A 57,671-nucleotide genomic window follows, 5' to 3' on the forward strand; every position below is an offset into this window, starting at 1 on the left:
GGTTTGAATTCTTGCTGCAAGCCATCGCGTATTCTTACGTATTGCTCACAAAGCATGCCAAAACACCAATTCAAATCATCCATATATTAATCAACCAGTTATCCGCATCTGCCGTAAAAAAAGTTTTTTATGGCAGCTATATTTTTTCACATGTTCATCGAAGTTAACCTCAATCTCGTTCAAAACCAAACGATAAAGAGGAAGGCAAGATAATCACATCCAATGTAAGAATTTTACGTTTAAACACCATTGTCATTAAAACTGGCATAGCCAGATCCACCATTTACGACTGGCTAAATCCAAAGTCACCAAGATACGACTCTTCTTTTCCTAAGCCACGGAAGCTTGGAAAGCAGTCTGTAGGCTGGCTTGAGTCAGAAATTGACGGGTGGATCAATGAAATCGCTAAGACCTCAAAAGAAGCTTAATTTTTATTACTCACAGGTTAAGGGGAAAAGTGATGTCACAGCGTGTAACATACAGTACATCTAACAATACAACGATTGAAATTTTTAAAAGATATTGCCGCATTAAAAATTGCTCATTATCATCCGCAATTTCATTGGCAACGGATGCCGTCGCGCCAGTTTTAGAAAAAATAATATCACATCATGATGAAGCTAGTGAAATTGAAAAAAACCTCTTTCAAGCTTGTTTCTTTTCCAAGAACAGAACATTACGTAGCGTACCTGTCAGATCACAAGAGGAGTATTACCTTGCCATTTGGAATACTCACATCAAATATAACATCGACAACCTTGACCACAATCGTTATAAACACAGCTTGCCTAATAGAAGAATTTGGAAAGATGAGAAAAAAAAGATAATAGAAAATCAAGAAAGAATCATAGAAAAATACAATGCCAAGAAAGGAATATTCATTTATCTAGACAGAAGGGTCAACTATGCCTACAAGATATCAGCTGGATACTCAAACCTAAGATTAATTAAAGAGACTTCGTATGAAGATATTTCCTTTGACTTCACCAAAATGATTATCGTTCCTATATTAGACCTAATCACATTAGGAATAGATGAAACTGTTCGTCGAAAAAACGACAACAAAACTGTGCAGTGCATCTGCTGGATTCCAGTTTATTATATAAACAACAAGGCATTAATGATACCAGTAGTTCATGAGGACGATGTTTCTGCCTCAACGAAAAATGGAGGGAAAATCATTATTGTTGAACCATTCAAAGACGAAGTAAAAATGTAATTAATGACACCAATATTAAGAAAAACAGGGTACATTGCATAATGAAACACTAAGAACCCAACTTTCAATCATCTATGAGATTTTTATAGAAAACATGAAGCTTCACATAAACAAAATGCTTAAAGCAGCAGGTAGCCCACAAGGGAGTAAATATTATAATTATATCCAACTAGCAAAGAAACGGGGTCTCACGCAGTCACAGACTGCAAAACATTTATGCATAAGTATTTCGACAGTGAAAAGAAATTGGGATGGTGCCGTAATAGACTAGCTTATTCGAACTAATTGCAGAGTAACTTTTATACAGTCATCACAGGCTGGGATTAACTTCATCTCAATTTTAGGTGTAGGAAAAGGTATTATAATGGCTATATACTTTTACTGCCCATTAAGAGTTAGATAATAGATATATTGCCAGTTAGATCAGAATAGTATGCCCGTACTAATGTTTGATACCAGAATATACTCTTAACTCTGAATAAGTATAGCCCTGCGTGTGTGGCAACAACCAATACGGTCCCTGACAGACCGTAGGATCAACCACATAGGTTTATATTATGAACACATACTTAGGATCTCATGGATTACATAACGCAGACAATCTGTATAGAATACTTGAGGTGCTCGGCTATGCCACCGACCAATATACCAGCATTATGGCTGTGCGCGTTGATTTCCATTATCCTCCGATACTTGATAACGGAGATACCATCGGCTGTTTCATTAATCGTGAGCCTGGGGCAATATCTCGATCCATCAACTCACTAAAAGAGATACTTAAAAACAGTGAGCGTCGTAGGGGAGGCGTAACAGTGTCAGAGTTCATCCCAATACTCTGCGTGACGTATGGGCTAAGGAATTCAGCCAATCAGGGAAATGCCACTTCCACCTTTGCTTTTTATTCAACGAACAGGCTTACAACAAGCTGGGCGATTATAATATCGACACCAGCTTACGCATGATGATCACCAGAGCCTGGTACAGTGCATTAGGATTGGAGCTGGAGGACTACCCAGGGCTGGTTCACTTCCCTGATAACTGCCGGTATATCTTGGACCGAAACTCAGCAGATTATATCTATGAGTACGGGGAGCTAATCCAACGTCTGGGATATCTGACCAAACTTGACAGCAAAATTTACGAAGAAGGTGAACGCAATTTCGGCGGTAGTCACAAATAGTCATATGGTCAAGCCTTCCCAATCGGGAAGGCCTTTTTCACGTTAGGAATAGGTGATATGTCCTACAATCGCGCAGATGAGTCGATAATCGCTAACGTAGAAGATCTACGGATTTGCAGCATGTTGCTCGCAGATAAAGAATACCCAAGCTTTATCTTTCAGCCCCTTGCCTTTGGCTTCTATTGCCTCTGTACGGGCAGCCTCCAGCTCTTTACGAACCACGGTACGCTTGGCTTTTGACCAGCTAGCCCAATCGATATAGATCTGGTAGCTTCGGGTAGGTTTAGGTTTACCTGACTCATCTTCCCCCCATTCACCAGACAGTGGAATGATGAGGTTTTCATCATTTTCAGTAAATTTGTTCCAGAGCAGTGGTGCATAAAAGATCTTCGGCTCCGGGTAAGGTTGAACCTCATTCCGGAGCTTTTTAAACGCAGTCATGTAGATTTTACCACTGATACCGGGAACGTTAAGCGACATTCCCCGGTCATGCGGGAAACGGATGAAGGCACGGCAAATATTGCGAATAGCATTCACTTGACGCCGGGATTGTCGTTCGGGTGAATTATCTTCACCAGATTGTGAGGATGCTGAACGTGTCGAACTGGATTTACTTTCATCACCAGAGAAACCTAGTTCAACAACCGGGCGGTTTTCGATCAACTTTAATCCCGAGGGCATTAAACCCGGAGCACTGTCCAGTATGTTGCGGACACTCGCCTTCTGGCCCTGGCGAATTACTGTGCTTTCAGCATCAGCATCAGCATCAGCATCACATTCATGATGATGTTGAATATGTCGTTTCTTTTTAAAATAGGCTCTGACTTTTTTATCTTTTTCCCATGCAGCAGGATGCATGGTTATACCACATCCCCAGCACACGTAACCTTCAGTATCAACGCTATCAAGCAACCACAGATCCTCTGCCTCTACAATCTCACGAGTACGTTTATCACGTGCAGACTCCATCACACTTTCCTTTTGTAGAATAAAAATCCAACATATCTAGTTTTGGCAGTCAAATGCGCACAAAGATGATTCTCAATAAACCTCGTTGGTGATATCTCTCGCTGCGAATTCCCCCCTAAAAGTTATGAGGTTCCTTTGCTTAACTACGTTGCGGTTACTCGCTATGTTAACAAACGGCATGCGCATTGAGACTTACACCATCCGACTGAAATATCTGTTAAACCTGTGGCAATTGAATACCATTTCGTTTAAAGGTTGAGAGCAATTCGATCGTTCCCCATCTGTCCAAGCAACGTTTTCGTATTGTTTAACAATTGTAGCTTTACATCATTTTCAGGCATTGACCACGCCTCGCCCAGCAATCGACCTGTAATATTGAAATCCCATGGCATCACAGTTCGATTGTTAAATTGAGCAAATGGCCCGTCGCTCTCTGGCACAACCCTGTCTTTGGGAAGCTTAGTAGCAAGAGCTTTCCCTGCGGCAGAGTTGAAAGCTGCCGGACCAATACTGAACCAGCATCCTTGTGCTGAAACATTCCTCAATTCCGTAATAGTTCCAGTGAACCAAGGCTTTGTTGAATAAATCAGAATTAGCCGCCAGGATGGCTCCCTCTGCTACACCTGTTATCCGATCCTGACGCTGTGTGGCATACCCAACAACGTCATACGGTTCAGCGCTTTGACCATCGCCATTGCTTCACCTACCTGAGCCTCATAGTCACGCAGCCTCAGATGGCCACCCAGCAAAGTTTTTATGCGGAACATCGCTGTTTCTGCCACTGAACGCCGGTGATAACCCACTTTCTTTTTCCACATATCATTACTCCTGCTCAGACGCTGATTCGCCACCGCATGGTTACGTTCATGGTACTTGTCCGGCCAGTATTTCGCTCCGCTTCGCGGCGGGATAAGGGGCCTGATTTTCTTTCTTAGCAACGCATCTTGGCAGTAACAGGCGTCATAAGCACCGTCTGCTGACACTTCCCTGATTTTCCGGTGGGTTTGGTTAATCAGGCCCGGCAGTGACTGCGCATCTGTCGTTCCGCTGAGCGATAAGTCGGCACAGATAATCTCATGATTCACACTGTCTGCTGCCAGATGAAGCTTGCGCCACACTCTTCGTCTGTCAGCCCCATGCTGCCTGACTTTCCATTCACCTTCGCCAAAGACCTTCAGACCGGTACTGTCGATGACCAGATGCGAGATTTCACCACGCGTTGGCGTTTTTATGCTGATGTTGACGCTCTTTGCTCGTCTGCTGACCAGCGAGTAGTCCGGACAGCACAGCGGCAAAGACATGAGTTTAAAAATCGAATCAACGAAGCCCTGTAATGCCCGGAGCGACAGGTTAAACACACGCTTCATCATCAGGACAGTGGTAACAGCCATATCGCTGTAGTAAAGCGGCCGGCCACGACCTTCAGGCGAAGAACTGTCAGTCCATCCAGCGATGGCCGACTCATCAAGCCAGACCGTCAGGGAACCGCGTTGTCTGAGTGCCTTGTTGTACGCGGGCCAGTTGGTAATTTTAAACTTTTGCTTTGCCATGGGGACCTGATGTTGAAACGAATTTAGCGATCAGCTCCGCCAATCACCTAAAAGTTCGATTTATTCAACAAAGCCGTGAACCAATGTAAAATAGGAACTCCGTGAGAGGGGAACGCTTTTAGCGTAGCAAGCACATCCGGAACGGCCTGTCTTGAGTGGATGCTCATTGCTCGTCCCCCAACATCGTGGCACTTCCTAACCACCTCGGAAAACACTCGAAGCTGCATAGCGTAACTGGTGGAGTATCGTTTTGAACCATCCAACCCAACCTCACCTACAGCAGCTACGTTTTGAATCAACTCGAGAAGCATTTCCAATTCCTGGAAACGATCAGCGACAATTTCAGGATGAAGTCCAGGACTGATCATTACAGATTCATGCTTTTCTAAAACATGACTTGTAGCCTGAAAAGCCTTTGGGGCGTAGTAACTAACCAAGTGAAAACATTACGCTTAATCGCACCGGCATAAACATTTCTAGCCTCGGGATACAAATCAACGTGACAGTGAAAATCAATCAAAGCAATTTATCCTGCACGAGTACAGTTTCTAGCTCATTTATACCTTGCTGCAAAACTCTACGATACATCGGTCGCTCTTTAATCGGTGAAAAAACCAACGAACCACCAAGAAATCTGTCAAGCCCTCTCTTCCTTACATCAAGGATGGCAAGTGCTACAGCCATAGGATCATCTGGCGCACTAGACTTGTCACTGCCAACAACAGATTCAAAGCGGTAAGACGTAGTATCCCCATCAGGTTTCCATGCAAGGAATGCCGCCCGACGGATCAAGCAAGGAACACAACGTCCACAGTGCTGACTATTATAGGTTCGAAAACGGCCACAACTCGTAGAATCAGCAGCCCATTTTTGCAAAAGATCTTGGTCAAGGCATTCCCGCATCATTTCGCCCTTAGTTTTGAAACGGTACGGCAACTCAAGCTGCACATGGATGCCCAAATTATCCAGAACTCTTTGCAACATATCGATCAACATAGGATGAGTTGTACGAGTACTCAAACTGGATACGCGCCCCGGAACCAAAGGAGGATTTATGGAGATCACCCCATTTTCGGGAATAAATATTGTTGGTTTTAGTAAGTTTATTTTCGTTGAGGCAAGTAATGCAAATGCATAAAAAGCTAATGAGCGACCACGTGTCGAAGGCTCGCGCGCTCCTTTGAAACTGATGCCATGACTCCATTGATAATGTGAACTATTTCCCATCAGCATGGATGCGTATGCCCTCTGTCGCTCAGAATCTTTATGTGTGAGTTGAGAAACAAATAGTGGTTTTCGACCCTTAGCCACCAAATCAATTCCACATATTAGACTATCCAGCCCTCCGGATAATAAAGATACGCAATCATTAGTGAGAAAAGCGACATCTCCTTGAGGAGGTTCCATGCCTGCATTATTGAAATTTAATAACCAATAATCACCAGTTAGAACTTTTAGCATATCTTCAAGATCGGATTTTAGCGGTAGCCACTTATCTGGATTGCACAATCCGACCGTAAGCTGAATATTCCGGGTCCAGCCATCTGCACTTGTTCTTCTAGGGCATGATAGATCCGCGCTACATACAGCGAGGCAAAACTGTACAAAATCCCAAATCTCTGTTGAAGGTCGAAACCCACCCCGTTTTAATGCACCATGCCATCGATTCGCAATTGTACCAACACCTGCACGCTTAGCGCCTTTAAAATAGGAGGATACTCGCTCATCAGCAGGAACCTGCGCTGGAATCAGTTCTGCTTTAGCACACATAATTTTAATCATTCTGAAAATACCTCTAAGGCAGAGAAGAGAATAGACTGAGCCAAGCTTTTCGGTTCTGTATTTTTTGTAGTTTGTTTTTCCAATACCACTCTAACCTCAGCACCGACCCACTCGCGAATATCAGAACGCCGTTCCTGAATTAATAAAGGATCATATTTTAATTTTTCGTAAGTCTGTCCAAGCTGGAGATCTATTCGATTACAAGTCTCATTCGCAATGGTCAACCCCATGACTTCAGCTATTTGCGCATCCGTGAGATTAAATATGTCCACGTCCGGATAAAGTTCATAGAGTTGCGCCATAGCCTCCGCGCCAGCATTACGGAGCGATTCGTCATCAACGCTTCGTGTCCCAAGAATAACATCTTTCAAAATTTCAAGAGTAAGATCTGTTGCCGAAAGATTCTCTTGACGAACGTGAGTAAGCCAATCAATCACTCGCTGGTCGTTTCCATCCCTAACAGACGTCAGGAACTCACCAAGACTACCGACACCACTGGCAACACCTCGCATAGTAGCAGCAGCTCGTCGCGCGCCCCCCATTCCTTTGGAGACCATGCTTTTTGTCGCACCACGTAAATTATCGTAGCTGCCATTTTGCAGATATCCTCCAAGTAGCGAACGAGCAGGTCCAAACCGTCGTTCTGGTGCTATTGCACCTTCAGGAATTACATTTCCACCGTTCTCCTCCGATGGTGAATCAGGCGAATCTCCTCCACCTGTTGTAGAGTCACTTTCAGGTTTTAACCATTCAGGATTAAACGGTGAACCTGCGCGGCCTCCCCCACTAGAAGTTGATGTTCCCATTAGCGCCTACTCCCAAGGTTCACAATTGCATTCCTAGTCGTTTTTGGTAATTCGTTAAGATCTTTCCATCGTTCTAAAAGTTGCTGTGCCCATGGCTGAGCACCAAGAGTTGGGATTAAACCCGGGCCAATAAGTTTCAGCAGAGCCTGATCCAACAAGCTGACTGCTTTATTTCTAATTTCCGTGTAAACCTTGCAGCACTCAATCAGCATTACAATTTCTTTGCTACTCTTCCAGGTACGTGTGGCACTATTACTCTGCCAGGCCTTAGTCATCGCCAACTCTGTCTGTGAAGGTCCTATTTTCCTCATAAGTTCAACTAAGGATTCATGACCATTATTTGCAACTTTCAGTGCGTCTCTCAATTTTCTAGAATCAGGAGTCATATTGTCATCACCGAAGTCACGAGTTCCAGAGTCACGACTAAGGTGGAGAAGCGGGCGTAGATCCTAGGTTCCCAAATCTGGCAGGAGTTGGAGCCATTGCTGAGTAAATGGCGTATTCTTGAAAGGCTCAGGTAAACTACTCTGACCCGCTGCAGCAGCTTCAGCATCCGCCAAAACTTGTACCCTACCGTCATTATCCGAATGAACACGACTAGCAAGTTCCTCAGCAAGGCTTTCGTCGACCTTTCAAGGAGATGCCATTTTGCCAGTGCGGCTATATCTAACGTTATTCCCTGAGGCGCAGAAAGAGCATCACGCAAATAAACAGTATTTAAAAATCTTTTCATTATCCGGGGATTAGCGTTTACTGCTAAAGAACTATGAAGAAGAGCCGCAAGACCCTGGGCTAAATCCATTAAACTTTTAAGTGCATTAACATGCTCTACCAGTTCATATAAAAACTCTTGATTGATCGTTTCACCTTTCCAACTATTACGTAGCTTCTCAGGGATAACGCTAAGAGCATGATTGAATCTTTCCTTACTGAAATGGCCTGCGTTGGTCTCTCGCTCAAGCAGCAAAAGCACCAGATACGCTTTCGCCTCATTCAAACCAAGGCGAGGAACATGGAGTGGAACCTGTATTAATTTATCGAAATAGTTAGTTACAAAATCGCCCGTAATTCCCGCGCCATCAAAGTGAACCTTCACTGCAGCTTTTATGAAATCATTATCTGCAGCAATAACGAAAGCGCTACGGCGAATAAATAGTAATAAACGAATTGATTCAAGTGTTGAAATTGCTCTTTGTGACAAACATCTGTCTAAATCATCCACAAATATTACTAACGTAATTTTCAACTCTTCGAGAATACTCTCTAAAGTATCCCTGAATGCCTGAATATGGGCTGGCATCGAGAATGGCTCACTCGGTTTTAGAAGACCGCTGGTACTTAGCTCGAGACTATCTGTATCTGATGATTCATTGCTCGATTTGTCATCCGACGTAAAACCAACCAGCCAATTTACAAACGGTTTTTCCAAGAGAACCGATAGGAATGCCAGTAGTTAAAGTCAATGCAGCTTCACCACTGAATTGAGCGACCCGTAGAAGATTTATCCTTCGCCACAGTTCAGATACTTTGTCGGTGATAGTCTTATTTTCATCTGTAAGCCGAACAATCTCGTCCCCCACAATTTGTAACAATGCACTTCTGGCGGACTCAAAATCTTGGTATAGCCATGGATTGAAAGTGAGTACGACAAAGGAATGCTTTTCTTGATTTCTCTCTTCCACCAACGACTCTTCAACTGAAGAGCTCTCTAGGCGTGATGCAATCATTTTCACCAGAGAAGATTTACCTGCTCCCCAGCCACCTGAGACTCCTATAGAAATAGGTTCCCCATTAGCCTGCTTCAGCAGGCTTGCACATGCATCAGCAACAACACCAAAATTCAAATAATCGACAGTTGTCTCGTTATCATGCCACATAGTGAAAAATCCATTTAAAATTAATTTATATCAATAGGATATGAAAACTGTTGTTTTCTGGTTCACAAATCCACTCTTGTGTAGGGCACTTGGCCTGTGGCCAGCAGATCAACACAGCGCCCTGCAAAGGCGTTTGGTATCGCAAGAGCAATAAAATTACGAGCACGGGTGAGGCCAACTTAGAGTACGCGCTTTGCCTCAGCATCTACTCGCGCTTGCCATGACTCGAAGAGTGCTTCAATTCTGTTTTCAGGGGCTCGATTCGGCGGGACTACGACGCATACTGCATCGTACTCACGACCTTTCACTTCATGTATGTTGCCACATGCGAACCGAGAGCAGCTGGCACTTGAAGATGCTTTGACCATTGCGCATTTGGTGGCTGTCGGAAGAAACGACGTACGCTTACACCAGCTGGGAGTGGCAGATGCAGCCTCTCCATTTCCGCGTGAACACGGGCTATCCAAGCAAGCCGCTCTTCATCAGAATCTCTGCACGTTTTTGGAAGGTTGATGAGAAAACTTAGGGCGCATCTACGATGGCCACGTCGGTCCATACCAAGACGTTAGATGGCTTTAATCATATGCTCATTTGGTTGACGCACACCCATTAAATCCAGTAATAATATTTCGACTGACTGGACTACATTCTCCTTCGTTCTTGGGGTTGCGGCAGGTGACCAGAACTCTGACACTTTACGAGCCAGCGACTCACTTCGCGAGTTTCCGGTTGAATTGCTGGAAGTGACGCTAGCTGCCCGCAACGCAACTTTGCCTGAGTGAGCCAAAATAATCGCCTTGGTTGACTCCAGTCCAAGTTCCTTAATCCGTCCAAGGAATGCCTGACCAATAATTTCCGTTGGGCCCCGGCCACCGTAGGTAAGAAGTAAAATTGGATAGTCAACATTCGCACTTTCACCAAGCGACCGATCAATCTGACCTTCTCGCCTTAGAGTGGCTGCTAACTGGCAAATTGCGGGACTACTACGAAAATTCCCCGTCAACCCCTTATGCGATGCAATAGGGTATGTATCCTTAAATATCTGTATCCCTTGAGGATTGCCATTACGAAATTCGTAGATTGCTTGGTCAGGATCACAAACGAACGTAATATTTACCCCATGTGCTCTGAGCCATGTCAGTATTTGCAGATCGAGTGGATTGCAATCTTGCCCTTCATCAACCATAACTTCTTGAAAACGTGCCGCCAATGCGCGAGCAAGTGACTCACCAATTACATTATCTCTAATCAACCGCAATGTTTGAGCACGTGCGTCCCCTGCACTCATATAGCCAGCTTGTAACAAAGATCGTCGCCGATTTGCCGCAGCTTGTTGATATCGAATCTGATGTTGACGTACATGATTTTGCAAACCCGCATGTCCGATCCTATCAGGATCAATAATATTGGTTTCTGGATCAAACAAATCTAGGCTTACCGGTTCACCTCGAAAGGCAAATTGACCTGATAAACGAATTTCTACACCAAGCGTATCCCAACTATCTAGGATAATTGGCCGAATTTGGCTCGATACCGCGCAACTTGGCAGTACAACGAAATGCCTGACGAAAGCATCAAGTGTTCCCATGAAACTAGGATACTTCAAAAGCGTATCAAGCCCAGCAGCCAGGCATCGTTCGCGGAACTCGTCTACCGCGGAGTTTGTGAATGAAAGTATCGCTATGCCCTGACGAGAAGGCAACTTAGCGGCGAGCCTCGCTAGCCGAGCAATGATTGTGCGCGTTTTTCCGGCTCCAGGACAAGCATTAACGAAGGCTCCGCCAATGTGAGAAGCAAATGTCTCTTGCTCTGGGGTTAGATTGTGGATGCCAGTCATATACGTGAAGCTCCACGAATTGCATCAATGAGATAAGGCGGAACAATAAATGGTTCACCCGCCTCAATGCGCGAAGCCATAGCTTGTGCCAAATCGCCTTTACGAGTTTTTTTCGCCTCAATTAATTTAAGAAATGCATTGGGACGATCTTGTTCTGGAATGCCATCTATCTGAGCTTCCCAGTCTCTACGTGAATTACGATGCCAACGAAGAAACACGCTTTTCAGGAAACTTTCATTTCCAGCGCCAAAAATTTCGTGCTCCAATGTGTGCTGATTGGTTAGCACAATCAGAGCATCTGGAGCTCCATGTGTTGCAGCCAGATTTTCCAGAACAACTTTCCTATTTCCCAACACGGTTGGGTCCGCATCAGTGATCACTATCAGCCTATCAGCAATACGTGCATCACCATATGGCCGTAGCAGCACCTCTACATATGGACGGAAGTCCACACCTTCAATAGGCACAATTACAGCCCCCTTGAACCTAAGCCACCCATCTAAATCATCGGCTAGCACAAGCTTTTGTGCTAGCACGGGCAACAATAGTGCTTCCGCGATCCCTTCCACAAAGATAGCTCTGTTACCAAACAGCAAAGCGGAACGAGTCACGTCAAGATATCGGCTAATTTTATCTAATGTCTTTGGCTTTAGCCCTATTTCGGCAATAGGCACACTCACTGATTCTGAGATGGCTATTCCATCTTGTTCACGATGCCGCGAACGAATGACCACTAGGTGACGTGGAGAAACCCATGCTGTCAGGTTGGGGAGTGGGTTGTCACAACAATTTGGAGGCGGCCTTCAGGCTTTCCTGGCTCTATGATACGTGATGCTGATTGGCGCGCTTGATCCAAGAGGAACTCAAGCACAAGTACCTGTAATTGCCGATGCAAATGCGCTTCAGGTTCTTCAACAAGGAAAATCGTGAGGTCTGCCTCTTTGGCCTTAGTCAGCTCTACAACAACAGTGGCCATGTAGAGTAGATTTGAGTACCCCAGACCAGAAGTCCGAATATCTTCGGGTATCAAACCTGTATCGGCCATACGAAATCTCAAATCACGAGCTACATCGAGTAATGTTTCGCTACCAAAATCCAATGCCGCTATCTGCGTACGTACTCCATTAGTGAGTAGTCCGAGAGCAGTACTGATATCCGTATTGATTGTAGTTAAGATCTCAGGCCGATTATCCGCACGCCTGACACCAGCGAGGAAATCCTGTTCCCTCTCTTTTGGCAAGAAATTACGCAGCAATGCCATCACTCAAGTGCCACTGCTAGTACCAAGCACCTGATGTGCGTCCCTTAAAGGAGGGAGATAAACGTGTCTAATCAAATCAGAAGAACCAAGCTCTGGTCCATTAGTGTCGAAACGTCCAGCCCACACGGTAGTCTTACCACGGGTAGCATGTTCAGAACGCGATTCATATCGATAGCCGCAGGTAGCCTCGCTCTTGGTAGGATCGGGAACTGCAGATATCAATAGACCTTTGAGGGTATCGCTTAGACCTTGGAAAGCCCCTTCGATTTGAAAACTTGGGACGGTCGAATAGCGTCGTACATCCTCCTCTTCTGGATATCGTTCGCGGCGTCCACTCAACGGCAAAGTAAGCAATCTGATTGCCTCTACGACATTGGATTTTCCACCATTATTTCACCAACCAATACAGTTAAATCTGGGCGGAAACTAACGGTTACATCATCACAAGACCGAAACCGCGAAATTTTCAGCTTACCTAAATACATAAATATCCTTATATTACAAAGGCATATGAGTCACCTTGATAAGACCACTTGGAGGGCTTCATCCAAAATACTTTAATATATCGATAGTCCTGTCCGACTCGAGGTTAACGGCCATTAACTGTTTACTTTGTAGAGGATAAACAGAATTCGACGAATTTGTTAGAATGAAGCGAAGCGATAATTACTGATTTATTACTCCACAATTACAATAATATCAACACCTTCCTTATGGCAATGTGCCAGAGGCATCATTTTTTCACTATTGCCAAAAAAAATGATTGAGATCCAATTTAATAGCTATCTCCGGCTCAAAATGTGATCCTGTATTAATCCTTTGAAATTACATTTTATAACTCGGCTAACACACTTACAATCCAAATAATTTCAGATAGATATTATCTCCATGAATCACCCCTGACGCCTTCTTGCCTCGGGGGTTTTGTTTTTCTACTGAGGTCGTATCGTGAAAAAATCAGAAGGTCTGCAGGCCATCGAAAAGCCAATAGCATCACTCCCCAACGCCATTGGCAAACATATTTTTGACCATATTCAAAAGCTCATTCATTACGAACCGGTCATCAGCATTATGGGAAAAACAGGTGCAGGGAAATCGTCGCTCTGCAATGCTCTGTTCCAAAGTGAGGTTACACCAGTCAGCGATATCGACTCATGCACCCGTGAAGTGCTGCGATTGCGGCTGCGTAGTGGTGACCACAGCCTGATACTTTTAGATCTACCCGGTGTCAGTGAGAGTGAGCAACGGGATACGGAATATGAATCTTTGTATCGCCGAATACTCCCTGAGCTGGATTTAATCCTGTGGGTCATCAAAGCCGATGATCGTGCTTTCTCCGCCGATGAACGTTTCTACAAGCTAGTGATGACTGACCACCAGCAGCGGACACTTTTTATCGTTAACCAGGCTGACAAAATAGAGCCCCGCCATGAGTGGTATGTCACCGGCAATGCGCCATCACTGAACCAGTTGGTTAATATCGAGGCCAGGCTAAAGTCCATTCGCCAGCTATTTTCACCATACCATCCGGTGTGTGCTGTCTCAGCGAGAACAGAATGGAATCTGCCATCAATGGTAGAAACGATGATGCGTTGCTTGCCGGATCGTGCCACCAGCCAATTGGCGGCACAACTGCATGGGAGGTTATGCAGTGAACCGGTAAAAAAGCAGGCTCGTGAAGGCTTTGGTAATGCGGTCGGAGAAGTGTTTGATTCTGCGGAAGCGGCATCATTTATTCCCTCGCCACTAAAAGCGGTCATCGGTACTGTCCGTGAGGAGGTGGTATCCGTTGCTCGTGCCGTTTGGGACTGGATTTTCTTCTGAGCTGGCTTACCTGCCATTATCTTCGGGACATACCTTGTCCGTTCTGGCGTTTTATAAGCAGCTGAATTTCTACAGTTTCCCCTTGACGCCCCGTCACGGTTGATTTTGGCAACTGTAAAAAATACGTCGCCTGGTGTCCATTCCCTGTCCCACCCCCTCGCTAGAATAACCTTTTTATTTTCAGCTAATTATCTCACTGGAGAACCTGCTTCATGGCTCAGGTTGAACATCGTCATGATCGGCTTGCCGTCCGACTGTCGTTAATTATTAGCCGCCTGGTGGCTGGTGAAACACTGGATTTGCGAGTGCTGGCAACTGAATTTGGTGTGTCGGTACGAACCCTGCGCCGGGACTTTCGGGAACGTCTGATATATCTGGACCTGGAGTATCGCAAAGGCCGATGCCGTTTGTTATCCGGTAGCCGCCAGAGAGAGTTGGCGGTAATGACATTTGCCCGTAAGTCAGGCGTTGAAGCACTGTTTCCTGATATGGATAACCATCTGGTCAATTCACTGTTGAGCGGACCAGGGGAGTCTCCTTGCCTGATCTGGCAGGGAACAGCTCAGGTTTTATTCCCAGACTCAGGCGTATTCACTCGGTTGGTGAGCGCGGTATCGGAACATCGAAAGGTGACGCTGCTCGGTAACGGTTGCCGCTGTACAGGTCTCGCTCCCTATCGGCTGGTTCTGCGTGAAGGCGAGTGGTATCTGACGGGTGAGCATCAGGCACGGATTACCGTCTTTCCCTTGACGGATATTCGGGCAATCACGCTCCACAAGGACAGTTTTGCCCCGGATATTACGGTGCGCGATATCCTCTCCCGCCCGGATTTTCTTCAGGCTTTACCCCTCTTTCGCTTTTTCAATTCAATGCTAGTCGCAACCAACGGCGGCCTTATACATCAAAAGGAATAATCATTATGAAACTGCTTACTACTACAGCGCTGGCTGCCAGCATTTTCCTGGGGGCTGTTTTCCCAACTGAAGCTGGAAATATTGTCGGAACTGTTAAAGCCTGGCAATACATGCAGGCTGAAGGCTGGAAATCTGCCAATGGCATGGATGACAACACACTACACAACATGCTCTATCAGGCCAGTGTTGTTGATAACTACCCATGGACGAAACAGTTTCTGTTACGTGTCCGTGGTGGCGGTGCATTGTTTCTTACCGATAAGAAGACTCACACGATTCGACAACTGAAAGTGGAGCCTGTAGGTGAAACCTTCAATGACATTGAAACGGTTTATCAGGGAGAAGACAAAGGTGAAGGATGCTATTTAGCTATTATCGAAAATCAATCTTCAGCACGACAAAAAGCGATTGATGACCTTCTTAGCTATCCACTAGTTGATGATATCGATGCTAAAGCAAAAAAGATCAGACAGCAGATGACCCCGAAAGTCGTTATGGCCATACCAGATAATTGTGTGAATAAGCAGCAACAGGCTGCACTTGCAGCTAAACGTTCGGAAGAGGATCGTAAGTTACAGCAGTGGGTAGCACAGCAAAGTCTGGAGGAATGATGTCGTCGTACAGGCAACTGCTGAAAGCCTTCCAACAACACCAAAATTATCCTTTATCAAAATCAGGAGCATCATTTTTGAACCGATTTGTTAAAACCTTACCTTTCATCGCTGGTTTGACGTGGTGCCATTTGCAACCCGCACAGGCCGACGAACAACGCTACATCAGTATCCGTAACACCGATACAGTATGGACTCCTGGCAATATTTGCGTTTATCAGTTTCGCCTTGATAACGGTGGAAGTGGTACAGGTTTCGGCCAACTGAATGTGTCACTGCGTTTTAAAGACAAGGCAGACAAAACGCTCGCGCAAGGCGTCATGGAAGTAGCTACCTTTGGAGAAAGCAACGCAACACGTTCACAGGACGCTTTTCTGGAGCATGAATGTGTTGAAGGTGTCAGTGCCGTTGAAATTGTAAAGGTGATGGAGTTAAGCGCCAGGCATCAGACAGACCTGCCGCTATCCATATTCGATCCACAATATTACCAGCCATTATCAGTATCAGTTGCCGTGAATTAACCGTCACAACTGGCTGAGATGGGCATCTGCCACACCTCAGCTTATCAGCACTCACTTAAAACACATCAGGCCATGCTTCCCTGAGGAGGCATGGCCTTTTTGTTTTTAAACCATAAATACGGAGTCAGTATGGATCACACCACAACACCAGTCACCGCAACATCCGTACCAGACAGGCAGCGCCTTAACTTCTGGCCCAAGCACTTCGGCAAAATCCCTCAGTGGATGCTTCTGGAACCTCGTGCTTTCGCCTGGATGGATCGACTGTGCGAAGCTTACAACGGCGGATACTGGAATTATTACACGCTCAGCAACGGCGGTGCCTTCATCGCACCAGATAGCGAAGATAACTGGGCAATGTTCAACAAACTGAATGGCAACAGCGCGGAGATGAGCAGCGAAGCGGCTGGCATCAGTGTCTGCCTGCTGAACTGGAGCCACCATGCCTGCAGAACCGGCAGCCCTGCTATGAGCGAACACTACTATCGTCTTCGTGAATTTGCGCTGAGCCATCCTGAAAGCAACGCCATCATGCACATCATCGACTGACGGCAGATAACATTATGGAAATGACTTAATTACCTTATCCACTCAATTCACACCGCACCATAAAACGCGCCCTGACGCTTATCGAAAATCACCTGAGCGAACCTGGAGTGGCGTTTACCTCGGCAGCACTCACCCGCGACTGGCTGAGACTGAACCTCGCAGGACTGGAGCGGGAAGTGTTTATGGTGGTGTTTCTGGATAATCAGAACCGGCTGCTGGCACACGAAACCCTGTTTCACGGCTACATCACCAGCACAGAAATTCATCCCCGCGAGGTGGTTAAAGCCGCACTGCGGCATAACGCCGCTGCGGCAATCTTTGCCCACAACCATCCATCTGGATATGCTGAACCCAGCGATGCCGACCGGCGCATCACCGCACGGCTGAAAAAAGCGCTGGCGCTGGTTGAGGTGCGAGTACTGGACCATCTGATTGTCGGCAGCAAAGAGATTGTCTCGTTCGCCGAACGCGGCTGGTCCTAAAGGAGGACATATGCATTCTCAACAATGGGGGCTGACGTGCAGTAAAACGCCGTGCTTCGGTGCCAGGCTGGTGCAGGAAGGCAACCGGATGCACTTTCTGGTTGACCGGGCAGGGTTTACCGGCGACGTCAGCGACGATGAAGCACTTCGCCTTGACCAGGCTTTTCCACTGATAATGAAATAGCTGGAACAGCTGCTGTCAGCCGGTGAACTGAATTCCCGTCACCAGCAACGCGTTACCCTTCATTACATCGGAATGACCTGCGAAGCCGACACGCTCGGTTCGCACGGTTATGTTTACATCGCGATTTATCCCTCTTCGGCAATAACCGGCTGACCCGCCGTCATCTGACAACAGGATTACACCACATGCAAAATTTACCGTTACCCGAGCCACGGGCGGTTGAGCCATGCCGGTCCCCCGTGCAGGTCTGGCAGGTGCTGCTCACACATCTGCTGGATAAACACTACGGCCTCACGCTCAACGATACGCCGTTTGACGACGACAGTGTCATTCAGGCGCACATCAACGCCGGTATTTCTCTGTGCGACGCCATCAATTTCATTGTGGAAAGGTATGAACTGGTGCAAACCGACCACAGCCGTTTCAGCTTCACCGAGTGCTCGCCGATGATTGGTGCACCGACATTATGAGTGCCCGCCGTGCAACCGGGCTGATAGTGAGCAGCAGCTACAGCACCATAACCAGCATCACAACAGGCCGATATTAGGGAGGAGAAGCACATTGAAAATAGATCTGAACATCAGCGCTGACAGCATCAGCGTGCTGGCACTTAACATGGAGAAAATCGCGGTCGATGTTGACGGTATCGAGATCGCTGAACTGATGGCTGCCGTTAATGCTCAAGGGCTTACGCTGCGTATCGCGGAGGAACCCGGCGAGGTGATTGTCGAAACCAGCTCTCGCCTTCTCCTAAGTAGCCTTGTAAGATAATGCGAATCGGACCGATAAAATGAAAATTAGTTTTAGGCACCTTCTTAGGCACCAACGAATAATTGAATTGAAGAATTAATATTTTAATTCAGTCGGTTAGCGGACTAATTCAGACTCCGCCAGCCCACCAAATTATCTTCTAAGGACATCCAAAGAAGACTGAAAAGCCCGCTAATTCAATGAGTTGTCGGCTTTTCTATGCTCTTGTCTAATGTAACCTAATTAAATCAAATTATCTTAGGTACTTTGATAGTTTTTGAGGTACCTAAAAAATGGAACATCAATAATAGCAAGACAAACCAAACCCTTATCAGTAAAAGAAATCGAAGTAGCAAAACCCAAAGAGCGTGATTATTTTCTCAAGGACTATTTAATAAGGTGGAGCGGCATGCTTATTAAAAATAACGAGAAGCGAGATTACGGTACAAAATATTAACTCACAGCGGGAAGGTCAAAATTTTCTTTATCAAAAGAAAGATTGAATTCTCCTGAATTACCAAACATGTCAGTTACTTTGACTTTTGCTTTGTTAAGCACATCTTGCCACTGGAGTTGTTCAGTGTTATTTTCCGGAATAATACATTTATATAAGTACATGGTAGGCGTCTCGTTTCTAGTACGGTTTGCTTTAACAAAGGGAGCAAGCCGATACACATACGAGCTATCTTCCAGATAAAAATGACCATTTACTTCAAAAGTGCCTTTATCTGGATTATACCAAAAATTAACATGTGCTTGCGAGCCATTATTACCTTTATTTGGCCTATGGATCACTGAATAAGGGACATCTGGGCCTACAATACAAAAAAATCCTTCTTCGATAGGAGGCCATAAAACAATACCACGATTTGCATCGTGATTTTTTTTAATATCATAGTCGATAGACCACTTTTTAAAATTCTCTGAATTCTTTGGCTTAAATTTTACAACGCGTGACCATACTTCACCATTTTGATGTCCCTTATATGGCCCAGAATCGCTGAAGCGAGACATCCAACTAAAGTTATTTTCAAAAACCATAGATTCCGCTATTACATCAATATTTTTCTGATCACTATAATTAACCTTCTCAATAGATTTAATATATTTTCTTTGTGGATTTCTAAATGATGATCCTGTTTCGCCACGCGGACCATTTCTAGTGGCAGTGCCACTTTAGCTGTTATTAAAATCACCCACGCCATGAACATTGAATCCTGCCGCGATATCGATACCGTTACTAACGTCAGTCGCATAAAGATAAAAAATGACTTCCTGCTCCCCTGTTTGAGTGTCAACGTAGCTATCACTCAAAAATGTGTCAAACGAAGGCACCATAATATAGTCATTACTATGCCTCGTATAAATCCAAGGCTTAAAATTATTAGGAGCATTGCCTTCCCAATTTAATCGTCTGCCACTGCGATATTCAACTAAGTGTGCCCGACCTTGTAATTCATCCGCCGAAATGACTAAGGGATGATTATCTTTATCAACAACTTTCACTTTTAATGAAATCGCAATTCGATTTTGACCATTGCCATAAATAGTCGCCTTTTCAGCTGATCTATTATTTACAAAAGCTAAATCAAGGTAATCTAATCGATAAAATCTAGGCTTTGTTGAATAAATCGAACTTTTAGGTGATTGGCGGAGCTGATCGCTAAATTCGTTTCAACATCAGGTCCCCATGGCAAAGCAAAAGTTTAAAATTACCAACTGGCCCGCGTACAACAAGGCACTCAGACAACGCGGTTCCCTGACGGTCTGGCTTGATGAGTCGGCCATCGCTGGATGGACTGACAGTTCTTCGCCTGAAGGTCGTGGCCGGCCGCTTTACTACAGCGATATGGCTGTTACCACTGTCCTGATGATGAAGCGTGTGTTTAACCTGTCGCTCCGGGCATTACAGGGCTTCGTTGATTCGATTTTTAAACTCATGTCTTTGCCGCTGTGCTGTCCGGACTACTCGCTGGTCAGCAGACGAGCAAAGAGCGTAAACATCAGCATAAAAACGCCAACGCGTGGTGAAATCTCGCATCTGGTCATCGACAGTACCGGTCTGAAGGTCTTTGGCGAAGGTGAATGGAAAGTCAGGCAGCATGGGGCTGACAGACGAAGAGTGTGGCGCAAGCTTCATCTGGCAGCAGACAGTGTGACTCATGAGATTATCTGTGCCGACTTATCGCTCAGCGGAACGACAGATGCGCAGGCACTGCCGGGCCTGATTAACCAAACCCACCGGAAAATCAGGGAAGTGTCAGCAGACGGTGCTTATGACGCCTGTTACTGCCACGACGCGTTGCTAAGAAAGAAAATCAGGCCCCTTATCCCACCGCGAAGCGGAGCGAAATACTGGCCGGACAAGTACCATGAACGTAACCATGCGGTGGCGAATCAGCGTCTGAGCAGGAGTAATGATATGTGGAAAAAGAAAGTGGGTTATCACCGGCGTTCAGTGGCAGAAACAGCGATGTTCCGCATAAAAACTTTGCTGGGTGGCCATCTGAGGCTGCGTGACTATGAGGCTCAGGTAGGTGAAGCAATGGCGATGGTCAAAGCGCTGAACCGTATGACGTTGTTGGGTATGCCACACAGCGTCAGGATCGGATAACAGCTGTAGCAGAGGGAGCCATCCTGGCGGCTAATTCTGATTTATTCAACAAAGCCGGTCTAAGCATCAAACAGTATTATATACTTTTTGCCGTTAATTTGTATACCGTCCAGTCATGACTGGTTAAATTTATAGCAACTTATTAACTTCTACCGCATTAATAATCATTTGGTGTATTAAATAAAATACTGCAAACAACATATATAATTTTATTGCTGATTGCATAGTAGGATACAGCTAGCAGCAATTGAGTAAAATACGTTGGATTGTTTTGCTTATTAAAATAGGTGGTTAAAACTATCAGATTTGGCAGGGCGTTATTATAAAGCTTTTGCAGTCATAATTTTTCATTTAGCTATTAGTAGGGCGACGATGTTTTAGAAGTTAATTTATTGCTTTAGCGTAGTTTAATCATGAAATGAGGGTTTGGTTGGCTAAATGGTTAAATGAATAAATTGCTTATGCCGATTAGGTAAGTGGTCTGGTCCAGCAAATTACTGAAAAGGGCAGAAAATTATTTTCCATACCATTTTTCATTTGTTATTTATTGTTTGTCATTAGATCATAACAATTACATTTTTGTAATTTAGAGTATTAAGCTGTGATGGATATCATACTAATTAGTTTTCAGATCAATATTTAAGCAAATTTGTGTTATGTTTCGTTTCTCGCAGCAATTGACTGACTTTATATTTTAGATATTTGTTTTACATCATTATTTTTTCCTGTTTTTTTTGGCCAGCTAAGCTGGCTTTTTTTTACTTTCTGTCCTGCAATAGTGGTAATTCATTTATGGCAATGAAATAAAATAGACCATAAATTAAAACGACTAATCAGCTGGTTATTAACGACTCAGCAGGATAGTCTGAATCAAAATTATTGGTCATTCACTAGCAAGTGAATTTTTTGTCAATTTTATCCTAAATTTACCCCACGTAAATTTCAGGCACAAAAAACCAATCATAACTAATTGGTTTTCTAAGTAAAAATTGGTCGGCATGAGAGGATTTCAACCTCCGAATAAATTCTCTGTACAGGTTATATACCATGCTTGTTTAAAATAATTTTATTAAAATAAAAAGAAATTAAGGTCTACTAGCGTGTATTATACATTCAGTAAGTCTTTGAGGATTACTGAATAATACTTCATGGCTTCCTGGTAATTCAGTAAAACGATAAATATTCAGACGATTGCTAAATTTAGGGTGCCAGCCATATTCACCAACAGGAAGAGCATTATCTCTTGACGCATATATTATGCTACGAGGAATTGATAGTGATTCAAATGTTTTTAGCGGTACTTTATCGTAATGACTTGCAGCACAACATGGGGACCAAAAATTATCATAGACTTCCTTTGCTTTTTCTAATTCAACATCACCAATAAATAACTCTCTAAAAATCTCAAAAGGGAGCTTTATTTTATTATCAATGGCTATTTTTTCCCATATTTCGTGAAAAATAGGTGGGTACATATCATAAAGTGATTCTCCATCACGTAAAACAAATGCATTATGGAAGATCAAACTCTTTATACGAGATGATTCTATTTCTGCTAGCCGTTGTGCAATAGTTCCACCAAAATTGTGTCATAAGACAACTAAAATTTTGTTGGCGAAGATACTTTATTTAATTATTTTTTATAGATAAAAAAGCGGTTAACTAACAGTATTATCATCACGCCCTTGACAAGTGTGACAATAGATAACCGCTGGTTGCTACGACATAGAAAAGTAACTAACAAACAGCATCTTTATTTTTGTGCATTACTCCACACTGTTATTAGTGCCTGCTTTTAACCACATCAGGTGAAGTGGTTCTTTAGTTACCACCGCCAAATAAAAAAGATTTATCAATGACTGATAAAAAAGTTGTGACAGAAAGTGTTTCAGAGCAAAAGTAGATGCCTGCAATGGTTGTTAGGCCAACAGAACAAAATGAATTATCCACATCAAAAAATTCAGAGAGTGATAATACAAGCAAGGATTAATAGCGATGAAGCGAGAAGATATTATAGACAGAATTCTTTATAGTAATTTTCGGTTCAGCCGTTGTAATAGCATGTAATCTTTTCTTCTTTGCTGTATTGATAGCGGTTCTTTCCGCTATTCAGGTTCAGTGTCTAAATGGCTTTGTTGAATAAATCAGAATTAGCCGACAGGATGGCTCCCTCTGCTACAGCTGTTATCCGATCCTGACGCTGTGTGGCATACCCAACAACGTCATACGGTTCAGCGCTTTGACCATCGCCATTGCTTCACCTACCTGAGCCTCATAGTCACGCAGGCTCAGATGGCCACCCAGCAAAGTTTTTATGCGGAACATCGCTGTTTCTGCCACTGAACGCCGTTGATAACCCACTTTCTTTTTCCACATATCATTACTCCTGCTCAGACGCTGATTCGCCACCGCATGGTTACGTTCATGGTACTTGTCCGGCCAGTATTTCGCTCCGCTTCGCGGCGGGATAAGGGGCCTGATTTTCTTTCTTAGCAACGCATCGTGGCAGTAACAGGCGTCATAAGCACCGTCTGCTGACACTTCCCTGATTTTCCGGTGGGTTTGGTTAATCAGGCCCGGCAGTGCCTGCGCATCTGTCGTTCCGCTGAGCGATAAGTCGGCACAGATAATCTCATGAGTCACACTGTCTGCTGCCAGATGAAGCTTGCGCCACACTCTTCGTCTGTCAGCCCCATGCTGCCTGACTTTCCCTTCACCTTCGCCAAAGACCTTCAGACCGGTACTGTCGATGACCAGATGCGAGATTTCACCACGCGTTGGCGTTTTTATGCTGATGTTGACGCTCTTTGCTCGTCTGCTGACCAGCGAGTAGTCCGGACAGCACAGCGGCAAAGACATGAGTTTAAAAATCGAATCAACGAAGCCCTGTAATGCCCGGAGCGACAGGTTAAACACACGCTTCATCATCAGGACAGTGGTAACAGCCATATCGCTGTAGTAAAGCGGCCGGCCACGACCTTCAGGCGAAGAACTGTCAGTCCATCCAGCGATGGCCGACTCATCAAGCCAGACCGTCAGGGAACCGCGTTGTCTGAGTGCCTTGTTGTACGCGGGCCAGTTGGTAATTTTAAACTTTTGCTTTGCCATGGGGACCTGATGTTGAAACGAATTTAGCGATCAGCTCCGCCAATCACCTAAAAGTTCGATTTATTCAACAAAGCCTGGTTATTGGTGATTACCTACAATAACAGGTCCCAATATAGGTAAGAACAGAAATAAAAATAGTTAATTATAAATAAAATCCCTTGAAGATTCATCCAAGGGATTTTTAATCGCTGAATAGATTATTGCAATAAAGAGATATCAGCTACCTGTAAAAATAAATCACGCAACTGACTTAGCAAGGTCAGACGATTGATCCTGACTATTTGATCGCTATCCATCACCATTACATTATCAAAGAAAGCATCGATAACCTCACGCAGTGAAGCCAATTCAGTTAATGCGCTTTGATATTGTCCGTCAGCCAATAATGGTGCCAGTTTATCTTGTAAAACAACCATATGAGCCGCTAAGGTGACCTCTTCAGGCGCTTTTAACACTGTGGCGGCAACATTGTCATTCAATTTTTCATCTGACTTATTCAGAATATTGGCAACCCGTTTATTAGCCGCCGCCAGTGCTTCTGCCGCTGGCAAAGTCCGAAAATGGGTAACAGCTTTCACACGAGCATCAAAATCTGCCGGTTTAGTTGGCCGACGAGCTAAAACAGCCTGGATAGTATCAATGCGGTAACCTTGCTCTTGATACCAGGCACGAAAACGCCCCAGCATAAACTCAACAACATCATCGACAACATTTTTATTGGTTAGCTTATTAGCATACAACTGGGCCGTCTGCTGTGTTAATGCTAATAAATCCAGATCGAAACCCTTTTCAATAATAATACGTAACACACCAAGGGCCGCACGACGTAAGGCAAAGGGATCTTTATCGCCCTTAGGCGGTTGGCCAATACCAAAAATACCTACCAGAGTGTCCATTTTATCGGCCAGCGCCAACGCAACCGCGATATGATTAGAAGGTAACAGATCACCAGCAAAACGGGGTTGATACTGCTCCTTGATTGCCACCGCCACATCTTCCGCTTCACCATCCCGACGGGCGTAATACATCCCCATAACACCTTGTGTGTCGGTAAATTCGAACACCATATTGGTCATCAAATCACATTTGGATAACAGACCGGCACGAGTAGCATGATTGACATCGGCACCAATTTTAGCTGCGATCCAACCGGCTAACACTTCTAAACGATCGGTTTTATCACGCAATGTACCAAGCTGTTTTTGGAATAAAACTGTTTCCAGTCGGGGTAAATATTCTTCTAAACGCTTTTTACAATCGGTTTTAAAGAAAAATTCAGCATCTGCCAAACGTGGACGGATCACCTTTTCATTACCAGCAATGATTTGCTGTGGCTCAGAAGATTCAATATTGGCAACAAAAATAAAATTAGCCATCAAATTACCAATCTGATCATAAACTGGGAAGTATTTTTGATCGCCTTTCATGGTATGAACTAACGCTTCCGCTGGTACAGACAAAAATTTCTGCTCAAATTTTGCGGTTAATACCACCGACCACTCAACCAATGATGTTACTTCTTCGAGTAAACTATCGGACAATTCAACAGTACCGCCTAATTGCTGTGCTACCTTATTCGCCTCATGCTTGATTAAGGACTTACGCTCTTCATAATCAGCAATAACTTTACCACGTTCACGTAAGATCGCAGGGTATTGTTCCGCTGAATCAATAGTCAGTTCAGCTTCTCCCATAAATCGATGGCCACGGATCACGCGATCGCTCGGAATACCCAATACTTCACCTTCGAGCAGCTGATCACCCAATAACATGATTAAGGTATGAACAGGCCGGACAAATTGTGTTGCCTTGTCTCCCCAGCGCATCAGCTTTGGGATCGGTAACTGATTCAATGCATTCGCTACCATATCAACAAGCAACTCTTTTGCGGCACAGCCTTTACTGGTCGCACGATAAAATAACCACTCCCCCTTATCGGTGACCAAACGTTCTGCCTGCTCAACGGTGATGCCACAGCCACGAGCCCAACCTTCAGCGGCCTTCGTCGCTTTACCTGTCGCATCAAAAGCCTGACTAATTGCCGGGCCGCGCTTCTCAACTTCACGATCAGCTTGATGTGCGGCCAAATCGGTGATTTTTAGTGCTAAACGACGGGGAGAGGCATACCAAAGCACTTCACCATACTGCAGTTCAGCTTGTTCTAATTGATGTTTAAAATTTGCCGCAAATGATCCAGCTAATGAACGAAGAGCCTTCGGCGGTAACTCTTCTGTGCCGATTTCCACCAGGAAAGTCTGTTGCATAATGACAGCCTCTTAATTTTTATTTTTACAGATTGGAAAACCTAATGCTTCACGAGCAGCATAATAAGCTGCTGCAACCCCTTTGGTTAAGGTACGAATACGTAAAATATAACGTTGCCGCTCAGTGACTGAAATAGCTTTACGTGCATCCAATAAATTAAACGTATGGGCAGCTTTTAAAATTCGTTCATAAGCAGGTAAAGGCAGTGGCGTTTCTAGTGACAATAAATATTGTGCTTCTTTTTCATATTCTTCAAAACATTTGAAAAGAAAATCAACATTAGCATACTCAAAATTATAAGCCGACTGCTCAACTTCATTTTGATGATAAATATCACCATAGGTTGTTTTGCCTAACGGGCCATCAGACCAGACTAGCTCATACACACTGTCAACCGCTTGAATATACATAGCCAAACGCTCAAGGCCGTAGGTGATCTCGCCGGTAACCGGTTTACACTCCAAGCCTCCGACTTGCTGAAAATAGGTAAACTGGGTGACTTCCATCCCATTTAGCCAAACCTCCCAACCAAGTCCCCAGGCTCCCAAAGTTGGGTTTTCCCAGTTATCTTCAACAAAACGGATATCATGAACAGTGGGATCTACCCCTAATGCTTTTAATGAACCAAGATATAACTCTTGAATATTATCCGGTGAAGGCTTAATAATGACTTGAAATTGATAATAGTGCTGAAGACGATTAGGATTTTTACCATAACGTCCATCAGTTGGCCGACGAGATGGTTGCACATAAGCAGCAGCGATTGGCTCCGGGCCTAGTGCCCGCAAGCAAGTCATCGGATGGGACGTCCCTGCACCAACTTCCATATCCAATGGTTGAACAATGGTGCAGCCTTGACGCTCCCAGTAATCCTGTAATGTTAGGATCAATCCCTGAAAGGTTTTGGTATCAAACTTTTGCATGTTAGATTCGCGCGATAGATAGCTTGTGATTTAAAAAAGTGATTCAGTATACCCTTTGGCGAACAGATATGCAGCACTGATTACACATTGATGTTGTTTTACATGAAAACAGCCTGATAAATCTTTAGTAATTTTAAGTTAGCGGATTGATTAGCCTCATCACTAGTTAATCACTAACATTGAAAATTAATTCAACGGTTATCAGCAAAAAAGATATTTTCAATTTGACTTACTGCAATACTTTTTCTGCCATATTCATATGACCGCGCAAGGTTATTTATAAAATAAAATCATGGGCCGTTACAATGTTAGCTGCAACTTTAATGACAAAATCTGGCTTTAAATCATCATCAGCATTGATACTGATATAATGAAAATGGTCTCTATTGTTATAAGATATAACGGTTTCGCCAGGAACACCGTTAAACTCGACCACAAAATGGATAAACTATTTCAACATTTTTAAACTGTAAACAAAGGTTATTATTCGCTATTGTAGAATATAATATCTGTTGACTTACTTCATAGGATCATAAAATTGTTTAGCATTTCTTATATCCTCATTCCCGCTTTTATTGGAATCAAGCAGAGCCATTTCCTTATTGATAATATTGTGAAGTTTTTTTAGTTAGATAATTTTTAATCATGAAAAACTCTAATATATATCAACAAAATAATGTAATAAGATTGATATTAATATAAGAAACACTGTTTTTAAGTAAAAAATTAATTTTATCAGTTGGTTAATTTGCAAATCACATCCACATCACAGATTTACAACTTTTAATACTTACTGCATGGAATAATAAAAACCGCCAATATAGCCAATTATTATACTCAGACTCAGTCGTTAATTATTTAGTATTTCCTGGCATCGAAAGGAGCCAAAAAGTTAATTTTTATTTGGTTTTATTGCTTAATAAATTCATAATATGTCTTATTGTTATTAATACTCAATGATGGCTCGTTCAGCTTAACTAACTCATTTTTCAAAAAATACTCACTTTCAAATACTATCATAATAAGATATGATATTTACTCATTTATTTTCTATTAAAATAATTAAAATAACTTTTTGATATAACAAATTTTTGCTCATTAGCGTCGAATAAAATATTGCAGTACAACGATTCAATGGCTTTGTTGAATAAATCAGAATTAGCCGCCAGGATGGCTCCCTCTGCTACACCTGTTATCCGATCCTGACGCTGTGTGGCATACCCAACAACGTCATACGGTTCAGCGCTTTGACCATCGCCATTGCTTCACCTACCTGAGCCTCATAGTCACGCAGCCTCAGATGGCCACCCAGCAAAGTTTTTATGCGGAACATCGCTGTTTCTGCCACTGAACGCCGGTGATAACCCACTTTCTTTTTCCACATATCATTACTCCTGCTCAGACGCTGATTCGCCACCGCATGGTTACGTTCATGGTACTTGTCCGGCCAGTATTTCGCTCCGCTTCGCGGCGGGATAAGGGGCCTGATTTTCTTTCTTAGCAACGCGTCGTGGCAGTAACAGGCGTCATAAGCACCGTCTGCTAACACTTCCCTGATTTTCCGGTGGTTTTGGTTAATCAGGCCCGGCAGTGCCTGCGCATCTGTCGTTCCGCTGAGCGATAAGTCGGCACAGATAATCTCATGAGTCACACTGTCTGCTGCCAGATGAAGCTTGCGCCACACTCTTCGTCTGTCAGCCCCATGCTGCCTGACTTTCCTTTCACCTTCGCCAAAGACCTTCAGACCGGTACTGTCGATGACCAGATGCGAGATTTCACCACGCGTTGGCGTTTTTATGCTGATGTTGACGCTCTTTGCTCGTCTGCTGACCAGCGAGTAGTCCGGACAGCACAGCGGCTAAGACATGAGTTTAAAAATCGAATCAACGAAGCCCTGTAATGCCCGGAGCGACAGGTTAAACACACGCTTCATCATCAGGACAGTGGTAACAGCCATATCGCTGTAGTAAAGCGGCCGGCCACGACCTTCAGGCGAAGAACTGTCAGTCCATCCAGCGATGGCCGACTCATCAAGCCATACCGTCAGGGAACCGCGTTGTCTGAGTGCCTTGTTGTACGCGGGCCAGTTGGTAATTTTAAACTTTTGCTTTGCCATGGGAACCTGATGTTGAAACGAATTTAGCGATCAGATCCGCCAATCACCTAAAAGTTCGATTTATTCAACAAAGCCATGAAAAACTTATCTACTGGCAACAACAAAATCAAAATAATCGCGTAGATTACTATTTCACAATTTTAGCAAGCTACTATCAATTAATAGCTTTTATCGAAAACTTACAAAAAACACATCCAATACTACTTATTCATCAGCTAAAAATAACACCCAAAAAAAATAATTTACATTGCGAATGCATTCTTTCATCCATGACAAAAAGCCTAACATAATGAATTTACTTACTTTAATATCAATTGTCTTATTAATAACATTATTTAGCGTTAATGTTATAGCCGCCAGAGAGCCATTTACACCGCCAAAAACAGAGGAAATCATTGAAAACAATGTTACCCCCACAATATCGATAGCTGAAGAAAAGAGTGATATACATTATCTAAGTTATCCCCTGCAATATGTCGAAGCGGAATTACTAGCATCTCAACTTTCACAAAATAATCCGCCTTTACTCTCAAAAAAAGGAAAAGTTTTTTCCGATAAACAGACCAATAACTTAATTTTTGAGGATACACAGAGACATATTGAGCGTCTTCAATCGTGGCTAAAAAAATTGATATACCTCAACAACAAGTCCAAATCACAGCCTATATTATCAATACAAGTCGAGAAGCTTTGTATGAGCTGGGTATCTGTTGGGAACTTAGTACAGATAAAATCAATCAAGTAGGGATCAATCGACTTAATATTCATCAACCAGCACCGTCTTCAATTCCACATATCGCATTTAATATTGCTAAAATTAAAAGTCACTTATTGTCACTGGAATTAAGTGCTTTAGAACAAGAAAATCAGCTATCTATCATTGCCAGCCCCAGATTAATGGCCTCTCATAATCAATCTGCCAGCATTAAACAAAGCACAGAAATCCCTTATGTCATTCAAAGTAATAAAAAAAGCCAGATAAAATTTAAAGAAGCAATTTTAGGAATGGAAGTTACTCCTACTATTTTACGAGGAGGTAAAGTTCGCCTATCGCTAAAAATCAGTCAAAATAGTCCCAATACCACTCTGCTAGCAAATGCTTACCAACATATTGCAATTAATAAACAAGAAATATCAACCCAAGTTACTATTAATCATGGAGAAACACTTATTTTAGGTGGGATTTTTCAGCAGAAAAAAACAGTCAACAGCAAAAAACCCCCTACCTGGCAGACATTCCTTTTTTTGGTCATTTATTCACCAAAAATGGAAAACAAACTTACCATAGAGAATTAATCATATTTATAACACCACAATTAATTAATATTTAACAAAATATAGTAACTAATAATTATTTTTTATAATATAACTTCATCCTAAGCAGCACCCAAGAGAGCAAAAATCATCCGATTATTGTGAATAGTGGATTATAAATTTGAAGATAAGAAAGATTTAGCTTACAAGGTTAGCTATTTAGCGAAATAAATATTATTGCGCACACACTCGATAATAAAACCTTTATATGTACGATTAGAGTTGCATTTTTAGCTAATCTATTGCGATAATTTTTATATCCAATTTAATATCATTCATAATTGGCAGCAAATAATACATTTTCCGTATAGATATCGACGTGGTTTTCAAATTGATTGATGTTAAACTTAGTGCGCAAACAAACTTAAAGACGAATACTTGAGCTTCGTAATACTGTATATTACGTATTACGAGACATTCGGGATTTTAAACCTGTGAAGAAATACTGCTATCAGTTATGTTCCAAAAACAGGCCCTTCCGATATAATTCAGAAAAAACTGAATGTATTTGGGATTTTTTTGCTTTTATATGCAAGAAAAGATGTCAATACTCATGAGGTTTCAATTATAGGTCCCGTTGCTAATTTGATTGGCGGGGCGGGTTATCATTAACGAATAATCTTAGTAATACCAAAAACATGGCAGAGAAACGCAATATCTTTCTGGTTGGGCCTATGGGCGCCGGAAAAAGTACTATTGGTCGCCAGCTAGCGCAGCAACTTAGTATGGAGTTTTTTGATTCTGATCAAGAAATTGAACGACGTACTGGTGCTGATGTGAGTTGGGTATTTGATTTGGAAGGCGAAGAAGGTTTTCGGGAACGTGAAGAAAAAATTATCAATGAGCTTACAGAAAAACAAGGCATTGTTCTAGCAACAGGGGGGGGAGCGGTAAAATCAAAAGAAACACGCAACCGTCTTTCTGCTCGCGGGTTAGTCGTTTATCTTGAAACTACGATTGAAAAACAAATGGCACGAACTCAACGAGATAAAAAAAGACCTTTATTGCAAGTAGATCAGCCTGCTCGTGAAGTTTTAGAAAAACTCGCTCATGAACGTAATCCACTTTATGAAGAAATCGCAGACATTACTATTCATACCGACGATCAAAGTGCAAAAGTAGTTGCTAACCAAATCATTGGATTATTAGAAAATAATTAATTTCAATAAATCAATATGAATGACTGATTGACCATGCCATAAAGGTAAAATCAATATGGAAAAATTGACAGTTACACTCGGTGAACGGAGTTACCCTATTAGTATCGCTTTTGGTTTACTTAACTCGCCTGATGCTTTTTTGCCGCTTAAAAGTGGCGAATACGCAATGATTGTAACGAACAAAACGCTACATTCCATTTATTCTGCAAGAGTAAAATCTACTCTTCCAAAAATGGGCGTCAAAGTTGATGAGATCATTCTACCTGACGGAGAACAGTACAAATCATTAGCTACTCTTGATACTGTCTTCACTGCTTTATTGGAAAAAAATCATCCTCGAAGCACCACTCTTATTGGCCTTGGGGGCGGTGTTATTGGTGACTTGACAGGATTTGCTGCCGCCTGCTACAAAAGAGGCGTTCGTTTTATCCAAGCACCAACCTCGCTTTTATCTCAAATTGACTCATCTGTTGGAGGAAAAACAGCAGTCAATCATCCATTAGGTAAAAACATGATTGGTGCTTTCTATCAGCCAATATCAGTTATTATTGATTTAGATAGTCTAAAAACATTACCAGTACGTCAGTTTTCTTCAGGCTTAGCTGAAATTATTAAATATGGCATTATTCTAGATTATGATTTTTTTTGTTGGTTAGAAAAAAACATTAATAAACTATTTGAATTAGATGAAAAAACAATAAGTTATTGCATACGACATTGTTGTGAATTAAAAGCAAAAATCATTGCTATAGATGAAAAAGAAACCAATGGACAACGTGCATTATTGAACTTAGGACATACCTTTGGTCATGCCATTGAAACTGAATTAAACTATAGTTGTTGGCTACACGGTGAGGCAGTTGCTGCAGGTATCGTGATGGCTGCAAAAACCGCAGAGTTAATTGGCCAATTTGATAATAATGATACTCAACGCATTTTAAACTTACTGAGGCAAGCAAATCTCCCTATTAAGGGACCAGCAAAAATGGCTGCTGAAGCCTATTTACCTCACATGATGAGAGATAAAAAAGTAGTTAATAATCAACTCAATCTGGTGCTACCCAAATCTATTGGCAACGCAGAATTATATACTAATATAAGCCATGAGATTGTTTTAAAAGCAATTAAACAATGCCTACATACAGATTAAACCGTGATTGAGATAGCAAGATAATAGCCATAGTGACACTATAATAAATATCCGTATTTTAGAATCAAATTGTACAAAAAATCATCTTTATCCATGATATGAGGTCATTCACCTTAAAGGGAGGGGAAATGGACGAGTTTAAACCAGAAAGAGATCCTCAAGATCAGAGTAACTTCCGGCCAGACACTTCAGACAGGCCTGTATTACGTTCACGTCAACAAGGATCTAAACACCATCTAGCTTCTCGGCAACATGTCATGATTGGTATCGCTGTTTTGGTTCTATTATTACTCATTATCGCGATTAGCTCAGCACTTAAAGCGCCAACAGATCATGAGAAACAAAATACCTCTACAACAATAAATGAACGTAACATTGATATTTCTAAATCAACATCACTATCAAATGAGTCCCCTTTATCCCAAGAACAAAACCAACCACAAAACGTAACCATGCCTTCAATTAGTGATACACCGACTGAAAGTTCCTTACCTCCAGCCAACCAAGGGCAAGGTAAACGTATTGAAATCCCTGGTGACGTTGTTGATGCTTTACGCCAGGGACAATCATTACCTAATGCAAAGCAACAACTCGTTGAAAATCCAACATCAACGACATCATCAACAAAACTTCCCGCTACTACACCACCTAAAATCGTTGAACCAATTAAAACTAATCCTGAAATAAAAACAAACCCTATAGTTAGAACACATACAAATCAAAGTGGAGATTTATTATCGGCTCCAGCGAGTAATTACACACTACAATTAAGTAGTGCGAGCCGTTCTAACTCACTAGAAGCATTTGCTAAAAACAATCGCTTAACTAATTATAAAATCTATAAGACCATACGCAATGAACAACCATGGTATGTTCTTATCCAAGGTAATTACCGCTCAGTCAGTGAAGCAAAAAAAGCAATTTCAACTTTGCCCGCTTCTGTTCAGGAAAAAAAACCCTGGGTTAGAAAATTTCAGCAAGTTAAGCAAGATCAAAAATAAAGAATCATTAGGCGCAAATATGCTGTCCTAAACAGAGATATATCAAAAACTCTGGAACATTTAGATAAAATATGGCGGCATGAAGAAAAAACGCGCTTTTTTAAAATGGGCTGGCGGTAAATATCTTCTGGTAGAAGAAATTAAAAAATATCTACCAAAAGGTGATTGTCTGGTAGAGCCATTTGTCGGGTCAGGTTCAGTATTTTTGAATACCAACTATAATACTTACATCCTAGCTGACATTAATAATGATCTTATCAATTTATATAATACTGTAAAATATCATACTGATACATTTGTGCAGCATTCACGTCAGCTTTTTAACAACGAGTTTAATACGCATGAGCAATACTACCGTTTACGTACTGAATTCAACTTATGTAATAATCCTAGACGTCGTAGTGAACTATTTTTATATCTTAATCGTCATTGCTACAATGGTCTTTGTCGTTACAACTCAAAAGGGGAATTTAACGTTCCATTTGGGCGCTATAAAAAACCTTATTTTCCTGCAGATGAACTCTATTGGTTTGCAGAAAAAGCACAAAAAGCTATTTTTGTCTGCCAAACCTATCAAGAAACATTACTATCAGTAAACAAAAGTGCTGTTGTTTACTGTGATCCACCCTATACACCTCTTTCTGATACAGCTAATTTTACCGCATATCATACAAATAGTTTTGGCAACAAAGAACAATACAATCTGGCTCAAATTGCTTATCACTTATCATCAACTCGCGGAATACCCGTATTAATATCAAATCATGATACACCAGCGACTAGAGAATGGTATCATCACGCCAAGCTAAATGTTGTTAAAGTACGTAGAACAATTAGTCGTAATAGCCTTGCTCGTAGAAAAGTCGATGAACTTTTGGCATTTTATAATCCAACTTATAAAAAAAACGCAAAAGGTAAAAAAACAAATCGGAGACAATAATGAAAGATTTTCTGATTGCCCCCTCTATTTTATCCGCAAATTTTGCATGTTTAGGTGAAGATACTGGTAAAGTCATTAAAGCTGGAGCTGATATTATCCATTTTGACGTAATGGATAACCATTATGTTCCAAATTTAACTTTTGGCCCAATGGTATGTAAAGCATTGCGAGATTATGGTATTAAGGCACCCATTGATGTGCATTTGATGGTAAAACCAGTAGATCGACTGATTCCTGACTTTGCTAAAGCTGGTGCAACCTATATTACCTTTCACGCTGAAGCAAGTGAGCATATTGATCGCACATTACAATTCATTACAGATAACGGTTGTAAAGCTGGTTTAGCTTTTAATCCTGCTACACCATTACACTATTTAGATTACGTGATAGATAAATTGGATATGATCCTAATCATGTCGGTACATCCTGGTTTTGGTGAACAATCTTTTATTCCACAAACCTTAAATAAATTGCGTCAAGTTCGTAAAATGATCGATGAAAACGGTTATAATATTCGCCTAGAAGTTGATGGCGGGATCAATGTTAATAATATTATTAATGTTGCAAATGCAGGTGCTGACACCTTTGTAGCAGGTTCTGCAATTTTTAATCAACCAGATTATAAAACTGTCATTGATGCTATGCGTAAAAAGTTAGCTGAGGCAATTTAATGGCATTTAAAAAATTAACCAAGATTAAAGTTATTGCATTTGATTTGGATGGTACATTAGTCGACAGTGCAGGCGGATTAGCTGATGCTTTAATCATTCAGCAATTACCCGCTGCGAGCAAAGAACTTGTTTCCACCTGGGTTGGTAATGGCGTCGATATTATGATAGAACGCGCATTAACTTGGGCAAATGTTAAAATCACACCAGAAATCAAAAATAATACTCGCCAATTATTTGATAAAATTTATGCAACTACAGTAATAACTGGTAGTCAGCTTTTTCCTGGAGTAAAAGAAACATTAGCAGAAATAGCCAAACAACCTTTACTAATGGCAATCGTCACCAATAAACCTACGCCATTTATTGACCCTTTATTAAAAAAATTAACCATTGATTGTTATTTTTCTTTAATATTAGGGGGCGATGACGTAAAAGAGAAAAAACCCCATCCGGCTCCACTGTATCTTACAGTGGGAAAATTTGGCCTACATAAAGATCAATTATTATTTGTCGGTGATTCTCATAATGATATCTTAGCCGCTAAAGCTGCAGATTGTCCTTGTGTGGGTTTAACTTACGGATATAACTATGGTGAATCTATCGCATTAAGTAAACCAGATTATGTATTAGATAACTTTGCCGATCTACTTCCTGCGTTAGGACTACCACCTTTGACAACTCTGGGATCATAACATGAATACACCCCCTATAAATTCAACTAATACCGACAAAAAGCCTATTGTATTCAGTGGGGCTCAACCGTCTGGGGAATTAACCATCGGCAACTATATTGGCGCATTACGCCAATGGGTTCACATGCAAGATAATTATGACTGTATTTATTGTATTGTTGATCAACATGCCATTACAGTTCGTCAAGACCCCAAAGAATTAAGAAAACGTACGCTTGATACATTAGCCTTATACCTAGCTTGTGGTATTGATACTAAAAAAAGTATTATTTTTGTTCAATCCCATGTTCCGCAACATACTCAACTTAGTTGGGCGCTTAACTGTTATACCTATTTTGGTGAATTAAGCCGCATGACACAATTTAAAGACAAATCAACCCGTCATGCTGAAAATATTAATGCTGGATTATTTGATTATCCAGTATTAATGGCTGCCGATATTTTACTTTACCAGACAAACCAAGTCCCGGTTGGTATTGATCAAAAACAACATTTAGAATTAAGCCGCGATATTGCTCAACGTTTTAATTCGCTCTATGGTGAAATATTTACTGTACCCGATCCCTTTATTCCTGAAAAAGGAGCGCGGGTTATGTCTCTACAAGAACCACAAAAAAAGATGTCAAAATCAGATGATAACCGCAATAATGTAATAACTTTATTAGAAAACCCTAAATCAGCGGCTAAAAAAATAAAACGTGCCCTTACTGATTCTGACGAGCCACCGCAAATTTATTATGAGACAGAAAACAAACCGGGTATTTCTAATCTGATAGATATCCTTTCTGGTGTAACAGGCACATCTACCTATGATATAGAAAAACAATTTACCGGAAAAATGTATGGCGATCTTAAAAACACCGTTGCTGAAGCTGTTTCAGATATGCTAATAAATATTCAAAGCCGTTTTGATGAATTTCGTAATAACGAAAAACTATTGAATGACATTATGTCTGAAGGTGCTAGCAAAGCAGAGGCTAGCGCTCAAGTAACCCTTAGTAAAGTTTATGACGCGATAGGTTTTATTAGTCCTATAAAAAAATAATGCTCTTCTCCCTCCTAAAACTCGAGGGAGATTGACATTAAGAATAAATTTAAAAATTAATAAAAATAAATAGTTAAAACAAATATCAATCTTTATTTTATTAATATATTTATTTAATGATAGGCTTTGTTGAATAAATCAGAATTAGCCGACAGGATGGCTCCCTCTGCTACACCTGTTATCCGATCCTGACGCTGTGTGGCATACCCAACAACGTCATACGGTTCAGCGCTTTGACCATCGCCATTGCTTCACCTACCTGAGCCTCATAGTCACGCAGCCTCAGATGGCCACCCAGCAAAGTTTTTATGCGGAACATCGCTGTTTCTGCCACTGAACGCCGGTGATAACCCACTTTCTTTTTCCACATATCATTACTCCTGCTCAGACGCTGATTCGCCACCGCATGGTTACGTTCATGGTACTTGTCCGGCCAGTATTTCGCTCCGCTTCGCGGCGGGATAAGGGGCCTGATTTTCTTTCTTAGCAACGCGTCGTGGCAGTAACAGGCGTCATAAGCACCGTCTGCTGACACTTCCCTGATTTTCCGGTGGGTTTGGTTAATAAGGCCCGGCAGTGCCTGCGCATCTGTCGTTCCGCTGAGCGATAAGTCGGCACAGATAATCTCATGAGTCACACTGTCTGCTGCCAGATGAAGCTTGCGCCACACTCTTCGTCTGTCAGCCCCATGCTGCCTGACTTTCCTTTCACCTTCGCCAAAGACCTTCAGACCGGTACTGTCGATGACCAGATGCGAGATTTCACCACGCGTTGGCGTTTTTATGCTGATGTTGACGCTCTTTGCTCGTCTGCTGACCAGCGAGTAGTCCGGACAGCACAGCGGCAAAGACATGAGTTTAAAAATCGAATCAACGAAGCCCTGTAATGCCCGGAGCGACAGGTTAAACACACGCTTCATCATCAGGACAGTGGTAACAGCCATATCGCTGTAGTAAAGCGGCCGGCCACGACCTTCAGGCGAAGAACAGTCAGTCCATCCAGCGATGGCCGACTCATCAAGCCAGACCGTCAGGGAACCGCGTTGTCTGAGTGCCTTGTTGTACGCGGGCCAGTTGGTAATTTTAAACTTTTGCTTTGACATGGGGACCTGATGTTGAAACGAATTTAGCGATCAGCTCCGCCAATCACCTAAAAGTTCGATTTATTCAACAAAGCCTTAATGATATAGATAACAAAATACCATTTAGCGAAACAAACAGTTTCTTTTATTTGTTTATATATAATTAATTAGAGTTAAAATTGTTTTCATTACTATAATTTTAATTGGTCATTAAAAAATATTAGTAGGCCAGTAAATAATCTGGCACCACTAACATTGATAATAAACAAACAGATAAAGTCAATGCTAGTTTACTTTTCCTGCAAAACGTTTTGCCGCTTCATCCCAATTAACAACTGACCAAAAGGCTTTAATATATTCAGGGCGACGATTTTCATATTTAAGATAATAAGCATGTTCCCAAACATCAAGCCCTAAAATAGGATCACCGGAAACACCAGAAATAGATTCCCCCATTAATGGGTTATCTTGATTAGCTGTCGAAACAACCGCCAGCTTTCCATCCGATTTCAATACTAACCACGCCCAGCCGGAACCAAAACGAGTGGCTGCTGCTTTTTCAAAGATTTCTTTAAAATTCTCAACGCTAGCAAAATCACGTTCAATCGCAGATTTCAACTCACCCTTTAGTTCAGTACCTGTTTTCAAACCGTTCCAAAACATACTATGATTGGCATGCCCACCTGCATTATTGCGTAAAAAAGTACGCTTATCGGCAGGCACCTTATCTAAATTTTGAATTAAATCATCTATATCAAGTTTAGCAAGCTCAGGAAAATCTTTTAACGCATCATTAGTATTATTGACATATGTTTGGTGATGTTTGGTATGATGGATCTTCATTGTCCTTTCATCGAAATGTGGATCTAGTGCCCCATATTCATAAGGCAGGGAAGGTAATGTATAGCTCATCCGCATTAACTCCTGTTTACTTAAATATAAAATAAATGTTTCAATCAATCCTTATTTTACAAGGATTACCATAATAATGAAAACAATTATAAACAATATGTTTTTTAAGGTTTTTATTTCTCTATAAAAAAATCAACATATTAGCTCATTAGATTAAAATAAAATTTTTTCATAAAAACCATCAATTAAAACAATTCAAATAGAATAATTAATAAATAACAAATCGAAAATAAAACACCATCATTTACGTGATCACTTACACAAAAAAAACAAATTCTTTTTCATAGGTTTAGTTAACTGATCTTTGACATATGATTAACGGCTTTGTTGAATAAATCGAACTTTTAGGTGATTGGCGGAGCTGATCGCTAAATTCGTTTCAACATCAGGTCCCCATGGCAAAGCAAAAGTTTAAAATTACCAACTGGCCCGCGTACAACAAGGCACTCAGACAACGCGGTTCCCTGACGGTCTGGCTTGATGAGTCGGCCATCGCTGGATGGACTGACAGTTCTTCGCCTGAAGGTCGTGGCCGGCCGCTTTACTACAGCGATATGGCTGTTACCACTGTCCTGATGATGAAGCGTGTGTTTAACCTGTCGCTCCGGGCATTACAGGGCTTCGTTGATTCGATTTTTAAACTCATGTCTTTGCCGCTGTGCTGTCCGGACTACTCGCTGGTCAGCAGACGAGCAAAGAGCGTCAACATCAGCATAAAAACGCCAACGCGTGGTGAAATCTCGCATCTGGTCATCGACAGTACCGGTCTGAAGGTCTTTGGCGAAGGTGAATGGAAAGTCAGGCAGCATGGGGCTGACAGACGAAGAGTGTGGCGCAAGCTTCATCTGGCAGCAGACAGTGTGACTCATGAGATTATCTGTGCCGACTTATCGCTCAGCGGAACGACAGATGCGCAGGCACTGCCGGGCCTGATTAACCAAACCCACCGGAAAATCAGGCCCCTTATCCCGCCGCAAAGCGGAGCGAAATACTGGCCGGACAAGTACCATGAACGTAACCATGCGGTGGCGAATCAGCGTCTGAGCAGGAGTAATGATATGTGGAAAAAGAAAGTGGGTTATCACCGGCGTTCAGTGGCAGAAACAGCGATGTTCCGCATAAAAACTTTGCTGGGTGGCCATCTGAGGCTGCGTGACTATGAGGCTCAGGTAGGTGAAGAAATGGCGATGGTCAAAGCGCTGAACCGTATGACGTTGTTGGGTATGCCACACAGCGTCAGGATCGGATAACAGGTGTAGCAGAGGGAGCCATCCTGTCGGCTAATTCTGATTTATTCAACAAAGCCAAGGCTTAGTTCAGTCCGCAACTAATTATGACAATTGGAAAAATAATTACTTATAAGTGTATTATTAAAGATTCTATCCTTAATTATTACCTGATATCGTTATTATTTTTTCCGTATAATATACCAACATAATTTATGTCAGCATTTTCTTTTAATCGCTGTAATACAGATGAAATATCAGGTAATTTACCGTGCCATAGCTTAAAAGCAAAAGCCGCCTGACCGACTAACATACCAATACCATCAGCATATTTTAATACTCCGTGGGTTTTCGCTAATGTTAAAAATGGTGTTTCATTTAATCGATAGAACATGTCATAACAAAAAACATTTTGCTTAAATATATTGGATGAAATAGCAGGAACATCCCCTGCAACACCTGAAGATGTTGCATTAATCACTAAATCATACTCAGCGAAATGAATAGACTCCAACATCAATGAATTAATATGCCCTATAGCAGAAAATTGTTTTGCTAGTTTATCTGCTTTGCTAAATGTTCGATTCGTAATCGTTATTCGACAGCCATAATTTAAAATAGGAGCTATAACACCACGTGCTGCACCACCAGCACCAATTACTAATATATGCATTGCCTTTTCAATAAAGCGCAAACGCTCAAGATCTAAAACTAAACCTATTCCATCTGTATTATCACCAAGTAGTCTATAATCATCTAACCTCTTGATAGTATTAATTGAACGACATATTCGAGCTTGTTCAGTTAATTCATCAACTTTATGGTAGGCTAATTCCTTGAAGGGTAAAGTAATATTTGCTCCCTTTCCTCCTCGACAAAAAAAATCATCTAATTTTTCTTCAAATTTATTTAAAGGAACTAGCACTTTTCCATAGTCATATTTAATACCAGTTTGCTCAGCAAATAATTTATGAATAAGTGGTGATTTACTATGTACTACTGGATTTCCAAATACCGCAAATTCTTCCATTTGCATTACCCTTTTCGATACAAGTGACCTGTCATTATATCTCGAATTTCAGATGGATTCTTACGTCCTCCAACAGAACCCTCTAAAACGGATACTTGGCCATTAAACTGAGCAATAACTTCTTCTTTTGTTCTGCATGGTGATAATCCATTTAAATTAGCACTAGTAGAAATCAATGGTTTGCCATATAAAAAACAAAGCTTTTTAATTAATTCAAAATTTGTAATACGAACCGCAAGTGAATCAAATTTTCCTGTTAACCATTTTGGTATGTCTTTTCTAGCGGGCACTACCCAAGTTATAGCCTCAGAACCTGTTGAAAGCATCATTTCTTTTTGTAAATTAGTTAATTTATTATCATCAATATAAGGTGTTAATTGTTTATAGTCTCCAGCTATTAAAATTAGTCCTTTTTTCCATGAACGCTGTTTTAATAATAATAACTTACGGACTGCTTTATCGTTATCAGGATCACATCCGAGGCCAAAAACAGCTTCTGTCGGATAGGCTATAATTTTACCTTCATTTAGCGCTAAAATAATATTCCGAAATGAAGGGGATATTTCATCAACCATACCAATTTATTCCATTTATTTTTATTACTGCTGTTTATTACATAATTTATTTGCACAAAATATTTTCATATTTTGTGAAATCTTTTTTTCTATTAATAATGGATACTGACAGAAAGAACATTTACCAGAAATTGGTTTAGCATTCAGCACAAATTGACATTTAGGATAACAATTACAACCATAAAATACTTTGCCAAAACGTGACGTTCTTTGCAGTAATTCACCACCTTGACACTGTGGACATCCAATTAATTTTTCATCAGGTTTATCAATTAACTCTGTATGTTCACATTTAGGATAATGACTGCAACCAATAAACATACCAAAACGTCCTTGCTTCAACACCACATTATGCCCACATTTGGGACAAAAATAATCCAGTAATTCTTTAATTATTTGGCTGTCTGCTGCTTGTTTTAATGGCCAAACATAATCACATTTAGGATAGTTAGAGCAAGCTACAAAAGGCCCATAGCCCCCATTTAGAATAATAAGTTCACTTTGACATTTAGGGCAATGCTCCTTATCTTCACCTGCCATTTTGCTAAAAAGGGTTGGCTTTTGCATTCTCATCTCACTTTAATTACTCAACTCTAATATATCCACCAGACACAAAGATAATTTTACTCATCAATAGGCTTTGTTGAATAAATCAGAATTAGCCGCCAGGATGGCTCCCTCTGCTACAGCTGTTATCCGATCCTGACGCTGTGTGGCATACCCAACAACGTCATACGGTTCAGCGCTTTGACCATCGCCATTGCTTCACCTACCTGAGCCTCATAGTCACGCAGCCTCAGATGGCCACCCAGCAAAGTTTTTATGCGGAACATCGCTGTTTCTGCCACTGAACGCCGGTGATAACCCACTTTCTTTTTCCACATATCATTACTCCTGCTCAGACGCTGATTCGCCACCGCATGGTTACGTTCATGGTACTTGTCCGGCCAGTATTTCGCTCCGCTTCGCGGCGGGATAAGGGGCCTGATTTTCTTTCTTAGCAACGCGTCGTGGCAGTAACAGGCGTCATAAGCACCGTCTGCTAACACTTCCCTGATTTTCCGGTGGGTTTGGTTAATCAGGCCCGGCAGTGCCTGCGCATCTGTCGTTCCGCTGAGCGATAAGTCGGCACAGATAATCTCATGAGTCACACTGTCTGCTGCCAGATGAAGCTTGCGCCACACTCTTCGTCTGTCAGCCCCATGCTGCCTGACTTTCCATTCACCTTCGCCAAAGACCTTCAGACCGGTACTGTCGATGACCAGATGCGAGATTTCACCACGCGTTGGCGTTTTTATGCTGATGTTGACGCTCTTTGCTCGTCTGCTGACCAGCGAGTAGTCCGGACAGCACAGCGGCAAAGACATGAGTTTAAAAATCGAATCAACGAAGCCCTGTAATGCCCGGAGCGACAGGTTAAACACACGCTTCATCATCAGGACAGTGGTAACAGCCATATCGCTGTAGTAAAGCGGCCGGCCACGACCTTCAGGCGAAGAACTGTCAGTCCATCCAGCGATGGCCGACTCATCAAGCCAGACCGTCAGGGAACCGCGTTGTCTGAGTGCCTTGTTGTACGCGGGCCAGTTGGTAATTTTAAACTTTTGCTTTGACATGGGGACCTGATGTTGAAACGAATTTAGCGATCAGCTCCGCCAATCACCTAAAAGTTCGATTTATTCAACAAAGCTAATTTAAGCAGCAGTTAGCAGAATTAGCGTTGGCCGGTTTTCAGCCTCAGTTTGGTAAATGGCTATCCCTATTAGTAAAAAATAAACAACACAATCAGATGGAACGAGATATTATTTTGTCAGATGCTATGTTGGGTTATTTATATTTTATATGTAATGTAAAATTTAATGGTAAAGATTGGTTATATCAAAAAACGCCTTATCAACTTCGTGAGCCGACTGTGGGTGCCGTTTCTCAGTGGCAAACTGCGGTTAATTCTAAGCAATTAGCCAGTTGGCTGAAAACATTAGCGCCACAACACGCCTCTTACTTACCGATGAGAACGAAGATGTTGGCTTATTTATCAGATCAACAAATATGGCCTAAAATAAATACGGCTAGTCTCTTAAAGCCAGGCCAAGCAAGCAATGATCTTGTTTCCTTAAGTGAAATTTTGACTCGCAATGGCTTGTTATCGCAGGATCCACTTACCGATCAAAATAGTCGTCGCTATGATGGATTATTAGGTGATGCGGTTAAACAATTTCAGCGAATGTATGGACTAGAACCGGATGGTATTATTGGTAACGCAACATTAAAATGGTTAAATACTTCACCTACCGATCGGGCTGGTTTATTGGCGATTAATATCCAACGCTTAAGAATTATTCCCAATGAAAGCGGTTCTGGTATGTTAGTTAATATTCCGTCTTATACATTACATTTTTACTCAAATAATCAATTAATTATAGATTCTAAAGTGATTGTTGGGCGTCCTGATCGTAAAACCCCGATAATGAGCAGTGAACTTAATAGTGTTGTGATTAATCCACCCTGGAATGTTCCTGTTAGCATGGTTCGTAAAGATATCTTGCCTCAAGCCAGAAGAGATCCTGGTTATTTTGCTCGCCGAGGCTTTACGGTTTTATCCGGTTGGGAGCGTGATGCCTATCCTATTGATCCTTATTCAATTAACTGGAATGCCATCTCGTCTTCATCCTTCCCCTATCGTGTACGCCAGGCACCATGGCCATCCAATGCTCTTGGCCGTTATAAATTTAACATGCCAAGCTCTGATGCAATTTACTTACATGATACCCCTAACCATAGTTTGTTTAATCGGCAAAATTGTTCAATTAGCTCCGGTTGTGTGCGAGTAAATAAGGCATCAGTGTTAGCATCAATTTTACTGGCGCTAACTAGTTGGGATCAACAGCGTATTGATGGTGCGCTTCAGCTAGGTGACACACGTTATATTAATATTCCAGGTAGGATACCCATTTATCTTTATTCGCAAAGCAGCATTAAAAATGCGAGCAGGCGGAGTAGGCTATTATCCTAATAGTAATTTTGTCCATATTGATACAGGACCGGTCAGAAAATGGTAAGCTATTAGATTATTAAATAAATTTTTATTTAAATAATGGACTTACTACCATATGAAATTTGATATTATTCCTGTAACCGATTTTAGGCAGAATTGTACGCTAATTTGGGATGAAAAGAGCTTGGATGCCGTTATTGTTGATCCGGGTGGTGAAGTAGCAAAATTAATTGCAGAAATTACAAAGCGTTCATTAAATTTACAGTATATTTTATTAACCCATGGTCATTTTGATCATGTTGGTGGCTGTGCTGAGTTAGCATCGTATTTCTCGGTGCCAATTTATGGTCCGCAAAAAGAAGATGAATTTTTGATCTACGAATTGGCAATTCAAAGCCAAATGTTTGGTGTTGCGCAATGTCCGGACTTTACGCCAGATCGCTACTTGCAAGATGGTGATGAAATTACTTTTGCTGACATTAAACTGGCTGTTCTACATTGCCCAGGCCATACGCCTGGACATATTATCTTTGTTAATCATGCAGATAAGATCATTTCTATGGGAGATGTACTTTTCCAGGGTGGTGTTGGCCGCACTGATTTCCCTAAAGGTGATCATGCAACATTAATCCACTCAATTAAAACAAAAATTTTGCCCCTTGGTGATGATTATCAATTTATTCCCGGTCATGGGCCAATGTCTAATTTGGCGGCTGAACGGCAATTTAATCCCTTCTTACAAGGCTAGTTTTATTCAGTTACCACAATTTCGCCGTTAGGCTTTTAATAATAAAAACCGATTAGGGTATTGGCCTAATCGGTAACTGTCTGAATTAACAGTTTGTTTCTTTATAATACGTCAATGATAGCTTTGCATAAAGGAACCATATTCTCTAACGTTAAGCCAGCGATGTTAATACGACCTGAACAATTGCATAGATAGCATGTTTTTCACGTAGCTGAGTTACTTGTTCTTCATTAAGACCACTAAAAGAGAACATACCGTTTTGTTTACTAATAAAACTAAAATCTTGCTTAACGCCTTTTTCTTGTAATGTATTTACAAATAGCTGTCGCATACGTTGGATGCGCTGCCGCATGGTTGTCAGCTCTTCGATCCACTCTTTCTTTAGTAATTCATCGGATAAAATCGTGGTAACAATGGCTGCACCGTGGGCTGGAAGATTAGAATAGTTTGTTCGGATAATCGATTTTATTTGACTAAAGGCTCGCTCTGCTTGATCACTATTATTGGCAACAATTGTACAGGCACCAACTCGTCCATTATATAAGCCAAAATTTTTCGAGTAGGAACTGGCAATAATGATTTCAGGTTTTTTGTTGGTAAAAATACGTAAACCTTGCGCATCTTCGTCCAGGCCTTTAGCAAAACCTTGGTAGGCAAAATCAAAAACCGGCAATAAGTTTTTTTCAGCTGCCAGAGTAGACAAAATTTCCCATTGTTCTGGTGTTGGGTCGATGCGGGTCGGGTTATGACAGCAACCATGTAGCAATAATACATCACCAGGTTTTGCATCTTCTAAGCTACTTAACATGCCAGCAAAATCCAGATTATGCTTTTCAGCATCATAGTAATTGTAATGACAACATGTCAGGACAGCCGCTTTAAATACATTCTGGTGATTTGGTCAGGTTGGTTGGCTGATCCAGCCGCGTTGGGCAGAGGTTTGTTTAGCAATAAATTCAGCAGCAATATGCAATGCACCGGTGCCGCCTGGCGTCTGTGAAGTGCGAGCTCGGTTTTCGGCAATTATTGGATGGTTGTTGCCAAACATTAAGGTTTGATTAACGGTGGCAAATTCGGCTATCCCGCTGATAGCAAGATAATTTTTAGTCACTTCGTTGTCTAACAGATATTTTTCTGCTTTTTTGACGGAAGAAAAAATGCGGGTTTTCCCTGACTCATCCTTGTAAACACCAATACCTAAATTGATTTTTTGTTTACGCGGATCAGCAATAATATTTTCCAACATATTTATAATTCCAATGACTCAATTGTGATTTGGTAATCGAGGGATCTCAGGTTAACTCGATGAAAATGATTTGCTAACACTCTGAGGTAAAAATAAGGCAAACTTATGATATTAGATTCGGTTGATATTGTTTTGCCGGTAACAATATTTTACCAATTAACGTAAATTCGAAAAACAGCGCTTTAGCGCTGTTTTTCTAATTTACGTTTTCACTTTTACTGTTTAAATCACCGCTAAGCGATAATTAGAACTGGTAAACTAAACCTAAACCAACAAGGTTGTCTCTGCCAATACCATATTTATCAGCAAAGCCATTGTTGCCATTGATTAGGTTAATTTTGTAATCAAAAACTGCGGTCAGGTTTTTGTTGAAATAGTAGAAAGCACCTAGAGAAACGTATTTCACTAAATCTTGCTTATCAGTACCTGGTGGTAAATCTTTACCTTTAGACTGTACATAAGAAATAGATGGTTTCAGACCGATTTCGTCAAACAGATACTGACCAACCAATTCAAAGTTTTCAGTTTTGTTAGCGATTAGCGTTCCGGTAGGATTATCAGCAGTTACTTTACCATTACCAAAACGAGTCATATTAACGGTTTCGCCGTACATCGCTGCCAGATACAGGTTGTTAGCATCATATTTGATACCTGCGTTCCAGGCTTCAGCACTATTACCGCCAGCGCCGCTTTCGGTTTTTTTCGCATCAGTCAGGCCACGATTAGATTTGGCATAACCGGCACCCAATGTAACGCCCCAGCCGATATCGTAGTTAGCCGCTAAACCGAAACCGTCACCATTATTTTTCAGGTAATTTGAGCTGCCTGATTTATTACTCGAAGTATTTTTGCCTTGATACTGTAGGGCGAAGTTTAAGCCATCGACCAGACCAAAGAAATCAGTACTACGGTAAGTTAACAGGTTACGGTTACGGCCAGTCAAGTAGCTGTCAGCCTGAGACATAGAGTCTGCACCATAAAGAGGCAAAACGTCAGTCCAAGCGTTGACATCATACAGAACGCCATAGTTGCGACCATAGTCGAATGAACCAAAGTCAGCAATTTTTAAACCGGCATAAGCTAGACGGTTTGTGTTTTCGTTCTCAGCTTCACTTCTGTTGGTTTTAGTTTCCCATTCGAAACGACCAAAACCAGTTAGCTGATCAGAGATTTGAGTATCACCTTTTATACCAAGATGAACACGCGAATCATCGCCTTCACTGCTTTTGACAAAGAAGTGACGAACGTAAACTTTACCGTATAGATCCAGTTTTTTGCCGTCTTTGTTATAGATTTCAGCTGCGTTTGCTGTACCAGCTAACAACGCCGGGATAACTATTGCAAGAATATTGCGCTTTATCATTATTATTACCCTCATTGGTGTTATTCGGACACCTACCACTGCCAAAAATAAATTCTCAACCATTGGGAACTATCTTTAAGAGTTTAGTGTCGTCTCGTTTCTGCGTCCAGTGTTCCATTGGTAAATATTTTTATCTACCCTAAAAATGATACAAAAATACAACAACTGTAACAAAAGGAAATAATATGTTTCAAAATATAAATAAAAGGGAACTTTTTGCTATTTATCATAATTAAAAATAAAAAGGCCAGGGGTATACTGGCCAGTTATCATTATAATATTTATTCGTTTTTTAAGATTAAATATTTAAAAGCTTGCGTTACGTGGAGTACGAGGAAATGGAATGGTTTCACGAATATTTTGTACGCCAGTGACATAAGCGACCAGGCGTTCAAATCCGAGTCCAAATCCGGCGTGGGGTACGGTACCATAACGGCGCAGATCGCGATACCAGCTGTAATCTTGTTGGTTAAGTCCCATTTCTTCCATCCGGGCATCCAATTTATTCAATCGCTCTTCACGCTGAGAGCCACCAATAATTTCGCCAATACCTGGCGCTAATATATCCATGGCAGCAACAGTTTTATTGTCATCATTCAGACGCATATAAAAAGCTTTGATATCTTTTGGATAATTTTTGACCACTACGGGTGCTTTGAAATGTTGCTCAGCTAAATAACGTTCATGCTCAGAAGAGAGATCAATACCCCAAGCCACTGGATTTTCGAAGGATTGACCCGACTGTTTTAACACTTTAATAGCATCGCTGTAGTCAACTTGAGCAAAATCCGAAGCAACAAATTTTTCCAACCGGTTGATGACGTCTTTATCGATCCGTTCGGCAAAAAAGGTTAAGTCATCATGGCGTTCTTGCAAAACCGCTTTGAAGACATATTTTAACATTTTCTCGGCCAGGCTGGCGATATCGTTCAAGTCGGCAAAAGCGACTTCAGGCTCAACCATCCAGAATTCAGCCAAATGGCGGCTGGTGTTAGAGTTTTCTGCGCGAAACGTTGGGCCAAAGGTATAAATTTTGCTTAATGCACAGGCATAAGCTTCGCCATTTAGCTGACCGGATACGGTTAGAAATGCTTCCCGACCAAAAAAGTCTTTATCAAAATTAATATCCCCTTTTTCAGTACGCGGAATATTCTGTAAATCTAATGTTGAGACGCGGAACATTTCACCGGCACCTTCGGTATCGGAGGCGGTGATAATGGGGGTTGAGACCCAAAGATAGCTTTCTTCATGAAAGAAACGATGAATAGCTTGGGCTAGCGTATTGCGAACACGGGCAACGGCGCCGATAAGATTGGTGCGTGGACGCAGATGTGCCACTTCACGTAAATATTCGACACTATGACGCTTAGCAGCCATTGGATAACTATCAGGATTTTCCACCATACCGACCACAACAACCTGAGTGGCAGATAATTCAAAATTTTGGCCTTGACCTTCTGATGACTTCACGATCCCGGTTACTTCAACCGAGCAACCGGTGGTCAGATGTAAAACTTCGGTTCCATAATTATCTAGTTCATTATTTACAATAGCCTGTAATGGATTAAAGCAGGAACCGTCATAGACGGCGAGGAACGAGAAACCGGCTTTTGAATCTCTCCTTGTACGTACCCAGCCACGAACGGTTACTTCTTCGCCTACCGCTACACGGCCTTGTAGTACTTCGACTACAGGCGCTATGTTCATAAAATACTCTCTTTTGATATTTAGTTGTTTAAAGTTGGTCCCGATTGGGGAAGGCCTTATGTTACTTTTCCTCGCGTAAGAAACAAGTAAAAATAGCAAGTTTAAAATGGGAATAACCAGATAAAAAGGCCTTTGTAATAAGAATTTAATTTATCCTGCTGCAACAATCGATAAAATAACTTGCCATAATAATCAGTTAGGTTTGTTATCAATCCGCTTCGTTGTACTTGGGATATCAAAAGCTTTCTTTAAGCGAACAATAAATTCATCGTCATCACAGATGGTTTTTCCTGGGCTATCAGACAATTTAGCGACGGGTTTACCATTATATTCAACCAATTTAATCACAATATTAAGCGGTTTAACCTGAGGGAGATTGCAGGTTAAACGGGTTCCAATACCAAAAATAAGATTGATACGTTTATAAAAATGTTTATAAAGGATCAATGCTTTTTGTAAATCAAGGTTATCTGAAAAAACCAGCGTTTTACTCATCGGATCGATAGCCAGCTTTTTATAATGACTAATTGCTTTTTCACCCCATTCTAATGGATCACCCGAGTCATGCCGTAATCCTTGATAACGATTGGCAAAGGTGATATCGAAGTCGCGCAGGAAAGCATCCATCGTAATACAGTCTGTTAGTGCAATGCCTAATTGATTGGGATACTCATCCAGCCAACTTTGCAGCGCCACGCGCTGGCTATTAGCGAGTTCAGCACTAATTTGCTGGTGAGCTTGAAACCACTCATGGGCTTGGGTGCCAACAGGTTTAAGCTGGAGTTGTTGTGCCAGCTTATAATTACTTGTACCGGTAAAATAAGGGAAATGGTTTTTGAGCTCATTGACAATAGCGTATTGCACCGCATGAGAGAAACGTCGGCGAGTACCAAAATCCATTAATTTGAAATTAGCTAAATCAATGTTTTGTGTTGTTGCGTCTTGATAAAAATGCTTAATCAATTTATGTAACTGTTCAATGGCATCTTCGGTTGTTACATTGGGCGAGCGATCGCGGTGGACCAGTTCGCTGATTAAGGCTAATAGAGGTACTTCCCAAAGAATAACCTCACGCCATGGACCACTAATTCTTAGCGCTAACTGATTTTCTTGCGTGGTATAAACATTAACCTGCGTCGGATTGAAGCGAAAATTCTTTAACCAATCGAGATAATCAGCTTTAAAAAAAGGCAGTCCACGCAGATAGCAGTATTCAGTTGGCGTTAATGCAATATTTGCCATTAAATCTATTTGTTGGCGTACAGCCTGAGCATAGTTACCAAGTCGTTCATCACTACGGCAACGAAATTCTGCCACAACCGATACTTGGTTATAGTGATGAAAGACGGCTTGTTGCATATGCAGTTTATAAGCATCAGTATCTAGCAGTGATGTAATGATAGGTGGTGCATCTAAATTCATAATGCGTTAGCTATCCTCGCGGAAGCATTACTCTAGACTTAAAGATAAAATATGCCAGAGTATACCTGTTGATGCTAGTAAGAGTGAAGGCCGTTGCATATATATTTCTGGCGTAGTTATAAAAAATTCTAATCATCTATTTGATATTATCAAATTATTTTTATATCACAGAGTTTTTTGCAGCAATAAATAACATGTTAATAAAAGACCAAACGGATTGAATATTAATCATAGGTATGATTTATGATCAAAAGAAAGAGGTTTTAAGATATCATTATTGCCAAATAATTGACCATATTGAAACATAACAATAATTGATACAGGTAACAATTTACTATGACGCAACAGCGACAAGAGAAATATCGTCAGTATTACCAGGTGCCTGATTACACCATTACCGATATTGAATTGGATTTTGTGCTTGATCCTGCAACCACCATTGTCACTGCCATTAGCCGAGTAAAACGATTAAATTCACAGGCTAATGTGTTGATACTCGATGGCAAAAACCTGATTTTGCACACTATTCATATTGATGATAAACCGTGGACAGCTTATCGTGAAGAGGCAGGAAAACTGATTATTGAATCAGTGCCTGATACTTTTGTTCTGAAGGTAGTTAATGAAATAAATCCGCTAAAAAATACTGTATTAGAAGGGCTTTATGTGTCAGCTGATGTTCTTTGCACTCAGTGTGAGGCAGAAGGTTTCCGTCATATTACCTATTATTTAGATAGACCAGATGTGTTAGCACGTTTTACAACTTGTATTATCGCCGATAAATCCAGCTATCCGTATTTGCTCTCCAATGGTAATCAGATTGACAAAGGAGAAACAAACGATGGCCGTCATTGGGTAAAATGGCAAGATCATTTCCCTAAGCCAAGTTATCTTTTCGCCCTGATAGCAGGTGATTTTGATGTTCTTTATGATAATTATGTTAGCCAAAGTGGCCGTAATGTTACGTTAGCACTTTTTGTCGATAAGGGTAACCTTGATCGGGCTGACTGGGCAATGGTCTCTTTGAAAAATGCCATGCGTTGGGATGAAACACGTTTTGGCTACGAATATGATTTAGATATCTATATGATAGTGGCCGTTGATTGCTTTAATATGGGAGCGATGGAAAATAAAGGACTCAATATTTTCAATGCCAAATATGTGTTGGCCAAAACAGAAACGGCAACGGATAAGGATTATCTGAATATTAAAGCGGTGATTGGTCATGAATATTTTCATAATTGGACGGGTAATCGTATTACTTGCCGAGATTGGTTTCAATTAAGTCTGAAGGAAGGGTTAACCGTTTTTCGCGATCAAGAATTTAGTTCTGATTTGGGTTCTCGTTCGGTAAATCGGATTGAAAATGTCAGTCTGATGCGCGCGCACCAATTTGCAGAAGATGCCAGTCCGATGGCGCATCCTATTCGTCCGGAAAAAGTAATAGAAATGAACAACTTCTACACTTTAACCGTTTATGAAAAAGGGGCGGAAGTTATTCGGATGTTGCACACGCTGTTAGGCGAAGAACAGTTTCAGGCAGGTATGAAACTCTATACCGCCCGCCATGATGGTAGTGCCGCAACCTGTGATGATTTCGTGCAAGCGATGCAAGACGCCTCTAATATTGATTTGACTCTCTTTCGTCGTTGGTATAGCCAATTGGGTACACCTTTAGTGACGGTCAGAGATGAATATTTAGCAGAAAAACAGCAATATTTATTGCATATTAGTCAAATCACAGCACCAACGTCAGATCAAGCAGAAAAATTACCATTACATATACCGCTAGATATTGAGCTGTATGATACGCAAGGTAATGTAATTCCATTACAGCATAGTGGTCGTGCTGTGCATTCCGTGCTTAATGTGGTTAAGGTTGAGCAAACTTTTGTTTTTGATCAGGTTAATTCGCCGCCAATACCTTCATTACTGCGTGAATTTTCCGCGCCGGTGAAATTGGATTATTCATACACTGATGAGCAATTAGCATTATTGATGCAATATGCCAGTAATGATTTTGCTCGTTGGGATGCTGCGCAATCACTACTATCGATTTATATTAAAGAGAATGTCGTACGCCAACAGCAGCGGGAAGATTTAATATTGCCGCAGCATATTATTGATGCATTCAAATCTGTTTTACTTGATGAAGCCTGTGATCCGGCTTTAAAAGCGCAGCTATTTACTTTACCTTCAGAAAATGAAGTCGCTGAGTGGGTTGCTATCATCGATGCGATAGCTATCCATAATGTTATTAACTTTATTATCCAAAAATTTGCCAATGAAATGGCGGCTTAATTTGTTGCCGTTTATTATGCCAATAAAATGACCGAGTATCGAATCGATCATGGGAATATTGCCAAACATTCTTTGCGAAATAGATGCTTATTTTATCTGGCTTTTGGCCATGATAAGTAACAAGCGAATAAGTATGTCACCGAGCAATATTATCAGGCTAATAATATGACTGACACGATGGCGGCTTTTAGTGCTGCGGTAGCGGCCCAATTACCGAGTTGTCAACAGCTGATGGCAGAGTTTGAACAGCGTTGGCGTCATGATGGTTTGATAATGGATAAATGGTTTATGCTACAAGCCACCAGTCCAGCTAAAAATGTTTTGTCAACAGTACGTACTTTATTTACTCATCCGACATTTAGTATGGAGAATCCTAATCGAGTACGTGCCCTGATTGGAACTTTTGTTGCGCAGAATCCGACAGCGTTTCATGCTGAGGGTGGTACTGGCTATCAGTTTTTAGTGGAAATGTTAATTATTTTAAATAGCAGCAATCCGCAGGTTGCTTCTCGTTTGATAGAGCAGTTGATTCGTCTAAGACGCTATGATGAAACACGTCAAAATCTGATGTATCAGGCGTTAACACAGTTAAAACAGTTAGATAATCTTTCCGCTAATCTATTTGAAAAAATTACTAAGGCGTTGAAAAACCAATAGCATTTTATTTTTTTACTAGGTTACCAGCGTTTTCCTTCATAAAAACGATTACTTAAATAAGATATCCCTTTTTTTATAAGATTATCTGGGGGGGATATCTATCAGTTTGCTTTTATCTATTATTTTTAAAAACTTAAATGATAAAAAGCAGTGTCATATTAGGCATATTTAAATTATCATGATCATCTGTACATACCATTGAGATTTGCTGATAAATTTAGCAATAGACTGTTTTTTTAGAATAAAAAACGGCAAATGGTTTCTACGACTAAATAATTTACATTATATATCAAAAAAAGGTACAGCTAATGTTTTATCCCCTTATCAGAAAGGCGCTATTTCGCTTAAATCCAGAGCAAGCTCATGAAATTACCTTCCGGCAGCTTAAATATATCATGCATTCGCCACTTAAGTTTTTGATCCAGCAGTCGGTCAATTTTAAGCCAACGACTTGTATGGGATTGACATTTAAGAATCCATTGGGATTAGCGGCCGGTCTTGATAAAGATGGTGAATGTATTGATGCTTTTGGCGCGATGGGATTTGGTTTCGTAGAAATAGGGACGGTTACACCTCGCCCACAACCTGGTAATGAAAAACCTCGGCTGTTCCGTCTGGTTGAAGCTGAAGGGCTTATCAACCGCATGGGATTTAATAATCTAGGTGTTGATAACCTGGTTGAGAATGTTAAAAAAGTGAAGTACGACGGTATTATTGGGATTAACATTGGCAAAAATAAAGATACACCGATTGAACAGGGTAAAGACGATTATTTAATTTGCATGGAAAAAATTTATTCATATGCAGGTTATATTGCTGTCAATATTTCTTCACCTAATACGCCAGATTTAAGATTGTTACAATATGGTGAAGCATTGGATGATTTATTGCAGTCAATTAAAAATAAACAACACTTATTAGCACAACAATACCAAAAGTATGTTCCTGTGGTGGTAAAAATTGCGCCTGATTTAACCGAAAAAGAGATTATTCAAATTAGCAATAGCTTAATTCGCCACCAGATTGATGGCGTTGTGGCCACAAATACAACTTTAGATCGGAATTTAGTGAAAGGATTAAGGTATTCAGAAGAAGCTGGTGGATTGAGCGGCCGACCTGTGCAATTGAAAAGCACTGAAATTGTGCGGTTGCTAACCAAGGAGTTAAAAGGACAGTTGCCAATCATGGCTGCAGGTGGAATTGATTCTTTGGTTGCAGCAAGAGAAAAATTGGCAGCAGGGGCATCATTGTTACAAGTTTATTCCGGATTTATTTATCACGGTCCTAAATTAATTAAAAATATTGTTAATTATATTTAATTTTAATTTTAATTTTAATTTTAATTTTAATTTTAATTTTAATTTTAATTTTAATTTTAATTTTAATTTTAATTTTAATTTTAATTTTAATTTATGATTATAAAAAATTGACTGCTTTTTTATATATTAATATTTATTTTGTAATCTGATAATTTATTAAATTCATGATTTTCTTTGAATATCTTTACGTAAAAACTCGAAATTTTTTCTATTATTTATTTTATAGAAGTACTTTTTATCTTAATTTTAATGAGTATGGATTTTAAGCTTGTAAATAGTGTGATCAGATTTAGGGGTGATAAATGAAAAGAAAACCCAATAATCAGTGGCGCTGGTATTACGATAATAAACGGCTTTGTTGAATAAATCGAACTTTTAGGTGATTGGCGGAGCTGATCGCTAAATTCGTTTCAACATCAGGTCCCCATGGCAAAGCAAAAGTTTAAAATTACCAACTGGCCCGCGTACAACAAGGCACTCAGACAACGCGGTTCCCTGACGGTCTGGCTTGATGAGTCGGCCATCGCTGGATGGACTGACAGTTCTTCGCCTGAAGGTCGTGGCCGGCCGCTTTACTACAGCGATATGGCTGTTACCACTGTCCTGATGATGAAGCGTGTGTTTAACCTGTCGCTCCGGGCATTACAGGGCTTCGTTGATTCGATTTTTAAACTCATGTCTTTGCCGCTGTGCTGTCCGGACTACTCGCTGGTCAGCAGACGAGCAAAGAGCGTCAACATCAGCATAAAAACGCCAACGCGTGGTGAAATCTCGCATCTGGTCATCGACAGTACCGGTCTGAAGGTCTTTGGCGAAGGTGAATGGAAAGTCAGGCAGCATGGGGCTGACAGACGAAGAGTGTGGCGCAAGCTTCATCTGGCAGCAGACAGTGTGACTCATGAGATTATCTGTGCCGACTTATCGCTCAGCGGAACGACAGATGCGCAGGCACTGCCGGGCCTGATTAACCAAACCCACCGGAAAATCAGGGAAGTGTTAGCAGACGGTGCTTATGACGCCTGTTACTGCCACGACGCGTTGCTAAGAAAGAAAATCAGGCCCCTTATCCCGCCGCGAAGCGGAGCGAAATACTGGCCGGATAAGTACCATGAACGTAACCATGCGGTGGCGAATCAGCGTCTGAGCAGGAGTAATGATATGTGGAAAAAGAAAGTGGGTTATCACCGGCGTTCAGTGGCAGAAACAGCGATGTTCCGCATAAAAACTTTGCTGGGTGGCCATCTGAGGCTGCGTGACTATGAGGCTCAGGTAGGTGAAGCAATGGCGATGGTCAAAGCGCTGAACCGTATGACGTTGTTGGGTATGCCACACAGCGTCAGGATCGGATAACAGCTGTAGCAGAGGGAGCCATCCTGGCGGCTAATTCTGATTTATTCAACAAAGCCAATCTGGCGATAAGGCTCATCAATATCATCACCACCGGCTAATTGTCGAAGTTCAGCCGTTGCTTCTGACATCGATAACTCAGAGACCAAGATTTGAATATCAGCTAAAAAAAGTTCAGCCGCTTTCCAGCGACTTAGTAAAAGCGCTTCTCGGGTGACTTCGGCAGTAACAAAGGGATTACCGTCACGATCTCCTCCCATCCAGGAAGTGAATCGGATCAAATTAGTGTCAACAGGCAAATTAATCGTCAAACTGGTTTCAAGCTGCTCATTCAGTTCACGTAAAAAAGCAGGAACCCCTTCCCATAATGAGTTTTCAACTACCGTAAATCCCCACTTAGCTTCATCAATCGGTGTAGGGCGATTTT

The 57,671-nt window shown here is 41.5% G+C and carries 54 protein-coding genes and 11 pseudogenes (2 of these 65 running past the window's edge); 32 read left to right on the plus strand and 33 right to left on the minus strand.

Going from position 1 to position 57,671, the window contains the following annotated elements; translation table 11 throughout:
* Nucleotides 1-83, minus strand: the 5' portion of a protein-coding gene (locus tag E3U36_RS12375; protein WP_238337473.1) for a hypothetical protein. 193 nt of this gene lie to the left of the window's left edge; the window shows 83 of its 276 coding nt (coding positions 1-83); its start codon is at nt 81-83; its stop codon lies off the left edge, out of view.
* 147 nt (nt 84-230) lie between these two features.
* On the opposite strand from E3U36_RS12375, the gene E3U36_RS00900 reads away from it, so the two are divergent.
* The 3 genes and pseudogenes from E3U36_RS00900 (at nt 231) to E3U36_RS00910 (ending at nt 2,399) form a co-directional block, all read left to right on the plus strand.
* Nucleotides 231-428 carry an AlpA family phage regulatory protein gene (locus tag E3U36_RS00900; protein ID WP_238337533.1) on the plus strand — a complete coding sequence of 66 codons (198 nt, stop codon included), beginning with the start codon at nt 231-233 and terminating at the stop codon, nt 426-428.
* A 32-nt stretch (nt 429-460) separates the two neighbouring features.
* Nucleotides 461-1,219 (plus strand): YagM family protein, encoded by a 759-nt coding sequence (locus E3U36_RS00905; RefSeq protein WP_180816797.1) that lies wholly within the window; start codon nt 461-463, stop codon nt 1,217-1,219.
* Nucleotides 1,220-1,776: 557 nt separating this feature from the next.
* Nucleotides 1,777-2,399: pseudogene (locus E3U36_RS00910) on the plus strand (inovirus Gp2 family protein).
* Nucleotides 2,400-2,504: 105 nt separating this feature from the next.
* Here the strand turns inward: E3U36_RS00910 and E3U36_RS00915 are convergent.
* The 12 genes from E3U36_RS00915 to E3U36_RS12405 all read right to left on the minus strand — a co-directional run bounded on the left by E3U36_RS00915 (nt 2,505) and on the right by E3U36_RS12405 (nt 12,481).
* Entirely contained in the window at nt 2,505-3,368 is an 864-nt protein-coding gene (locus E3U36_RS00915; RefSeq protein ID WP_180816798.1) for a hypothetical protein, read from the minus strand.
* A 248-nt stretch (nt 3,369-3,616) separates the two neighbouring features.
* Entirely contained in the window at nt 3,617-3,961 is a 345-nt protein-coding gene (locus tag E3U36_RS00920) for a TatD family hydrolase (protein WP_369412961.1), read from the minus strand.
* 33 nt (nt 3,962-3,994) lie between these two features.
* Nucleotides 3,995-4,918: an IS5 family transposase gene (locus E3U36_RS00925; protein ID WP_180816238.1), complete on the minus strand. Its 924-nt coding sequence runs from the start codon at nt 4,916-4,918 to the stop codon at nt 3,995-3,997.
* A 47-nt stretch (nt 4,919-4,965) separates the two neighbouring features.
* Nucleotides 4,966-5,286 carry a TatD family hydrolase gene (locus tag E3U36_RS13115; protein ID WP_369412962.1) on the minus strand — a complete coding sequence of 107 codons (321 nt, stop codon included), beginning with the start codon at nt 5,284-5,286 and terminating at the stop codon, nt 4,966-4,968.
* A gap of 148 nt (nt 5,287-5,434) precedes the next feature.
* A complete protein-coding gene (gene qatC, locus E3U36_RS00935; RefSeq protein WP_180816799.1) occupies nt 5,435-6,700 on the minus strand; it encodes a Qat anti-phage system QueC-like protein QatC in 1,266 nt (421 codons plus the stop codon).
* The gene (locus tag E3U36_RS12380; RefSeq protein ID WP_180816800.1) at nt 6,697-7,506 is read right to left on the minus strand and encodes a Qat anti-phage system associated protein QatB; all 810 of its coding nucleotides are present in this window, start codon (nt 7,504-7,506) and stop codon (nt 6,697-6,699) included. Before E3U36_RS12380 ends, qatC begins: the two co-directional genes overlap by 4 nt.
* On the minus strand, nt 7,506-7,892 hold the full coding sequence (locus E3U36_RS12385) for a hypothetical protein (RefSeq protein WP_238337476.1): 387 nt from the start codon (nt 7,890-7,892) through the stop codon (nt 7,506-7,508). The genes E3U36_RS12380 and E3U36_RS12385 overlap by 1 nt, the downstream gene beginning before the upstream one ends.
* The gene (locus E3U36_RS12390; protein ID WP_238337477.1) at nt 7,889-8,935 is read right to left on the minus strand and encodes a KAP family P-loop NTPase fold protein; all 1,047 of its coding nucleotides are present in this window, start codon (nt 8,933-8,935) and stop codon (nt 7,889-7,891) included. Before E3U36_RS12390 ends, E3U36_RS12385 begins: the two co-directional genes overlap by 4 nt.
* Nucleotides 8,889-9,383 carry a KAP family P-loop NTPase fold protein gene (locus E3U36_RS12395; RefSeq protein WP_238337478.1) on the minus strand — a complete coding sequence of 165 codons (495 nt, stop codon included), beginning with the start codon at nt 9,381-9,383 and terminating at the stop codon, nt 8,889-8,891. Before E3U36_RS12395 ends, E3U36_RS12390 begins: the two co-directional genes overlap by 47 nt.
* A 565-nt stretch (nt 9,384-9,948) precedes the next feature.
* The gene (locus tag E3U36_RS00950; protein ID WP_238337479.1) at nt 9,949-11,220 is read right to left on the minus strand and encodes a UvrD-helicase domain-containing protein; all 1,272 of its coding nucleotides are present in this window, start codon (nt 11,218-11,220) and stop codon (nt 9,949-9,951) included.
* On the minus strand, nt 11,217-11,894 hold the full coding sequence (locus E3U36_RS12400) for a TOPRIM nucleotidyl transferase/hydrolase domain-containing protein (protein WP_238337480.1): 678 nt from the start codon (nt 11,892-11,894) through the stop codon (nt 11,217-11,219). The genes E3U36_RS00950 and E3U36_RS12400 overlap by 4 nt, the downstream gene beginning before the upstream one ends.
* An 86-nt stretch (nt 11,895-11,980) precedes the next feature.
* Complete coding sequence (locus E3U36_RS12405; protein WP_238337534.1) at nt 11,981-12,481, minus strand: ATP-dependent nuclease; 501 nt, start codon at nt 12,479-12,481, stop codon at nt 11,981-11,983.
* Nucleotides 12,482-13,429: 948 nt separating this feature from the next.
* On the opposite strand from E3U36_RS12405, the gene E3U36_RS00960 reads away from it, so the two are divergent.
* From E3U36_RS00960 to E3U36_RS13335, 10 genes and pseudogenes are all read left to right on the plus strand, one after another.
* Nucleotides 13,430-14,305, plus strand: coding sequence for a GTPase family protein (locus tag E3U36_RS00960; RefSeq protein WP_180816801.1), 876 nt, complete (start codon nt 13,430-13,432; stop codon nt 14,303-14,305).
* A gap of 212 nt (nt 14,306-14,517) precedes the next feature.
* On the plus strand, nt 14,518-15,219 hold the full coding sequence (locus tag E3U36_RS00965; RefSeq protein WP_180816802.1) for a WYL domain-containing protein: 702 nt from the start codon (nt 14,518-14,520) through the stop codon (nt 15,217-15,219).
* Between the two features lie 5 nt (nt 15,220-15,224).
* Nucleotides 15,225-15,830 (plus strand): hypothetical protein, encoded by a 606-nt coding sequence (locus E3U36_RS00970; RefSeq protein ID WP_180816803.1) that lies wholly within the window; start codon nt 15,225-15,227, stop codon nt 15,828-15,830.
* Nucleotides 15,827-16,351 (plus strand): IrmA family protein, encoded by a 525-nt coding sequence (locus E3U36_RS00975; RefSeq protein ID WP_238337481.1) that lies wholly within the window; start codon nt 15,827-15,829, stop codon nt 16,349-16,351. The genes E3U36_RS00970 and E3U36_RS00975 overlap by 4 nt, the downstream gene beginning before the upstream one ends.
* 129 nt (nt 16,352-16,480) lie before the next feature.
* Entirely contained in the window at nt 16,481-16,900 is a 420-nt protein-coding gene (locus E3U36_RS00980; RefSeq protein ID WP_180817481.1) for an antirestriction protein, read from the plus strand.
* Nucleotides 16,901-16,959: 59 nt separating this feature from the next.
* Nucleotides 16,960-17,382, plus strand: coding sequence for a RadC family protein (gene radC, locus E3U36_RS00985; RefSeq protein WP_180817482.1), 423 nt, complete (start codon nt 16,960-16,962; stop codon nt 17,380-17,382).
* Nucleotides 17,383-17,392: 10 nt separating this feature from the next.
* Nucleotides 17,393-17,719 (plus strand): annotated as a pseudogene (locus E3U36_RS00990) (type IV toxin-antitoxin system YeeU family antitoxin).
* 32 nt (nt 17,720-17,751) lie between these two features.
* Nucleotides 17,752-18,113: pseudogene (locus E3U36_RS00995) on the plus strand (TA system toxin CbtA family protein).
* A gap of 14 nt (nt 18,114-18,127) precedes the next feature.
* Nucleotides 18,128-18,337, plus strand: a complete 210-nt coding sequence (locus tag E3U36_RS01000; protein WP_180816804.1) for a DUF5983 family protein — start codon at nt 18,128-18,130, stop codon at nt 18,335-18,337.
* Nucleotides 18,338-18,623: 286 nt separating this feature from the next.
* Nucleotides 18,624-18,734: pseudogene (locus E3U36_RS13335) on the plus strand (integrase arm-type DNA-binding domain-containing protein); the annotation flags it as partial.
* A 35-nt stretch (nt 18,735-18,769) separates the two neighbouring features.
* On the opposite strand, the gene E3U36_RS01005 reads toward E3U36_RS13335, so the two are convergent.
* The gene (locus E3U36_RS01005; protein ID WP_180816805.1) at nt 18,770-19,357 is read right to left on the minus strand and encodes a hypothetical protein; all 588 of its coding nucleotides are present in this window, start codon (nt 19,355-19,357) and stop codon (nt 18,770-18,772) included.
* Between the two features lie 135 nt (nt 19,358-19,492).
* Entirely contained in the window at nt 19,493-19,822 is a 330-nt protein-coding gene (locus tag E3U36_RS01010) for a hypothetical protein (RefSeq protein ID WP_180816806.1), read from the minus strand.
* Between the two features lie 184 nt (nt 19,823-20,006).
* Between E3U36_RS01010 and E3U36_RS01015 the strand changes: the two genes are divergently transcribed.
* Nucleotides 20,007-20,930 carry an IS5 family transposase gene (locus E3U36_RS01015; RefSeq protein WP_180816040.1) on the plus strand — a complete coding sequence of 308 codons (924 nt, stop codon included), beginning with the start codon at nt 20,007-20,009 and terminating at the stop codon, nt 20,928-20,930.
* A gap of 1,085 nt (nt 20,931-22,015) precedes the next feature.
* Here the strand turns inward: E3U36_RS01015 and E3U36_RS01020 are convergent.
* From E3U36_RS01020 to E3U36_RS01045, 7 genes and pseudogenes are all read right to left on the minus strand, one after another.
* The gene (locus E3U36_RS01020) at nt 22,016-22,405 is read right to left on the minus strand and encodes a salicylate esterase (protein ID WP_180816807.1); all 390 of its coding nucleotides are present in this window, start codon (nt 22,403-22,405) and stop codon (nt 22,016-22,018) included.
* Nucleotides 22,406-22,751: 346 nt separating this feature from the next.
* Complete coding sequence (locus E3U36_RS01025) at nt 22,752-22,913, minus strand: hypothetical protein (RefSeq protein ID WP_180816808.1); 162 nt, start codon at nt 22,911-22,913, stop codon at nt 22,752-22,754.
* 201 nt (nt 22,914-23,114) lie between these two features.
* Nucleotides 23,115-24,038 (minus strand): IS5 family transposase, encoded by a 924-nt coding sequence (locus tag E3U36_RS01030; RefSeq protein ID WP_180816809.1) that lies wholly within the window; start codon nt 24,036-24,038, stop codon nt 23,115-23,117.
* 197 nt (nt 24,039-24,235) lie between these two features.
* Nucleotides 24,236-26,305 (minus strand): glycine--tRNA ligase subunit beta, encoded by a 2,070-nt coding sequence (gene glyS, locus E3U36_RS01035; protein WP_180817483.1) that lies wholly within the window; start codon nt 26,303-26,305, stop codon nt 24,236-24,238.
* 9 nt (nt 26,306-26,314) lie between these two features.
* Entirely contained in the window at nt 26,315-27,226 is a 912-nt protein-coding gene (gene glyQ / locus E3U36_RS01040; protein WP_180816810.1) for a glycine--tRNA ligase subunit alpha, read from the minus strand.
* Nucleotides 27,227-27,503: 277 nt separating this feature from the next.
* The gene (locus E3U36_RS13120) at nt 27,504-27,662 is read right to left on the minus strand and encodes a M10 family metallopeptidase C-terminal domain-containing protein (RefSeq protein WP_369412947.1); all 159 of its coding nucleotides are present in this window, start codon (nt 27,660-27,662) and stop codon (nt 27,504-27,506) included.
* 756 nt (nt 27,663-28,418) lie between these two features.
* A pseudogene (locus tag E3U36_RS01045) lies at nt 28,419-29,342 on the minus strand (IS5 family transposase).
* On the opposite strand from E3U36_RS01045, the gene E3U36_RS01050 reads away from it, so the two are divergent.
* From E3U36_RS01050 to trpS, 10 genes and pseudogenes are all read left to right on the plus strand, one after another.
* Nucleotides 29,336-29,632 (plus strand): hypothetical protein, encoded by a 297-nt coding sequence (locus E3U36_RS01050; RefSeq protein WP_180816811.1) that lies wholly within the window; start codon nt 29,336-29,338, stop codon nt 29,630-29,632. The pseudogene E3U36_RS01045 and the gene E3U36_RS01050 sit on opposite strands and share 7 nt — an antisense overlap.
* The gene (locus E3U36_RS12410) at nt 29,632-30,087 is read left to right on the plus strand and encodes a secretin N-terminal domain-containing protein (protein ID WP_238337482.1); all 456 of its coding nucleotides are present in this window, start codon (nt 29,632-29,634) and stop codon (nt 30,085-30,087) included. Before E3U36_RS01050 ends, E3U36_RS12410 begins: the two co-directional genes overlap by 1 nt.
* A 152-nt stretch (nt 30,088-30,239) precedes the next feature.
* Nucleotides 30,240-30,673 (plus strand): annotated as a pseudogene (locus tag E3U36_RS12415) (secretin GspD/PilQ domain-containing protein).
* Nucleotides 30,674-31,294: 621 nt separating this feature from the next.
* Entirely contained in the window at nt 31,295-31,816 is a 522-nt protein-coding gene (aroK, locus tag E3U36_RS01060; protein ID WP_180816812.1) for a shikimate kinase AroK, read from the plus strand.
* A gap of 55 nt (nt 31,817-31,871) precedes the next feature.
* Entirely contained in the window at nt 31,872-32,966 is a 1,095-nt protein-coding gene (gene aroB, locus E3U36_RS01065) for a 3-dehydroquinate synthase (RefSeq protein WP_180816813.1), read from the plus strand.
* A gap of 128 nt (nt 32,967-33,094) precedes the next feature.
* Nucleotides 33,095-33,967 (plus strand): SPOR domain-containing protein, encoded by an 873-nt coding sequence (locus tag E3U36_RS01070; protein ID WP_180816814.1) that lies wholly within the window; start codon nt 33,095-33,097, stop codon nt 33,965-33,967.
* A 79-nt stretch (nt 33,968-34,046) separates the two neighbouring features.
* Nucleotides 34,047-34,907, plus strand: a complete 861-nt coding sequence (gene dam / locus E3U36_RS01075) for an adenine-specific DNA-methyltransferase (RefSeq protein ID WP_180816815.1) — start codon at nt 34,047-34,049, stop codon at nt 34,905-34,907.
* On the plus strand, nt 34,907-35,578 hold the full coding sequence (gene rpe / locus E3U36_RS01080) for a ribulose-phosphate 3-epimerase (RefSeq protein WP_180816816.1): 672 nt from the start codon (nt 34,907-34,909) through the stop codon (nt 35,576-35,578). The genes dam and rpe overlap by 1 nt, the downstream gene beginning before the upstream one ends.
* Complete coding sequence (locus E3U36_RS01085) at nt 35,578-36,270, plus strand: phosphoglycolate phosphatase (protein ID WP_180816817.1); 693 nt, start codon at nt 35,578-35,580, stop codon at nt 36,268-36,270. The genes rpe and E3U36_RS01085 overlap by 1 nt, the downstream gene beginning before the upstream one ends.
* A 1-nt stretch (nt 36,271) precedes the next feature.
* Entirely contained in the window at nt 36,272-37,315 is a 1,044-nt protein-coding gene (gene trpS, locus E3U36_RS01090; protein ID WP_180816818.1) for a tryptophan--tRNA ligase, read from the plus strand.
* A 178-nt stretch (nt 37,316-37,493) separates the two neighbouring features.
* On the opposite strand, the gene E3U36_RS01095 is transcribed toward trpS, so the two are convergent.
* Entirely contained in the window at nt 37,494-38,417 is a 924-nt protein-coding gene (locus E3U36_RS01095; RefSeq protein WP_180816819.1) for an IS5 family transposase, read from the minus strand.
* Here E3U36_RS01095 and E3U36_RS01100 point away from each other — a divergent pair.
* Nucleotides 38,411-38,563 (plus strand): hypothetical protein, encoded by a 153-nt coding sequence (locus E3U36_RS01100; protein ID WP_180816820.1) that lies wholly within the window; start codon nt 38,411-38,413, stop codon nt 38,561-38,563. The genes E3U36_RS01095 and E3U36_RS01100 overlap by 7 nt on opposite strands.
* Nucleotides 38,564-38,681: 118 nt before the next feature.
* Here E3U36_RS01100 and sodA read toward each other — a convergent pair whose 3' ends face one another.
* Nucleotides 38,682-39,314, minus strand: coding sequence for a superoxide dismutase [Mn] (sodA, locus tag E3U36_RS01105; protein ID WP_180817484.1), 633 nt, complete (start codon nt 39,312-39,314; stop codon nt 38,682-38,684).
* 389 nt (nt 39,315-39,703) lie between these two features.
* On the opposite strand from sodA, the gene E3U36_RS01110 reads away from it, so the two are divergent.
* On the plus strand, nt 39,704-40,558 hold the full coding sequence (locus E3U36_RS01110; protein ID WP_180816821.1) for an IS5 family transposase: 855 nt from the start codon (nt 39,704-39,706) through the stop codon (nt 40,556-40,558).
* 142 nt (nt 40,559-40,700) lie between these two features.
* On the opposite strand, the gene aroE is transcribed toward E3U36_RS01110, so the two are convergent.
* The 4 genes from aroE to E3U36_RS01130 all read right to left on the minus strand — a co-directional run bounded on the left by aroE (nt 40,701) and on the right by E3U36_RS01130 (nt 43,755).
* Nucleotides 40,701-41,564, minus strand: coding sequence for a shikimate dehydrogenase (gene aroE, locus E3U36_RS01115; RefSeq protein WP_180816822.1), 864 nt, complete (start codon nt 41,562-41,564; stop codon nt 40,701-40,703).
* A 5-nt stretch (nt 41,565-41,569) separates the two neighbouring features.
* Nucleotides 41,570-42,139, minus strand: a complete 570-nt coding sequence (gene tsaC, locus E3U36_RS01120) for an L-threonylcarbamoyladenylate synthase type 1 TsaC (RefSeq protein ID WP_180816823.1) — start codon at nt 42,137-42,139, stop codon at nt 41,570-41,572.
* Nucleotides 42,140-42,163: 24 nt separating this feature from the next.
* Nucleotides 42,164-42,706 carry a topoisomerase DNA-binding C4 zinc finger domain-containing protein gene (locus tag E3U36_RS01125; protein ID WP_180817485.1) on the minus strand — a complete coding sequence of 181 codons (543 nt, stop codon included), beginning with the start codon at nt 42,704-42,706 and terminating at the stop codon, nt 42,164-42,166.
* Between the two features lie 125 nt (nt 42,707-42,831).
* Entirely contained in the window at nt 42,832-43,755 is a 924-nt protein-coding gene (locus tag E3U36_RS01130; protein WP_180816824.1) for an IS5 family transposase, read from the minus strand.
* A 95-nt stretch (nt 43,756-43,850) separates the two neighbouring features.
* On the opposite strand from E3U36_RS01130, the pseudogene E3U36_RS01135 reads away from it, so the two are divergent.
* The 3 genes and pseudogenes from E3U36_RS01135 to E3U36_RS01140 form a co-directional block, all read left to right on the plus strand.
* Nucleotides 43,851-45,053, plus strand: a pseudogene (locus E3U36_RS01135) (L,D-transpeptidase family protein); the annotation flags it as partial.
* Nucleotides 45,054-45,096: 43 nt separating this feature from the next.
* Nucleotides 45,097-45,198: pseudogene (locus E3U36_RS12420) on the plus strand (YcbK family protein); the annotation flags it as partial.
* A gap of 51 nt (nt 45,199-45,249) precedes the next feature.
* Nucleotides 45,250-45,882 carry an MBL fold metallo-hydrolase gene (locus E3U36_RS01140; protein WP_180816826.1) on the plus strand — a complete coding sequence of 211 codons (633 nt, stop codon included), beginning with the start codon at nt 45,250-45,252 and terminating at the stop codon, nt 45,880-45,882.
* Between the two features lie 101 nt (nt 45,883-45,983).
* Here the strand turns inward: E3U36_RS01140 and E3U36_RS01145 are convergent.
* From E3U36_RS01145 to pncB, 4 genes and pseudogenes are all read right to left on the minus strand, one after another.
* Nucleotides 45,984-47,128, minus strand: a pseudogene (locus E3U36_RS01145) (amino acid aminotransferase).
* A gap of 244 nt (nt 47,129-47,372) precedes the next feature.
* Nucleotides 47,373-48,491: a porin gene (locus E3U36_RS01150; RefSeq protein ID WP_304488603.1), complete on the minus strand. Its 1,119-nt coding sequence runs from the start codon at nt 48,489-48,491 to the stop codon at nt 47,373-47,375.
* A gap of 306 nt (nt 48,492-48,797) precedes the next feature.
* Complete coding sequence (gene asnS / locus E3U36_RS01155) at nt 48,798-50,198, minus strand: asparagine--tRNA ligase (RefSeq protein WP_180816827.1); 1,401 nt, start codon at nt 50,196-50,198, stop codon at nt 48,798-48,800.
* A 192-nt stretch (nt 50,199-50,390) separates the two neighbouring features.
* The gene (gene pncB / locus E3U36_RS01160; protein WP_180816828.1) at nt 50,391-51,620 is read right to left on the minus strand and encodes a nicotinate phosphoribosyltransferase; all 1,230 of its coding nucleotides are present in this window, start codon (nt 51,618-51,620) and stop codon (nt 50,391-50,393) included.
* 336 nt (nt 51,621-51,956) lie between these two features.
* Here pncB and pepN point away from each other — a divergent pair.
* The 3 genes and pseudogenes from pepN (at nt 51,957) to E3U36_RS01175 (ending at nt 57,247) form a co-directional block, all read left to right on the plus strand.
* Nucleotides 51,957-54,578, plus strand: a pseudogene (gene pepN / locus E3U36_RS01165) (aminopeptidase N).
* Nucleotides 54,579-54,886: 308 nt separating this feature from the next.
* The gene (pyrD, locus tag E3U36_RS01170; protein WP_180816829.1) at nt 54,887-55,897 is read left to right on the plus strand and encodes a quinone-dependent dihydroorotate dehydrogenase; all 1,011 of its coding nucleotides are present in this window, start codon (nt 54,887-54,889) and stop codon (nt 55,895-55,897) included.
* Between the two features lie 426 nt (nt 55,898-56,323).
* Nucleotides 56,324-57,247, plus strand: coding sequence for an IS5 family transposase (locus E3U36_RS01175; protein WP_180816509.1), 924 nt, complete (start codon nt 56,324-56,326; stop codon nt 57,245-57,247).
* 56 nt (nt 57,248-57,303) lie between these two features.
* Here the strand turns inward: E3U36_RS01175 and E3U36_RS01180 are convergent.
* A pseudogene (locus tag E3U36_RS01180) lies at nt 57,304-57,671 on the minus strand (phosphoenolpyruvate carboxylase) (its annotated part continues 572 nt past the right edge of the window); the annotation flags it as partial.

Source organism: Arsenophonus endosymbiont of Aphis craccivora (assembly GCF_013460135.1).
GTDB lineage: Bacteria > Pseudomonadota > Gammaproteobacteria > Enterobacterales > Enterobacteriaceae > Arsenophonus > Arsenophonus nilaparvatae.

Coding starts and splice junctions, on each gene's coding strand:
- E3U36_RS00905 (WP_180816797.1), top strand. CDS start 461: ATGTCACAGCGTGTAACATACAGTACATCTAACAATACAACGATTGAA.
- E3U36_RS00915 (WP_180816798.1), bottom strand. CDS start 3,368: ATGGAGTCTGCACGTGATAAACGTACTCGTGAGATTGTAGAGGCAGAG.
- E3U36_RS00925 (WP_180816238.1), bottom strand. CDS start 4,918: ATGGCAAAGCAAAAGTTTAAAATTACCAACTGGCCCGCGTACAACAAG.
- E3U36_RS13115 (WP_369412962.1), bottom strand. CDS start 5,286: ATGATCAGTCCTGGACTTCATCCTGAAATTGTCGCTGATCGTTTCCAG.
- qatC (WP_180816799.1), bottom strand. CDS start 6,700: ATGATTAAAATTATGTGTGCTAAAGCAGAACTGATTCCAGCGCAGGTT.
- E3U36_RS12380 (WP_180816800.1), bottom strand. CDS start 7,506: ATGGGAACATCAACTTCTAGTGGGGGAGGCCGCGCAGGTTCACCGTTT.
- E3U36_RS12385 (WP_238337476.1), bottom strand. CDS start 7,892: ATGACTCCTGATTCTAGAAAATTGAGAGACGCACTGAAAGTTGCAAAT.
- E3U36_RS12395 (WP_238337478.1), bottom strand. CDS start 9,383: ATGTGGCATGATAACGAGACAACTGTCGATTATTTGAATTTTGGTGTT.
- E3U36_RS00950 (WP_238337479.1), bottom strand. CDS start 11,220: ATGACTGGCATCCACAATCTAACCCCAGAGCAAGAGACATTTGCTTCT.
- E3U36_RS12405 (WP_238337534.1), bottom strand. CDS start 12,481: ATGGCATTGCTGCGTAATTTCTTGCCAAAAGAGAGGGAACAGGATTTC.
- E3U36_RS00965 (WP_180816802.1), top strand. CDS start 14,518: ATGGCTCAGGTTGAACATCGTCATGATCGGCTTGCCGTCCGACTGTCG.
- E3U36_RS00970 (WP_180816803.1), top strand. CDS start 15,225: ATGAAACTGCTTACTACTACAGCGCTGGCTGCCAGCATTTTCCTGGGG.
- E3U36_RS00975 (WP_238337481.1), top strand. CDS start 15,827: ATGATGTCGTCGTACAGGCAACTGCTGAAAGCCTTCCAACAACACCAA.
- E3U36_RS00980 (WP_180817481.1), top strand. CDS start 16,481: ATGGATCACACCACAACACCAGTCACCGCAACATCCGTACCAGACAGG.
- E3U36_RS01005 (WP_180816805.1), bottom strand. CDS start 19,357: ATGGTTTTTGAAAATAACTTTAGTTGGATGTCTCGCTTCAGCGATTCT.
- E3U36_RS01015 (WP_180816040.1), top strand. CDS start 20,007: ATGGCAAAGCAAAAGTTTAAAATTACCAACTGGCCCGCGTACAACAAG.
- E3U36_RS01020 (WP_180816807.1), bottom strand. CDS start 22,405: ATGTACCCACCTATTTTTCACGAAATATGGGAAAAAATAGCCATTGAT.
- E3U36_RS01030 (WP_180816809.1), bottom strand. CDS start 24,038: ATGGCAAAGCAAAAGTTTAAAATTACCAACTGGCCCGCGTACAACAAG.
- glyQ (WP_180816810.1), bottom strand. CDS start 27,226: ATGCAAAAGTTTGATACCAAAACCTTTCAGGGATTGATCCTAACATTA.
- E3U36_RS12410 (WP_238337482.1), top strand. CDS start 29,632: ATGAATTTACTTACTTTAATATCAATTGTCTTATTAATAACATTATTT.
- aroK (WP_180816812.1), top strand. CDS start 31,295: ATGGCAGAGAAACGCAATATCTTTCTGGTTGGGCCTATGGGCGCCGGA.
- aroB (WP_180816813.1), top strand. CDS start 31,872: ATGGAAAAATTGACAGTTACACTCGGTGAACGGAGTTACCCTATTAGT.
- E3U36_RS01070 (WP_180816814.1), top strand. CDS start 33,095: ATGGACGAGTTTAAACCAGAAAGAGATCCTCAAGATCAGAGTAACTTC.
- dam (WP_180816815.1), top strand. CDS start 34,047: ATGAAGAAAAAACGCGCTTTTTTAAAATGGGCTGGCGGTAAATATCTT.
- rpe (WP_180816816.1), top strand. CDS start 34,907: ATGAAAGATTTTCTGATTGCCCCCTCTATTTTATCCGCAAATTTTGCA.
- E3U36_RS01085 (WP_180816817.1), top strand. CDS start 35,578: ATGGCATTTAAAAAATTAACCAAGATTAAAGTTATTGCATTTGATTTG.
- trpS (WP_180816818.1), top strand. CDS start 36,272: ATGAATACACCCCCTATAAATTCAACTAATACCGACAAAAAGCCTATT.
- E3U36_RS01095 (WP_180816819.1), bottom strand. CDS start 38,417: ATGTCAAAGCAAAAGTTTAAAATTACCAACTGGCCCGCGTACAACAAG.
- sodA (WP_180817484.1), bottom strand. CDS start 39,314: ATGCGGATGAGCTATACATTACCTTCCCTGCCTTATGAATATGGGGCA.
- E3U36_RS01110 (WP_180816821.1), top strand. CDS start 39,704: ATGGCAAAGCAAAAGTTTAAAATTACCAACTGGCCCGCGTACAACAAG.
- aroE (WP_180816822.1), bottom strand. CDS start 41,564: ATGGAAGAATTTGCGGTATTTGGAAATCCAGTAGTACATAGTAAATCA.
- tsaC (WP_180816823.1), bottom strand. CDS start 42,139: ATGGTTGATGAAATATCCCCTTCATTTCGGAATATTATTTTAGCGCTA.
- E3U36_RS01125 (WP_180817485.1), bottom strand. CDS start 42,706: ATGCAAAAGCCAACCCTTTTTAGCAAAATGGCAGGTGAAGATAAGGAG.
- E3U36_RS01130 (WP_180816824.1), bottom strand. CDS start 43,755: ATGTCAAAGCAAAAGTTTAAAATTACCAACTGGCCCGCGTACAACAAG.
- E3U36_RS01140 (WP_180816826.1), top strand. CDS start 45,250: ATGAAATTTGATATTATTCCTGTAACCGATTTTAGGCAGAATTGTACG.
- E3U36_RS01150 (WP_304488603.1), bottom strand. CDS start 48,491: ATGATAAAGCGCAATATTCTTGCAATAGTTATCCCGGCGTTGTTAGCT.
- asnS (WP_180816827.1), bottom strand. CDS start 50,198: ATGAACATAGCGCCTGTAGTCGAAGTACTACAAGGCCGTGTAGCGGTA.
- pncB (WP_180816828.1), bottom strand. CDS start 51,620: ATGAATTTAGATGCACCACCTATCATTACATCACTGCTAGATACTGAT.
- pyrD (WP_180816829.1), top strand. CDS start 54,887: ATGTTTTATCCCCTTATCAGAAAGGCGCTATTTCGCTTAAATCCAGAG.
- E3U36_RS01175 (WP_180816509.1), top strand. CDS start 56,324: ATGGCAAAGCAAAAGTTTAAAATTACCAACTGGCCCGCGTACAACAAG.